Origin of the sequence: Nonomuraea sp. NPDC050153, assembly GCF_044460125.1 — a bacterium.
Lineage (GTDB): Bacteria > Actinomycetota > Actinomycetes > Streptosporangiales > Streptosporangiaceae > Nonomuraea.
In genome coordinates, this window is record NZ_JBITJQ010000017.1 from 54,642 (window position 1) to 111,556 (window position 56,915).

Below are 56,915 nucleotides of genomic sequence, written 5' to 3' on the forward strand. Positions count from 1 at the left end.
GGAGCAGCTTCTTGTTGAACAGGTCGGCCAGCTTGCCCCAGATGGGGGTGGAGGCGGTCGAGGCCAGCAGGGAGGCCGTGACCACCCACGTGTACTGCGACTGGCTGCCGTCGAGCGCGCCGATGATCTGGGGGAGCGCGACCGACACGACGGTGCCGCTGATCATCGCCACGAAGAGGACGAGTAACAGGCCGCTGAGGGCCTCGAGAACCTGGCGGTGGGCCATCGGCTCCGCCGCCGACGACGGCGCTGCCGTCTGTGCGCTCATGCGCGGACCTCCAACTGAGTACGTTAGACCGGGACACCATACATGCTCAATGGGAAACTTTGCGCAATGGGCATCTATTCCCGCCGGGTAAGCTTGCCTGCGTCATGGACAGCACAATGGGGTTGCGCGAGCGCAAGAAGGCCGAGACCCGCACGGCGGTGCACGAGGCCACGCTGCGGCTGGCGATCGAGCACGGCCTGGACAACGTCACGGTCGAGGCCATCGCCGACGCCGCCAACATCTCGCGCCGGACGTTCTCCAACTACTTCGACGGCAAGGAGGAGGCGCTGCTCTACGGCGACGAGCAGCGCCTGCTCGAACTCGTCCGGCGGGTGCGCGAGCAGCCGGCCGAGCTGTCGGCCTGGCAGGCGCTGCGCGGCGCGCTGGACATCTTCGACAGCGAGAACGGCGGCCTCGACCGGGAGTGGCTCGTGCGCACAAGGCTGGTCATGCGCCACCCCTCGCTGCTGGCCCGGCAGCTGGCCGGCCGGATGCGCCTGGAGAAGGAGCTGAGCCGGGCGGTGGCCGGGCGCGAGCAGGCCGGAGGCGTCGATCCCACGGTGATCGCCGCCGCCTTCCTGGTCGCGATGCGCATCGCCACGCAGAAGTGGCTCGACGACGAGACCCGGACGCTGCGCGAGCACACGGACGCGGTGCTGGACCAGGTGGCCCGGCCGTTCGCCTGACGTAGAGCCGGGGTGCGCCGGTGCCGGCCCGCGTCTAGCCAGCTAACTCACTAGTACGTACATTAGGAGGCGTCCAACCCACCTGTCCCATCCGCCGGAGAGGAAGAACTGATGGCCTCGTTCCTGACAGGGCTGGTCGGCTCGGGCATCGGCCCCTCGCTCAGCCCGCCGCTGCACGAGCGGGAGGCCGTCCACCACGGGCTGCACTACGTCTACCGGCTGCTCGACACCGACGTGCTCGGGCTCGACGTGGGGGAGCTGGTACGCACCGCGCGCCGCTTCGGCTACGACGGGCTCAACATCACCCACCCGTGCAAGCAGAGCGTCATCCCGCACCTGGACGACCTGTCGCCGGACGCCCGCATGCTCGGCGCCGTCAACACCGTCGTGTTCGACGGCGAGCGCGCCATCGGGCACAACACGGACTGGACGGGGTTCGCCGAGTCGTTCGCCCGTGGCCTGCCCGAGGCGCCCACCCGCCGGGTCGTGCAGCTCGGCGCGGGCGGCGCGGGGGCCGCGGTCGGGCACGCGCTGCTCACCCTGGGCGCCGACCGGGTGACCCTCGTCGACGCCGACCCCGGCCGGGCGGCGCGGCTGGCGGCGGAGCTGAGCTCCCGGTTCGGCGCCGCCCGGGCCCGCGCCGCCGGCCGCGACGACCTGCCCGCGCTGCTCGCCGAGGCGGACGGGCTGGCGCACGCCACGCCCACCGGCATGGCGCACCACCCGGGGCTGCCGCTGCCCGCCTCGCTGCTGCGCCCCGGCCTGTGGGTGGCCGACATCGTGTACCGGCCGCTGGAGACGGAGCTGCTCAAGCAGGCCCGCGCGGCGGGCTGCCGGACGCTGGACGGCGGCGGCATGGTCGTCTTCCAGGCCGCGCACGCCTTCCGCCTGTTCACCGGCCGCGAGCCCGACACCGAGCGCATGCTCGCCCACCTGACCGACCTGGTGACCGTCTGAGGAGAAGTTGTGCGCAAGTCCATCGCCACCGTGTCGGTGAGCGGCACCCTGACCGAGAAGCTGGACGCCATCGCAGCCGCCGGGTTCGACGGCGTGGAGATCTTCGAGAACGACCTGCTCGTCTGCCCGCTGCCACCCGAGGAGATCCGGGCCCGCGCCGCGGACCTGGGGCTCTCCATCGACCTCTACCAGCCGTTCCGCGACTTCGAGGCCGTGCCCGCCGACCTGCTGGCCCGCAACCTGCGCCGCGCCGAGCACAAGTTCCGGACCATGGAGCGCCTGGGCGCCGACCTGCTGCTGGTCTGCTCCAACGTCTCGCCGGCCGCGATCGGCGACGACGAGCTGGCCGCGGCCCAGCTGCGGCTGCTCGCCGAACGGGCCGCCGAGCACGGGATCCGCATCGCGTACGAGGCGCTGGCCTGGGGCCGGCACGTCAACGAGTATCTGCACGCCTGGCGCCTGGTGCGCCTGGCCGACCACCCGAACCTGGGCACCTGCCTGGACAGCTTCCACATCCTCTCGCGCGGCTCCGACCCGATCGGCATCGAGGCGATCCCCGGCGAGAAGATCTTCTTCCTCCAGCTTGCCGACGCGCCGCTGCTGGCCATGGACGTGCTGCAATGGAGCCGCCACTACCGCTGCTTCCCCGGCCAGGGCAACTTCGACGTGGCCGGGCTGGTCCGGCACGTCCTCGACGCCGGATACACCGGGCCGCTCTCGCTGGAGGTGTTCAACGACCACTTCCGCCAGGCCGGCACCGCCCGCACGGCCCGCGACGGCATGCGCTCGCTCATCGCCCTGGAGGACACCCTGTACGGGGCCGCGCATCCGGCCGTGCCCACCGGGTTCGCCTTCGCGGAGCTGGCCGACCCGGAGGCCCTCGGCGGGGTGCTGGCCGCGCTCGGCTTCCAGCGTACCGGGAGGCATCCCACCAAACCCGTCGAGCTGTGGGAACAGGGCGGGGCGCGGCTGCTCCTCAACGGTACCGGCGGGGACCCCGCGCTGGTCGCCATCGGGCTCGACAGCCCCGACCCCGGCGGGGCGGTCAAGCACGCGGAGTCGCTGCTGTCGCCGGTGCTGCCGCGCGAGCGCGCGCCCAGGGAGGCGCGCCTGGACGCCGTCGCCGCCCCCGACGGCACCCAGATCTTCTTCTGCGACACGGCCTGGCTCGACGACTTCGGCCCCTCGGGGCCGCTCTCTGGGCCGGTCTCTGGGCCGCTCTCTGGGCCGGTCGCCGGGGAGATCACCCGCATCGACCACGTGGCCCTCACCCAGCCGTTCCACTATTTCGACGAGGCCGAGCTGTTCTACCGCACCGTGCTCGGCCTCCAGCCGCAGGAGAGCCTGGAGCTGCCCGACCCGTACGGACTGCTCCGCAGCAAGGCGATGTCGGCCGCCGAGGGAGCGGTGCGGATGGTCATCAACCTCGCCCAGGTCGGCGCCAGGGACCAGCCGTGGCAGCACGTCGCGCTCGCCTGCGACGACGTCGTGGCCGTCGCCCGCCGCCTGCGGGCCGAGTGCCCGGAGCTGCTGCTGCCCATCCCCGCCAACTACTACGACGACCTGGAGGCCCGCCACGACAACGTCGACCCCGAGCTCAGGGAGCTGGGCGTGCTGTACGACCGGGACGGGCACGGCGAGTTCCTGCACCTGTACACCGTCACCGTCGGCCGCGTCTTCTTCGAGATCGTCCAGCGCACGGGCGGCTACCAGGGGTACGGCGCCGGGAACGCCCCCATCCGTCTCTCCGTGCAGCACGCCGGACCTCACTAAGATGACCGAATGACCACGCAACCCGTCGCCTCCGAACGCCAGCGGGACGCCGAGCGCACCAAGGCGGAGATCCTCGAGGTCGCCCAGCAGGAGTTCGCCCGGCACGGGTACGCGGGCGCGCGCGTGGACGAGATCGCCGAGCGCATGCGCACGACCAAGCGCATGATCTACTACTACTTCGGCAGCAAGGAGCGCCTCTACATCGCGGTTCTGGAGAAGGCCTACACCGAGGTCCGCGCGATGGAGCGGACGATCGACGTCGAGCACCTGGCCCCGGTGGAGGCGATCCGCACCCTGGCGGAGCTGACCTTCGACCACCACGACCTGCACCGCGACTTCATCAAGCTCGTCGCCATCGAGAACGTCCACCAGGCCGAGCACATCCGCAAGTCCGAGGTGCTGGCCAACCTCGGCACGCCGGTGCTCGACGTCATCTCGGGCATCCTGGACGCGGGGCAGGCCTCGGGGGAGTTCGTGACCGAGGCCGACGCGATCGACGTGCACATGATGATCAGCTCGTTCTGCTTCTTCCGGGTGGCCAACCAGCACACGTTCGGCGCCCTGTTCGGGCGTGACATGGCGGCGCCGGAGCACCGCGACCGGCTGCGCCGGATGGTGGGCGAGATGGTCGTCTCCTACCTCCGGGGCCAGGCTTAACCACCGCGCTCCCAGGTAACCGATTGGCAACACCCTTGTAATGTACGAACCAGTGAGTTAGTTTCCTGCCACTGCGCTATCCCATTCCCCCCGTGAGGAGCATAATCGTGACGGTGCAGGGCAAACCTCGCAAAGCGGCTATAGCTGCATGGATCGGTAGTGCCTTGGAGTACTACGACTTCTTCATCTACGGCACCGCGGCCGCGCTGGTCTTCAGCAAGATCTTCTTTCCGTCCACCTCTCCCGCCACGGGTACGCTCCTGGCGCTGGCCACCTTCGGCGTCGGCTACCTGGCCAGGCCGGTCGGCGCGTTCGTCCTCGGGCACGTGGGCGACAAGTTCGGCCGCAAGAAGGTCCTGGTCACCACGCTGGTCATGATGGGCGCCTCGACGTTCCTGGTGGGCTGCCTGCCCACCTACGACCAGGTCGGCGTGCTCGCCCCGGTCCTGCTCGTGCTCCTGCGCCTGCTGCAGGGCTTCTCCGTCTCCGGCGAGCAGGCCGGCGCCAACTCGATGACGCTGGAGCACGCGCCCGACACCCGGCGGGCCTACTACACCAGCTTCACGCTCAACGGCACCCAGGCCGGGCAGATCATCGCCACCGCGATCTTCCTGCCGATCGCCGCGCTGCCCGAGGACCAGCTGCTGAGCTGGGGCTGGCGGGTGCCGTTCTGGCTGAGCATCGGAGTGGCCGCCGTCGGGCTGGTCATCCGCCGCACGCTGGAGGAGACGCCCGCCTTCGAGCAGGAGGTCGCCACCAACAACGTGGCCAGGATGCCGCTGGCCGTGCTCTTCCGCGAGCAGCGGGGGGACGTGCTGCGCGTGGTCGTGGCCGCGGTCATCGCCTCGGTGAGCACGATCTTCACCGTCCACGCGCTGTCGTACGCCGTCAACACCATGCACCTGGAACGCGGCCTCATGCTGTGGGTCGGCGTGCTGGCCAACGTCGCCGCGGTGATCACGATCCCGTTGTGGGGGCGGCTGTCGGACCGGATCGGCCGCAAGCCGGTCTTCATCGGCGGCTCGCTGGGCTGCGCGGTGCTGATGTTCGCCTACCTGTGGTCGATCTCCATCGGCAGCTACGCCCTGATCTTCGTCGTGGGCATCCTGATGTTCGGCGTCGTGCACAGCGCCACCAGCGGCGTCTGGCCGTCGTTCTACGGCGAGATGTTCACCACCCGGGTCCGCCTGTCGGGCATGGCGATCGGCACCCAGATCGGCTTCGCGATCGCCGGCTTCGCGCCGACCGTGGCCACGGCGGTGGCGGGCACCGGCCCGGACAGCTGGCTGGGCGTGTCGGTCATCACCGCCCTCGTGTGCCTGGTCAACGTGGCCGCCGTGGCCACCGCCAGGGAGACCTACCGCGTCCCGACCGAGCAACTCGGGCTCAGGGAAGCGGCGCGGGTGTGACTGGCTTCCGCGTGTACGCCCTGCGCTACGCCGAGCGCGACGCCCGGCGCGGCGAGCACTTCCACGGCTACGACACCAGGGGAGCGGAGCCGCACCCCACGGCCTACTACGTCTGGCTGGCCGTCAACGACGAGCACACGGTCGTCGTCGACACCGGCATCGGGCGGGCGCGCGCCGAGCGGGCCGCGGGGCTGCGCTACCTGGCCTCGCCGGTGGAGGCGCTGGCCAGGCTGGGCGTGGCGGCGGACGCCGTCGATCACGTGGTGCTGACCCACCTGCACTACGACCACACGGGCACCACCGGCGAGTTCACCTCGGCCCGCTACGTCCTGCAGCGGGCCGAGCTGGACTACTGGACGGGGCCCTGGGCCGAGCGGGTCGCGGGGGAGCGCTGGCTGCTGAACGACGACGACCTCGCCCACCTCCAGGCCGCCCGCCGTGACGGCCGCGTGTCCCTGCTCGACGGCGACGCGACCGTGGTGCCCGGCCTGAGCGTGCACCTGGTCGGCGGGCACACGGCGGGCATGCAGGTGGTCCGCGTCCGCACCGCCCGCGGCCACGTCGTGCTGGCCTCGGACGCCAGCCACTTCTACGAGAACATCGAGGGCGACCGCCCGTTCCCGATCCTGCACAGCATGACCGGCATGTACGGCGCCTTCGACCGGATCAAGGAACTGGCCGACGGCCCCCACCTGGTGGTCGCCGGCCACGACCCGGCGGTCCTCGAACGCTTCCCCCTGGTGGAGCCGGACATCGCGGAGATCGCCGGCTGACCCGCTGAGCCCCCGCTCCGGAAGGACGGGGGCGCACGGGCGGGTCACAGGCCGAGGTAGATGCGGCGGACCTGAGGGTCGTCGCGGAGTGCGGCCGAGCTGCCGGTGGTGGCGATCTCGCCGTTCTCCATCACCAGGCAGGTCGTGGTGACGTCGAAGGTGAGCTTGGCGTTCTGCTCCACCAGCAGGATGGCCAGGCCGTCGGCGTTGAGCCGCTTGAGCACGGCGGCGATCTCGGCGACGAGGATCGGCGACAGCCCCATCGAGGGCTCGTCCAGCAGCATCACCTTGGGGCGGCACATCAGCGCCCGTCCGACGGCCAGCATCTGCTGCTGGCCTCCGGACAGGGCCCCCGCCAGGCGGTGGCGCATCTCGCGCAGCACCGGGAAGACCGAGTACACCTCGTCGAGGGGTGTGCGCTTCCAGCTCTGGGTGTAGGCCCCGAGCAGGAGGTTCTTCTCGACGCTCAGGCCGGGGAAGACGTGCCGGCCCTCGGGCACGTAGCCGATGCCGTGCCGCACCAGGGTGTGCGCGGGCGCGCGCAGGAGGTCGTGCCCGCCGAAGCGGATCGCCTCGGCCTGCCGGGGCGCGAGGCCCATGACGGCCTTGAGCGTGGAGGTCTTGCCCGCGCCGTTGGCGCCGATGATGCCCAGCGACTGGCCCGGTTCGACGGTGAAGGAGACGTCGTGCGCGGCCCGTACGCCGCCGTAGTGGACGGAGAGGTTCTCGACGGTGAGCGTGCTCAACGGGTGGCCTCCTCGGCGGTGGGGGCGGTCATCGAGTCGCCGAGATAGGCGGCCACGACGTCGGGATGCACGGCGACCTCGGCCGGCGGGCCGTCGGCGATGACGCGGCCGCCCGACAGGACCGTGACCTGCTCGCACAGCGACATGACCAGGCCCATGTTGTGCTCGATGATCACGACGGTCACGCCGGAGTCCCTGATGGAGCGGACGATCTCGCCCAGCCGGCGCACCTCCTCACCGTTCATGCCGGCGGCGGGCTCGTCCAGCAGGAGCAGGCTCGGCCGCATGGCCATGGCGCGGGCCAGCTCGATGCGCCGCTGGATCCCGTACGGCAGCGAGCGCGGCTCCGCGTCGGCGACCTCGGCCAGCCCGAACCGCTCGATGAGCTCCCCGGCCCGCTCGCGCAGCTCCCGCTCGTAGCCCAGCACCTTCCAGGGCAGGCTCGGGTAGCGCCAGATCCAGGTGGTCGGCGTGCGGTCCAGGCCGATGAGCAGGTTCTCGCGCACGCTGAGGTCCTCGAACAGGCGCAGGTTCTGGAAGGTCCTGGCCACGCCGCGGTGCGACAGCCGGTACGGCGCCGCCCCGGTCACGTCGCGCCCGAGCAGCCGCACCGATCCCTGGGTGGGCGTGTAGAAGCCGCTGACGACGTTGAACAGCGTCGTCTTGCCCGAGCCGTTGGGCCCCACGACGCCGCGGATCTGCCCGGCGGGCACGGTCAGCGACACCCCGTCGAGCGCGACCAGGCCCTTGAACCGCTTGGTCACGTCCTGAACCTCCAGGACGTCGCCGTCCGAAGCGGTGGGTGCGGCCTCGTACGGCCGGAAGGGGCCGAGCTGGGCCCGCGAGCCGTCGCGGCGCCGCCGCAGGAGCTGGCGGGGGAGCCCGGCCAGGCCCTTGGGCGCGAACACCACCACGAGCACGACCACGAGGCCGTAGCCGAGCTGGGCGTAGGCGGAGGCGTCCAGCAGCGCCTCCCTGACCAGGGAGAGCGCGACGGCGCCGACGACGCAGCCCAGGATGCTGCTCCGGCCGCCGATGATCACCATGGCGAGCAGGAGGAACATGTTGGCGATGTTGAAGGACTCGGGCGCGACGAAGCGGATGAGCCCGGCGTACAGGACGCCCGCGACGCCGCCGTACAGGCCGGACAGCACGAAGGCGGTCATGCGCAGCAGCGGGATCTCCGCGCCCAGCGCGCCCGCCGCGAGGTCGTCGTCGCGCATGGCGCGCAGCCTGCGGCCCAGCGGCGAGTGGGTGACCAGCAGGGCGAAGGCCAGGACGAGCGCGAAGACGATCAGCTCGACGTAGTAGAAGAGGTAGCCGCTGGACAGGTCGACGCCGAACATGGGCGGCACCGGGAGGTCGCTGATGCCCTCGGCCCGGCCCGCGACGGTGGCGTTGGTGACCCAGTTGGTGAAGGCCAGCGCCAGGCCGAGCGTCACGATGCCCAGGTAGTGCGACTGCATGCGCAGCGCGGGCACGCCCACGAGCGCGCCGAAGACCACGGCGGCCACCACCGCCAGGACCGCGGCCGTCCAGTAGCCGAAGCCGGCCTGCGTGGTGAGGATGGCCACGGTGTAGGCGCCGACGCCGAAGAAGGCGACCTGGGCCAGGTTGATCTGCCCGGCCACGCCCATGGTCAGGCCGAGGCCGACGGCCAGGATGGCGAAGATGATCGCCACGTCGGCGACGTGCATCGAGTAGCCGCCCAGGCCGTAGGGGAGCAGCCACGCGGCCACGGCGACGGGGACGAGCCAGGCCAGAGGTCTCATGCGCGGTTCACCGTGGCCTCTCCGAAGATGCCGGTCGGGCGGATCATGACCACGACGGCGAACACCAGGAACGTCACCAGCTCGGAGTACTCCTGGAAGTTGCCCGCGGCGAACGAGTCGAGCAGCCCGAAGGCCAGCCCGCCGACGATCGCGCCCGGCATGCTCCCGAAGCCGCCCAGCATGGCGGCGGCGAAGCCCTTGATGCCCAGGGTGCCGCCCATGGTCGGGTTGACGTACAGCATCGGCCCGACCAGGCTGCCCGCCAGCGCCGCCAGGCCCGCGCCGATGGCGAAGGCCATGGCGTTGCTGCGGCCGACGTGGATGCCGACCGCGGTGGCGGCCTGGTGGTCCATGGCGACCGCCTGCATGGCCGCGCCGCGCTTGGTGCGCTGCAGGAACAGCGCCAGCAGGCCGGTCGCGGCCGCCGCGACCGCGATCACGAGCACGTTGTACGTGGGGATGCGGACGCCGGCCAGATCGATCGGCTCGGTGGCGACGGGGGAGGGCACGGCGTGGCCGGTGGCCCCCCAGACGAGGACCGCCCCCGCCTCCAGGACCGCGCCGAAGCCGATCGTGCCGATCAGCATCAGCGTGAAGTCCTTGTTCTCCAGGGGGCGCAGGAAGCGCTCGATCACCAGGCCGATGAGTCCGGTGACCGCGATGGCCACGACGATCGCGACGGCGAAGGGGAGCCGGCTGGCCAGGTAGAACGTGGAGGCGGCGTACGCGCCGATCATCACGACGCTGCCGTGCGCGAAGTTGACCAGCCCCATGGTGCGGTAGACGATCGAGAACCCCATCGCCACCAGCGCGTACACCGCTCCGAACGTGACCCCGCCGATCAGGGTCTGGAGGAATACCTGCACGTCAGCTCGCGGCCTCGGGCACGACCTTGCCCTCCTTGACCAGGCCGATCTTGGTGGTGTGGATGCCGACGCCGTTGGCGTCGTAGTCGTAGTCGCCCAGCAGCCCGGCGCGCTTGACGCCGCGGATGGCGTCGGCCAGCTTCTGCCCGCCCTCGCCGTTGGTCCGCTTGAGCGCCTCGATGAGGATCGACGCGCCGTCGTACGCCTTGGCGACGTGCATGCGGGCCTCCTCGTTGTAGGCGGCCTTGTACTTGGCGGCGAACGCCTTGATGGCGTCGCTGGCGTCGTTGCTCAGGTAGGGCGAGCTGACGATCGAGCCCTCGGCGTTCTTCAGCCCGGCCGTGGTGGCGTACACGTCGGTGCCCATCGGGGCGCCGCCGGCGAAGACGGCCTTGAGCCCCAGCTCGCGGGCCTGCTTGGCGATCAGCCCCGACTGGACCTCCTCGGCGCCGATGAACAGCACCTCCGGGTCTTTCTCGCGGATCTTGGCGAGGTTGGCGTTGAAGTCCTTCTGGTCGGGGGTGACGACCTCGTCGGCCAGCGGGGTGACGTTCCTGGTCCTGAGCGCGGCGAGGAAGGCGTCGTGCTCGCCGCCGCCGTACGCGCCGTTGTTGCTGATCAGCGCGATCTTCTTCTGCCCCTTGTCGTCGACCAGGTACTTGGCGAGCGTCTCGTCGAAGGTGACGCTGGTCGGCGCGTTGAGGAACAGGAACGGGCTCTTCAGCTCGGCCAGCTTGGGCGACTGGCCCGAGGTGATGTTCGGGATCTTGGCGTCCTTGAGGATGGGCGCCATGGCCAGGGTGACCGCGCTCTCGGCGGTGCCCAGCATGGCGATGTAGCCCTCGCCGGCGATCTTCCTGGCCACGTTGGTGCCGACGGTCGGGTCGCCCTGGCTGTCGAACAGGTCGAGCTGGATCTGCCGCCCGTTGACGCCGCCGGCCTTGTTGGCCTCGTCGATGGCCAGCTTCACGCCCTTGTGCTCCCACTGGCCGAGCGAGCTGAGCTGGCCGCTCTGGGCGTTGACGTTCGCGATCTTGATGGGGCCGGTGGCGCCGGCTCCTGACTGGTTCGACTGTCCGGGCGGGGCGCAGGCGGCGAGCAGGAGCAACGCGGCCGCGGCGATCGGAAATCTCACGATTCACCTCTGGGGGTAGGTGAGAGAGCTAATTCACGGACTAGTACGTTCGTTATAGCGCCGCACGGATGCGGAGGAAATATCGAACGCGCAACGGTTTCAGTCGGAGAACATCCCCTGATAGATGTCCTTGATGTTCCAGTGGCCGGGTGTCGGCACCGGTTCGTTCACCATCGGGACGTCGATGACCGCGGGACGCCGGTTCGCGACGGCCGCGCGCAGGGCCGCGCCGAGCTCGGCGGGCGTGGTGACGGTGTGGCCGTCGGCGCCGCACGCGACGGCGAGCGCGGCGAAGTCCGGGCTGTAGGGCCGCCCGGCCGGGTCGGTGAAGTCGCAGCCGTGGCTGCGGCCGAAGTGGGCCGCCTGCAGGTCCGAGATGGTCCCGTGCGACCTGTTGTTCATCACGACGAAGATCACGGGGGCGCCCTGCTCGACCGCGAGGGGCACGGCCGGCAACTGCGCGCTCATGCCGCCGTCGCCGATGAGCGCGACCACCGTCCGCTCCGGCCGGGCCAGCTGCACGCCCACGGCCGCGGCCGGGCCGAACCCCATCGTGGAGGCCCCGCCGGGGGTGATGAAGCGCCCCTGCGGCGGCAGTTCGTAGCACTGGGCGACGCCGTTCTTGTTCCAGCCCACGTCGGTGACCAGCACCGCGTCGGCCGGGATCGCGTCGCGCAGGTCCGCCAGGATGCGCTCGGGCCGCAGCGGGAAGTCCTCGCTCCGGCCGCGCTCCCTGCTCGCGGCGAACAGCCCGGCTCTGGCCTCGCGGATCCTCGCTCGCAGCTCCGGCCGCTCGGCCGGGGGATGGGCCTTGGCGGCCTCGGCCAGTGCCCTGACCGCCAGCCCCACGTCGGCGACCGCGCCGATGGCGACCGGATAGTTGCGGCCGAGCTCGGCCGGGTCGATGTCGATCTGGATGAGGGTGGTGCCGCCGGAGAAGTCCCACGTGAAGCGGGGATCCCAGGAGCTGGCGTCGGTCTCGGCGAAGCGGGTGGCCAGGGCGAGCACGACGTCGGACTCGCGGGCGTACGCGTTCGTCAGCTCCAGCCCCCAGAAACCGGTCATGCCCAGCACGAGGGGATGGGCGTCGGGCACGGTGCCCTTGGCCATGAGCGAGTGCGCGATGGGAATGTCCAGATGCTCAGCGAGCGCGATCAACGCCTCGGCATCTTCGCGGAGGCCGCCGCCGACGTAGAGGAGCGGGCGGTCGGCCGCCGCCAGCGTCGCGGCGATCAGTTCGGCGGTGGCCTCGGGCAGGCCGGGCGGCGCCGCGCGGCTGATCGGCGGGTACGGCGCCGCGGGCCGGGAGAAGACGTCCATCGGCACGTTGACGAGCGTGGCTCCCGGGCGTCCGGACAGCGCCGTCCAGAAGGCCCGTTCCACGGCCCTGCCCAGGTCCTGGGCGCGGTGCACGTTCCAGGCCCGCTTGACGAAGGGGCGGAAGACCGACGCCTGGTCGCCGTCGGCGTGCAGGTTGATCTCCTGGTGCGGGTGGCGGCCCCGGTAGTAGGAGGGGATGTCGCCGGAGATCACGACCAGGGGCACCGAGTCGAGCGCGGCGGTCATGACGCCGGTGGCGGCGTTGGTCAGGCCGGGCCCGACGTGAACGAGCAGCACGCCTGGCCTGCCGCTGGCGCGGGCGTAGCCGTCGGCGGCGTGCGCGGCGGCCTGCTCGTGGCGGGCGATGACGAAGCGGATGCGGCTGTCGGCCAGCGCGTCGAGCACCGCGATGTTGGTGTGCCCGCAGGTGCCGAAGACGTACTCGACGCCGAGCTCCTCCAACTGCGCCACCAGGGCATGAGCGGCCGTGGTCATTGATCTCCCCAGATGGTCAGCCCCTTGAGCATGAGGGTCTTGGTCACGGTGAAGTCCTCGATCATCCAGCGGGGCGACTCGCGGCCGATGCCGGAGTCCTTCACGCCGCCGAACGGGACGTGGTCGAGGCGGAAGTTGGAGGAGCCGTTGACGATCAGGCCGCCGACCTCCAGCTCCCGCCAGGCGGTGACGACGCGGCGCACGTCGTGCGTGAAGATCCCGGCCTGCAGGCCGTACGTGCTGCGGTTGCACTCCTCGATCACCTCGTCGAAGCCGTCGTAGGGGAGCACGGCCACCAGCGCGCCGAACACCTCCTCCCTGACGACCCGCGCGTCGCGGGGCGGCGCGACCACGACGGTGGGCGCCATCACCGCGCCTTCGCGGCTGCCGCCCGTGGTGATCGTGGCGCCCGCCCCGGCGGCCTCGGCGCTCCAGCGGACCACGCGCTCGGCCGCGGCGTCGTCCACCATCGAGCCCACGTCGGTCGCCGGGTCGAGGGGGTCGCCCACGGCCAGGGCCTTCACCTCGCCGGTCAGGGCGTCGGCGAACTCGTCGAAACGGGCGCGCTGGACGTAGACGCGCTGGACCGAGATGCAGCTCTGGCCGGAGTTGCTGTAGCCGGTGCGGGCGCAGACCCGGGCCGCCTCGGCGAGGTCGGCGTCCTCGCACACGATGGTCGCGGCGTTGCCGCCGAGTTCGAGCAGCACCCGCTTCGGCCCGGCGGCGTGGGCGACGGCGTGCCCGGCCGCGCCGCCGCCGGTGAAGCTCACCACGGCGATCTCCGGCGCCGCGCACAGCCGCGCGCCCACCTCGCCGCCGCCGTGCAGGACCTGTACGGCCTCGACCGGCATCCCGGCGTCGAGCAGCAGCTCGACCAGCGCCGTGGAGACGGCCGGGGCCTGCGGCGGCGGCTTGACGACGGTGGTGTTGCCCGCGGCGAAGGAGGCGGCGAGCTTGTGGGCCAGCAGGTTCGCGGGCGCGTTGAACGGCGTGATCGCCAGCACGGGGCCCGCGGGGGCGCGCTGGGTGATCGCGGTGTTGCCGACGCCGCGGCCCCAGCCCGCCACCGGCAGCACCTCGCCGCCGATCCGCCTGGCCTCGGCCGCCGCCACGGACAGGGTGTCGGCCACCCGCAGCACCTCGCCGCGCCCGTCCTTGAGAGGTTTGCCCAGTTCGAGCGCCAGCAGGCCGGCGAACTCCTCGCCCCGCTCGCCGATCGCGGCGGCGGCGCGGTCCAGGATGTCCGCGCGGGTGGCCGGGGCCAGCCGCGCGATCGTCCTGGCCGAGCGCCGGGCGTGGTCGAGAGCTGCGGTGACGTCCTCGGCCTGTGCCGTTCTGGCCCGGCTGACGACCTGGCGGACGTAGGGGCCGACGCGCTCGGCCCGCGGTCCTTCGGTGAGCCACCGGCCGGCGACTAAGCAGCCGGCCTCGTGGATTGCGTTCATGACGGCTCCATGGATCCGCTAAGCGGTTCTCTTGAACCGCACTGTGGATGACCTCACGGTATGAGGACCGTGAAGGTTCTGGCAAGACCCTGATCCATACAGCGGATCATGTGGACCATTAAGCGGACCGGATGTTAGCCTGCGGAGCGCATGAGAAGGTGGGCAGCAGGTTCACCTTCTACCCACAAGTGAGGACCCGTGCCTTCGAACCTTCCCGCAGAGTCCGGTGAGAGCGGCGGCGTGCGCAGCGTCCAGCGGGCGTTCGACATCCTGGCGCTGCTCGGCGAGGACCGGCGGACGCTGACCATCCGCGAGGTCGTCGAGGAGACGGGGCTGGCCAAGACGACGGCGCTGCGGCTGCTGCAGACCCTGGAGCACATGGGGCTGCTGTGGAGCACGCCGAAGGGCTACGCTGCCGGTCCCGCCCTGTGGCGCTGGGCCCACCTGGCCCGTTCGGCGTGGGAGCTGCCGCCGGAGACCGTCCAGCTCATGCGCGAGCTGGGCGCGCGGCAGCGGGAGACGGTCAACCTCTACGTGCTGCGCGACGTGCACCGCGTCTGCATCGCCCAGCAGGAGAGCCCGCAGCCGCTGCGCCACGTCGTACGGGTCGGCGACGAGCTGCCGCTGTGGGCGGGGGCCTCCTCGAAGATCCTGCTCAAGGACGCCCCAGAGCGGCTGCTGTCCCGGGTGGCCCGCTCCTCCCCGTACGGCGAGCCCCACGCGGCCACCCTGCGCGAGTGGATCGACCAGGCGGCGCGCGACGGCTACGCGGTCAGCCACGGCGAACGCGAGCCCGGCCTGTCCGCGGTCGCCGTGCCCGTGACGAGCGGCTCGGGTGCGACCGTGGCGGCGCTGACGCTCAGCGGCCCGACGGTGCGCTTCGGCGACGACCGCGTCGAGGCGTTCGCCGCGGACCTGCGGGAGGTGGCCAAGCGCATGTCGGAGCGCGGCTTCGACCACCCCCTCGCCTGAGCGCCGTCAGTAGACGACGATCTTGCCGGTGTTCTGCGGGAAGATCGCGTCGTTGAAGAAGTACTCGCCCGCGGTGCCGAACGTGTGGGTGAACGACTGGCCGGGCATCAGCACGCCGCTGTCGAACTCGTACTCGAAGAACGACACGGCGGCGTGCGCGAACGCGTTGCCGGCCGGGTTGACGAAGGTGACCGTCGTACCCTTCGGCACCCGCAGGTGCTGGGGCGACATGGCGTTCTGGGCGACGGTGTTCTCGCTCGCGCCGGGCCGCTGGTTCGCGGCGTCCCAGATCCGGCCGAGCGTGACGGTGGTGCCGGCGACGGCCCCGGCAACGGCCGGCGCCCTGATGTCGTTGCGCTTCCTGGGCGGGGTGGGCGTGGCGGCCGGGGCCACCTTGCCGCCCAGCTTGAACGCCCACAGGTGGTCGCCGCGCGGGATGTCCGGATACGGCAGCCCGTTGCCGCCGGCCAGGACCGCGATGTACTGCTCGCCGTCGATCTCGTAGCTGATCGGGCTGGTGTGCACGCCGGCGCCGCACTGGAAGCTCCACAGGATCCGGCCGTCGGTGTCGTCCATGGCGTGCAGCAGCCCGTCGGGCCCGCCCTGGAACATCACCCGGCCGCCGGTGGTCAGGATGCCGTTGCCGTGCGCCAGCGACCACTCGCGGTCGAGGGTCCACACCGGCTTGTTCGTGCGCGGGTCCACGGCCGCGATGCCGCCCGCGAAGTACTCGCCCAGCGGGCGCGAGGTGTTGACCCGCCCGTCGTGGGTGTTGGAGAAGCCGGAGTTGATCAGTCCGTAGCCGACGTAGATCCAGCCCGTGTGCGGGTTGTACGACAGGTGCGCCCAGTCCGCGCCGCCGCCCGCGCCGGGGAAGATGATCGTGGCCCGGTCCCAGTGCGGCGTGTAGAGGCCGCCCCAGGCGTAGAACGGCACCGGCCTGGTCGCCTTGCCGAACTCGGGCGCCTGCGTGATGAACGGCTCCCCGCCGGGGAAGGGCTGCGTCGGCGCGGTCTTCTGCCGGGCGTCCTGCGGCACGGGGCGTTCCTCCACGCCGTGCAGCGGCTCGCCGCTCTCCCGGTCGAGGACGTAGAACATGCCGGCCTTGCTTCCGTAGACGACGGCCCTGCGCAGCCGGCCCTTGACCTTGATGTCCACCAGCACCGGCGCCATGACGTTGTCCAGGTCCCAGATGTCGTGGTGGACCGACTGGAAGTGCCACCTGCGTTCGCCGGTCTTGGCGTCGATGGCCACGATCGAGTTGGCGAACAGGTTGTCGCCGCCCCGGCCGGAGCCGTCCAGGCGCGGGTAGGAGCCGCCGAACGTCCAGTAGATCAGGCCCAGGTCCGGGTCGACGGCCGGATGGATCCACGGCACCGCGCCGCCGGTCTTCCAGGACTCGCCCTCCCAGGTGTCGTTGCCGAACCGGCCCTCGCCGGGGCACGCCCAAAAGGTCCAGGCGACCTCGCCGGTGGCGGCCTTGAGCGCGTACGCCCGGCCGCGCGCGCCGCCGGTGCTGCCCTGCATGCCGACGTAGATCAGCCCGTCGTGGTAGACGACGGCGCCGGCCAGCGTGCCGGTCAGGCCGCCGCACTGCCCGTTCTGCGGGTCGCAGCCGCCGGTGTCGCCGCCGCCCTCGTCGTCGGTGATGAGCTGCCGCTGCCAGACGACCCGGCCGGTGTCCTCGGCCAGCGCGTACACGATGTTGGCGCCCGAGGTGGAGTAGACCAGGCCCTCGCCGAGGGCGACGCCGCGCATGTTGGTCTGCCTGGTGCCGAGGTTGGTCTTCCACCTGATCGCGCCGGTCCTGCCGTCCACGGCGAAGACGTTCTGCTGCGTGGTCTGCACGTACAGGACGCCGTTCTCCACGACGCAGGTGCTCTGCTGGTGCGCCGCGGTGCTGCCGCCCTCCAGGTTGACGTGCCAGGCGCCGCCCAGGCGGCTGAGGTTCCTGGCGGTGATCTGCCTGAGCGGGGAGTGGTTGTGGTTGCCCAGGTTGCCGCAGACCTTGGGGAAGTCCTTACCGGTGACGCCGAGGGCGGCCGGCTGCCGTTCCGTGCTCGCCAGTGCTGGTCCGGCGGCGGGTTCGGCAGTGGTCGCGGCGGTGGTCAGCGCCGCGGCCGTGCCGATGAGGAAGTTACGTCGTTCCACTGGCACCACACACCTTCAGCGGTCCGCTACATGGACCTATTGATCCATATGACGGACGCACCATAAGCCTCGGCCGATCGTGAAGGCAAGAGCTTGTCCTCGCGTCCGGCCCTGGTTACGCTCGAACCTCTTAGTGGACCATCTGATCCGTCTAGTGGATCGAGGCATGAGGTGCCCATGCGTACCAGACTGTCGATCGCCGCCCTCACGGGTGCGGCGGCACTCCTGCTCACCGCCACCGCGCCCGGCTCGGCCGCATTGTCCACCGGTGAGGGGGCGCGGAGTCTCGGCGATCCCGACTACGGCGTGTGCCGCGGCACCGACCCGCGCTGCTACCACGACTGGGGCAACTTCGACCCCGCCAAGGGCTACCGGCTGCTCGTCTACAGCCGCACCGCCGGGCCGCGTCACGCCCACCTCGGCACCCCGCTCGGCCCCGGGCTCAACCCGCCGCTCAACGACGACAACGTCGCGGTCAAGGCCGTGATCGAGCTGGGCCAGGACAACGGCTTCGCCGTCGACTACACCGAGGACGTCACCCAGCTGTCCTCGGCGGGGCGGCTGCTGGCGTACAACGCGGTGATGTTCCTCAGCACCACCCGGGACACCCTCGACGACGCCGCGCAGACCGCGCTGCGGCAGTACGTCCGGGCCGGCGGCGGGTTCGTCGGCGTGCACAACGCGTTCGGCACCGAGTACAACTGGCCCTGGTACGAAGGGCTGCTCGGCAACGCCAACTTCTACGACCACGCCGCCAACCAGCCGGGCACCGTCGTCACCGCGGACCGGCGCGACGTCTCCACCCAGGGGCTGCCGCAGCGCTGGGCCTTCACCGACGAGTGGTACAACCTCGTCCCGTTCCCCACCCGCGTCCGCGTCCTGGCCAGGGTGGACGAGAGCACGCTGGCCCGCGGCGTGCGCGGCGGCCTCGGCCACCCCGGCCACGGCGGCGACCATCCGGTCAGCTGGTGCCAGTACTACGACGGCGGCAGGGCCTGGCTGACCACGCTCGGCCACGACGTCAAGGCGTGGACCGACGAGCCGGTGGACGGTGACGAGTACTTCGTCCGGCACCTGCTCGGCGGCGTGAAGTCCGCCATGGGCATGGCGCCCTTCTGCCGCTGAGCAGGCGCCGGCGGGTCACCAGGCGACGGGGAGCTCGTAGACGCCGTAGACCTGGCCGTCGTGCTTGAACGGGATCTGGTCCAGGTCCGCCGCCAGGCGCAGGGACGGGACGCGCCGGTAGAGGGTGCTGTAGGCGACCTGCAGCTCCATCCGCGCCAGCGGCTGGCCCAGGCACTGGTGGACGCCGAAGCCGAAGGCCACGTGACGGCGGGCGTCGCGGCGGATGTCCAGCTCGTCAGGGTCGGGGAAGACCGCGGGGTCGCGGTTGCCGATGTCGTTGGCCAGGATCATCCCCTCGCCCGCGCGGATGACCTGGCCGGCGATCTCGATGTCTTCGAGCGCCACCCGGCGTCGTCCGCTGTGGGTGATGTTGAGGTAGCGCAGCAGCTCCTCCACCGCGCTGGCGACCAGCCGCGGGTCGTCGTTGTGGCGCAGGAGGGCGAGCTGGCCCGGGTGCCGCAGGAGGGCGAGCGTGCCGAGGGCGATCATGTTGGCGGTGGTCTCGTGCCCGGCGATCAGCAGCAGCACGCCCATCTGGGCGGCCTCCTGCCGGGTCATCTCACCGGCCTTGACCCGCTCGGCCAGCTTCGACAGCAGGTCGTCCGCCGGGGCGGCGAGCTTCTCGCCCATCAGGGAGTCCAGGTACTCGAACAGCCTCGAACTCGCGGCGGCCCGCTCCTCGGGCGTCGCGCTGCGCCTGATGACGGTCTTGCTGTTCTCCTGGAAGAAGTCGTGGTCGGAGTAGGGCACGCCGAGCAACTCGCAGATCACCAGCGAGGGCACCGGCAGGGCGAACGCCTCCACCAGGTCCACCGGGTTCGGGCCGGCCAGCAGGTCGTCGATCAGCTCGTCCACGATCTTCTGCACGGCCGGGCGCATGGACTCCACCCGCCTGACGGTGAACTGGGCCTGCACCATCCGCCGCAGCCGGGCGTGCTCGGGGTCGTCCATCATGATGAAGCTGATCGCCCCGCCGCCGACCCGGGGCGCCTGGATCGGGTAGCCGGGGCGGGTGGCATCGGCGCTGACCCTGGGGTCGGCCAGCAGCGCCCGCTGCTCGGCGTACGTGGACACCAGCCACGGGGTGCTGCCGTCCCACAACCTGACCTTGGCCAGCGGCCCCTGCTCCTGAAGGGTCCGCAGGGGCGGCGGCGGGTCGAACGGGCAGCCCTCGGCTCTGGGCATCGGGAACTCGTGGATCTCAGTCATCGCCGGCTTCCTTCGCGTGAGGTCGTTCGGGGGTCGAGAGCGTGATGGGTGCGGTCCACAGCCCGACGGTCGCGTCGATCAGCCCGGTCGCCGCGTCGTGCCAGCCGGCACGGGGCGTGGGGGCCTCCTCGGCCAGCGCGCGCTCGCGCTCGGCGCACATGTGCACCATGAGGTGGCTCGTCATGGCCCTGCGTTCGGCCCGTACGTCGGGCGGCAGTTCGGGCAGGCACCGCTTCAGCTCGCCGATGATCTCGACGAGCGCGGGCGAGCTCAGCGCGTCGTCGACCATGATGCCGCGCAGCACGGGGTCGGTCATCACCTGCGCGCCGAACCGGGCGAACCAGGTGGGGTTGCCCAGCTCGGCCAGATGCTCGGTGACCGGGCGCACCAGGCATGCCACCCAGTCGCGCACCTCGTCGGACCCGGCCGTCTCCGCCAGCCTGCGCCGCCGGATGCGCTCGATCCGCTCGGTGTGCTTGCGCACGATCGCGCGCACCAGGTCGGTCTTCGTGCCGAAGTGGTAGCCGACGGCGGCGTTGTTGCCCTGCCCGGCCGCCTCGCTGACCTGCCGGTTGGACACGGCGAACACCCCGTGCTCGGCGAACAGCCGCTCGGCCGCCGTCAGGATCTGCTCGCGGGTCTCGCCGGCCCGCTCGGCCCGCACCGTCATGATCAGGGGATGGCTCTCACCGCGTCCTTGACTCACCATGACCTCCCGAGTCGACCCCCTCCATGCCAGCCAACCAGGTGCGGAGTCGTAAGTCAAGCGACTGAATTAACTCGTGACCGGGCGCGCGGGCGAAAGTGTCGGCCACGCTGGTTAATGTCCCCGCTGTGGATCACTGGGCAGAGATCGAGAAGCTGATCGTGGACCGCCGGGCCGACCGGCTCGCCGAGCGGGTCAAGGCGCTGGACGAGCAGGCGTGCAAGGAGGTCGCGGCCCGATTACCGGAGCTGCTGAAGGAGCTGCGCGCCCGGTTCGACCGGTGGGACGACGGTCTGGCCGACTACGGGAGCGTGTTCCGGGTGGCGGGCGCGGCCACCTTCGGCGGGGCGGCGGCCGTGGCGTCCTGGCTCTACCGGCGCGACTTCGCGCCGCAGTGGGCCGGCCCCGACGCCGACGTCGGCCTCGTCCTGGCGGTGCTCGCCGACCGGCCCGCCGCCTGGCGCGCCGACCTGGCCGAGCGGCTGGTGCTGCGCCTGCGCGGGTCCGACGACCGCGGCATGGAGCTCGCCCTGGCCCTGGTCCGCGAGGCCGGCATCGAGCCGCCGCCGCACGACCCGCTGGTGGCCGGCTGGGTGGCTCGCGAGCCGTCGCCGTCCCTGCCCGGCGACCCGCTGCTCGGCCACCTGCTGCCGCGCCTGTTCGAGGCCCAGGGGGTCGGCCGGGTGCTCCAGTGGGAGCGGTCGCCGCAGGAGGGCTGGCTGCGGGCGCTGCTGGAGGTGGCCGCGTCGGGCCAGGTGCGGCGCGAGGCGCTGATCGACGGCTGCGTGCGCCGCTTCCTGCTCGGTGGCACGCCCATCGACCTGCGCTTCTTCGTGCGCCTGCACGAGGCGCTGGACCCCTCGCCCGCCGAGGGGGCCGCCCGCGCCCGCGACTACCTGCGCCTGCTGCCCGCCTCCCCGGGCCCTGTCGCCGAGCTGGCGGTGAAGCGCCTGCGCGCCTGCGGCGATCTCGGCGCCGACGACCTGGCCGAGGCGTGGGGGTCGCTGCTGTTCCGCGCCGAGCGCAAGCTGGTGCGCGCCGGGATATCGTGGCTCGACCGTTCCGTACGGCGTTCGCCCGAACTCGCCGGCCTGGTCGCCGCGCCGCTGGCCAGTGCCTTCGCCGCCGACTCGGCCGAGCTCCAGGAGAAGGCCGTCGAGCTGGCCGTGGCCCACGCCGGCCGCATGACCGAGGAGGGGCGCGCCACCGTACGCGAGGCGATCGAGCTGCTCCCGCCCCACCTCGGCCTGCGGGCCGCCGCCGCCTTCGCGGGCGGCAGCGTGGCCGAGGCCGAGCCCGTGTTCGTGCCGCCGCCTCTGCCCCCGGCGCCCGAACGCGCCGTCGCCTTCCCGCCTGCGATCGAGTCCATCGAGGAACTCATGACGGAGGGGGCCCGCTCCTGGCAGGCCTGGGAACGGCGGCTGGCCGGGTTCGTCGCGCTCGTCGGCCGTGACCGGGCGGGCGTGGTGGCGGAGCTGCGCCCCCGGCTGATCGGCGGGCCCGGCTGGACCTACCGCCAGGAGACCTGGGAGCGGGTCGACCAATGGTTCGACGGCGCCGCGCATTCCCTGACCGGGACCGCGTCCGCCCAGCGCGCCTGGTTGCGCTACATGCCGACGAGCGGGCCGGCCGCCCCGCTCCGGCTCCTGCTGCATCGCGCGGCCGAGATCCTGCGGGCCGTCGAGGAGGACACCCTCCCGCCGCTGCTGCTGGCCACGCCCACGCACAGCACCGGGCACGTGGCCGCGGCCGAGCTCGTCCGGCGGCTGGAGGAGATCGAGGCGGCCGGGGCCAAACCGCTGGCTGCCGACCTCCAGCAGGCGCTGCTGCGCCTGCCGCGCACCCCGGATCTCGAGGCCATGCGGCGGGCGGCGCGGCTGACGTCCGGCGCGGGCCGGATCGTGGCCGGGTGGACCTGCCCGGAGGTCGCGATCGAGCTCGAGTGGCGGTGCAACGGCGAAGGCGAAGGCCATGACTGGCACGATCGGAGCCACGAGCACAACGTACGCCTGGTGCCGTCGGCCACCGTCGAGCCCACCGGGCTGCCTCTGGTCGACCTGATGCTCAGCGTCCCCGAGCACTGGGGCGACTCCGAGCACCGGGAGTGGTGGCCCTCGACGCTGCCCTCCCACCGCGAGGTCGCCGCCGCGTACCTCATGCCGCACGTGCTCAGGCGCTACTGGGAGCACGACACCGTCGGGCCGGAGCAGGCCCGCGAGCTCGCCCGCGCGGAGGGACCGGTCGGGGCGGCGTTCGCGGTCGTCCTCGCCCGGGTCCTGGGGGACCCGCGGATGCCCGAGTCGGTCGACGTCCTGCTGGAGACCGCCGCGCGGGACGAGCTGCCCGCAGAGGAGGTCGGCCGCCAGACCGGGCTCCTCCTGGCCGGCGGCGAGGTGCGGATGATCGACATGATCGCCGCGCTGGAGGCCGCGGCCCGGCGTGGCGCCCACGCGTACGTGTGGCGGATCGCCTCCACCGCCCTGCCCACCCTGTTGCCCGCGCCGGGCGAGCGCCCCCGCAACGGCCTGGCCGGCTTCGTCGCCCTCGCCGCCGCGACGGCGGACTGGTCCGGGGCGCGCGGCGAGATCCCCGAGGTACGCGCCATGGCCGCCCGCAGGGGCGGCAGCGGCCTGCTGCGCGAGATCCGCCGGCTGCACGACCTGCTCACCGCCGACGACGGCCAGGAAGGATGACCATGGCGGCCAGACGATCCCGAAAGAACAGACACTGGCGGACCCGGCACGACGAGGGCCACGCCCTGCGGTTGGAGATCGGAGACCTCGCCCGCGCCGCCGCCGAGCCGGGCTGGACGCGGCTGGAGGTCCGCCGCGCCCAGGTCGGCCCGTACGCGCGGACCACGCTCACCCGCGACGGCCGCGAGATCGCCGCCGAGGGGTTGGACGAGCCGTTCCAGCGCCTGCGCGAGCTCTCCTACAGGGCCGATTCCGGCACCTGGTTCACCTGCGAGCTGGCGTTCTCGGCCGGCAGCCGGGGCTACACCGGGCGCGTCGACTCCTCCGCGCCGCCGTTCGAGGACGTGCCCGCGCCGGCGGCGCTGGCGGAGCTGACCACGTTCCCTCGCGCGGAGACGCCCGGCTGGCTGCTGGCCGCGCTTCCGACCGCCGTGCCGATCGGCATGCCCACGACGTACGGCGAACACTACGACCGCCGCCACAACCCATGGGGCGACGACCGCTCCGATCGCCGCCCACCACCTCCGCCCCCGATCCACGGGGACGTCGCCTACGTCCCGGCCGCGGCCATGACCTGCCGCGACTTCGGCCAGGGCGACGAGCACCGCCGGCGCGTGGTCTTCCTGGCGGAGTCGGCCGACGACGAGTCCGAGCACCTCTACGTGCTGGGCTACGAGGAGGTCTACTGGGTGGCCCGGCACGGCATCCGCGGCACCGGCGAGGGCGTGCGCTCCATCACCCTGGACGGGACGGCGCTCCGGTTGGAGCTGACTCCCGAGGCGGCCGACGCCCTGGGGACCGAGACCACCTTCGAGGCCCGCCTCGAAGTACCGCCCGAGACGATCGCCGAACTGTGCGCCGCCCTGGGCGCCGTGCTCGGCCCCATCGCCCAGGCGCCGGAGCTCATCGGCTTCTGAACCCGGCCGGTCCGGCGCCGTCAGCCGGTGGGAGCCTGAGCCGCGCGGGCCTCGGGCGTGGTGAGGGCGTCGAGCAGTCCGGGGAACGCCTCGTCCATGTCGGTCCGGCGCAGGGCGTTCATCCGGGAGGTCCCGACGTAGTACTGCCGGATCAGGCCCGCCTCGCGCAGCACGTTGAAGTGGTGGGTGGCGGTGGACTTGCTGACCGGTATGTCGAAGTCGCCGCACTTGATGTCCTCGCCGGTGGCGTCGAGCTGCGTGACGATGCTCCGGCGCACCGGATCGACGAGGGCCTCCAGCACCTGCTGGAGGCCGAACTGCGACACCTCGGGGTGCGGCGGTGTACGTCCCATGAGCCAATGGTACGGCACTCATCGAAGTTTGACGCCCATCGTACTTCTCCCTACAGTGGGCCGCGTTCGCGGCGAGAGAAGGACGGTGTCATGGCGAGGACTGTGCGGTTCCACGAGGTCGGCGGGCCCGAGGTGATGCGGCTGGAGGAGGTGGAACCGGGCGAGCCGGGGCCGGGCGAGGTGCGGATCCGGGTGGACGCGATCGGGGTCAACCGGGCGGAGGCGCTGTTCCGGAGCGGCCGGTACATCGAGCCGATCAAGCGGTTTCCGGCCGGGCTCGGCTCCGAGGCCGCCGGTGTGATCGAGGCGCTCGGCCCGGAGGTGACCGGGTTCGAGGAGGGCCAGGCGGTCAGCGTCGTGCCGAACTTCTCCTACAACGACTACGGCATGTACGCCGAACGGGCTATCGCGCCGGTGAGCGCGCTCGTGCCGCGCCCCGACGGGGTGGACGCGGTCTCCGGCGCCGCGGTGTGGATGCCCTACCTGACGGCCTACGGCGCGATGGTGGAGGTCGGCGGGATGCGGGCGGGTGACGTGGCGGTGGTGAACGCGGCCTCCAGCGGCGTCGGCCTGGCCGCGATCCACACGGCCGGCCGCGTGGGCGCCATGCCGATCGCCGTCACCCGCACCCGCGCCAAGAGGTCGCGGCTGATCGAGGAGGGCGCCGCCGAGGTGATCGTCTCGGACGAGGAGGACGTGGCGGGCCGCATCCTGGCGCTGACCGGCGGCCGGGGCGCGGAGTACGTCTTCGACGCCGTCGCCGGACCGGGCGTGGCGGAGCTGGCCAGAGCGGTGGCGGCCGGAGGGACGCTGTTCCTGTGGGGCGCGCAGAGCGGGCGGCCGACGCCTTACCCGGGGTTCGAGCTGGGCATGCCGGCGCTGAACCTGCGCACGTACACGGTGCACGAGATCACCAGGGATCCCCGGCGGATGCGCCGCGCCGCGGCGTTCGTCGCCTCGGGGCTGCGCGGCGGGGCCTTCCGCGCGGTGGTGGATCGCCTGTTCCCGCTGGAGGAGATCGTGGAGGCGCACCGGCACATGGAGTCGAACACCCGGTTCGGCAAGATCGTCGTCACGACCTAGTTGCCTCTGTACCTACTAGTATGTACGCTCATGGGCGTGGACATGAGAGAGCAGCTGATCGAGAGCACCCGCGAGCTGCTGTGGGAGCGCGGATACGTGGGCACCTCGCCGAAGGCGATCCAGCAGCGGTCCGGGGCGGGCCAGGGCAGCATGTACCACCACTTCCGCGGCAAGCCCGACCTGGCGCTGGCCGCGATCACCCGCAGCGCCGAGGAGATGCGCGCCCGCGCGGAGGCGGAGCTGTCCGGGCCGGGCGGCCCGGTCCGGCGGATCACCGTCTACCTGCGCCGGGAGCGCGACGCGCTGCGAGGCTGCCCGGTCGGCCGCCTGACGCAGGACCCGGACGTGATGAGCGATCCCGACCTGCGCCGTCCGGTCGAGGAGACCTTCTCCTGGCTGCGGACCAGGCTCGCCGCCCTCCTCGCGGAAGCGCGGGCGAGCGGCGAGTTCGCGGCCGGGCCCGACCCGGCCGCCACCGCCACCGCGCTCGTCGCGGTGCTGCAGGGCGGATACGTGCTGGCCCGCGCCGCCGATGACGCCGAAGTGTACGCGCAGGCCGTGGACGGCGCGCTCGGCCTGCTCGCCGGGCACGTCCGCTGAACGGCACGAAGGGAGCACCCGCATGAGCGCCATCAGCCGCGAGCACCTGCTGACCGGAGATCTGACCGGCCGGCCCGGGCGGATCGACCGGGTGGAGACGCACCGGGTCACCCTGCCGCCGGGGGCGGCGAGCGGCCCGCACACCCACCCCGGCGGCGTCGCCGGTTACGTCACCGGCGGCCGGATCGTCTACGAGCTCGACGGGCACCCCGCGCAGGAGCTTCAGGCCGGGAGCGCCTTCTTCGAGCCCGCGGGCGCGACCGTCCGCCGCTTCGACAACCTCTCCGCCGCCGAGCCGGCCACGTTCGTGGCCAGTTACCTGCTCACCGGTGACCAGCCCCTGATCGAATCGCTGTGAAAGAAGGAATCAATGCCCTTCGTTCGTATTGACGCGCTCCGTGCGGACCGGCAGCGGCTGGAGGCCCTGGGCCGGGCCGTGCACGACGCCCTGGTCGAGGCCATCGGCATCCCGCAGGACGACCTGTTCCAGGTGCTCACCAGCCACGACGGCACGCGGGGCACGTTCCGTTACGACGACGGCTACCTCGGCATCCGCCGGGACGACGACCTCGTGTTCGTGGCCGTCACCATGCGCGCGGGACGCACCGCCGACCAGAAGCAGGCCCTCTACCGCAGGATCGCCGAGCTCGCCGAGGAGTACGCGGGCACCGAGCCGCGGAACGTGTTCGTCACGATCACCGAGAACACGCTGCTCGACTGGTCGTTCGGCGAGGGTGTGGCCCAGTACGCCGCCGCCGGCGCCTGACCAGAGCTCGCCGCGTCGCCGCCGGCGCACGTGCACGGGCGCGGCGTCGTGGTCCTCCAGGGCACCGCGGCCGGTCACGTGCGGGTCGTGAGGGCGAGGACCTTGACGTTGGGCATCGCGGGGCTGGTGAACGAGACCGTCGCGCGGGTCGCGTCCACCGGCACGGACACCCGCCAGATGCTCACCTTGCGGCCGTCGGCGGTGCCGTTGACGTTGTAGCGGGTGTCGGCCGTGATCGCCGCCTCCTCGCCGAAGTGAGGTGACGCGCTGGCCCAGTCGGTCACCTTCAGCGGGGCCGTGGAGATCGTGCCGTCCGCGTAGGCGATCGTGAGCTCGGTCTGCTGGTCGCCGTTCACGGCCGTGACCAGCAGGTCGAGCGCCTGGTAGCGGCCCGGCGTGAGATAGGTGCGCTGGCCGCGCAGACTGTGGAAGTTGCCCGCCGCGCCCTTGGTCTCCGGGACCAGGTAGGAGCCGCCCGACACGGTGCGCAGGCCCGGCCCGGGCAGCTGCTCGGCGGGGAAGCTCCAGCCCTTGCCGTCCAGGTTGCCCTGGGCCTTGGCGTCCGTGGTGGCCACGCCGTCCACGTCGTACTGGAGTCGCTGGGCGCACGAGGAGCCGGACGGCTCGCACGCGGCGGGCAGGTTCGGGATCGGGGTTTCGGCGGCGGGGACGCGGTCGACGGGGAGGTCGCCGGAGCCGGTCGCCCACGAGGTGTCGGGGGTGGCGCCGACGTCGACCACGACCTCGCCGCCCCGGTTGAGCAGGGACTCCGGGAGCCAGGAGCGGGTGTACGCCTTGCCGTTGACCCGCACGTCCTGGACATAGACGGCCTCGGGCGCGGCCCCCGGGGCGCTCACGGTGATCGTGCGGCCGTTGCCGCGCTTGATCCACGCCTTCGGGAACATGGGGCTGGACAGCAGCATCTCGCCCCGGCTCGGCGTCTGGGGGTACAGGCCGAGCGCGGCGAAGACGTACCAGGCGGACATGGTGCCGAGGTCGTCGTTGCCGGGCAGGCCGCCGGGCCCGGTCCGGTACACGAGGGAGGCCATCGCGCGCACGGTCTCCTGGGTCTTCCACGGCTGGCCGAGCGCGTTGTAGAGCCACGGGACGTGGATGCCGGGCTCGTTCGTCGGGTCGTAGCGGAAGCCGTCGCCGCCGGTCGCCCACGAGCCGTCGGCGCGGTGGAAGAACGTGTCCAGCCGCCTGGCCGCCTGCTCCTTGCCGCCCATCGCGGCGGCCAGCCCGGAGACGTCGTGCTGGACCATCCAGGTGTAGGTGGCGCTGGTGCCCTGCGCGAAACCGGCGTCGGAGGTCGCCGAGAACGGCCACAGCCAGCTGCCGTCGGCCTTGCGCGCCTGCTGGTAGCCGCCTTCCGGGCCGGCGGACGGGTTGAACGTGTTACGCCACCAGCTCGCCCGCGGCATCAGCAGGTCGCGCTCGGCGTCCCGGCCGAGCCGGCCCGCCCAGTCCGCGAGCGCGAAGTCGGCGGTCGCGTCCTCCAGCGTCTCCGCCGCGCCGCCCCAGCAGTGGCAGGTGTCCTGGGGCGCGTAGCCGAGCCGCAGGTACTCGGCCAGGTTCGGGCGCTGGCCCTCGCACTGGCCCGGGCACCCCCTGTCGGACAGGCCGGACGGGTGCGGCACGGTCGCCTGCTTCACCAGGGAGTCGAAGGCCCCGCGTACGTCGAAGTTCCGCACGCCGAGCGCGTGGAAGCCGGCGAGCGCGGGGGCCGACGGGTCGCCGGTCATCACGTGGGTGGGGCCGTTGACGTGCACCCAGCGGTCCCAGACGCCGCCGTTCTGCCGCGCCAGGTTGTACAGGGACTGGGCGTAGTCGCCGGCGACCCGCGGTTCGAGCAGCGCCAGCAGCTGGGTGTGCGCGCGGTACTGGTCCCAGCCGGAGAAGTTGCCGTACTGGACGCCCTGCCCGCGGGCCAGCCGGTGCACCTTCCGATCGCTGCCGAGGTAGGTGCCCGCGACGTCGCTGGTCACGTTGGGCTGCAGGTAGGAGTGGTACATCGCGGTGTAGAACGTGGTCAGCAGGCCCGCCGGGCCGCCGGCCACCTCGACCGAGCGCAGCCGCTCGTTCCAGGCGCGGGTCGCCCGGTCCGCCACGGACGCGACGCCGTCCCGCCCGGAGATCTCCTCGGCCAGGTTCTGCTCGGCCGCCGCCAGGCTGGTGTAGGAGATGCCGACCTTCATGCGGACGTCGGTGCCGTCGAAGGTGACGTACCCGCCGGAGCCGCGGCCCGCGCGGTCGGCGCCCGTGGCGTAGCCCTCGCCGCCGCTCGCCGTCGTCGTGCCGGGGCGCAGGTCTCCGTTCACCCAGGTGCCGGTGCCGGAGAAGGCGCGGTCGAACGAGGCGGCGAAGTGCAGCCGGTAGTAGCTCTTGCGGTTGTTGACGCCGCCGTTCGCCCGGCGGCCACAGAAGGCGCCGGTCAGCACCGAGCCGGTGACCCTACGGCCGGCGGGGTCGATCGTGATCTCGGCGTCCTCGCTGCCGTTGAGCGAGTTGGACACCCGGAACAGCAGGCTGGCCGGCACGCCCTCCGGGAAGGTGAACTCGCCCACGCCCGCGCGGGTCGTGACCGCGAGGTCGGCCTTGACGCCGGAGTCCAGCGTGACCGTGTACCGGCCGGGCCGTGCGCTCTCGTTGTCGTGGCTGAACGTGCTCGCGTAGACGGCGTCCGTCGTGTCCGCGGTCGGCGACGACGTGACCGCACCGGCGAACGGCAGGATCGGGACGTCGCCCGCGGCCCCCGGATGGCAGCCCGCGCCGTTGACGTGGGTGAGCGCGAAGCCCCGCACGCGGGGCGTGTTGTAGGAGTAGCCGTTGGCGCCGGCGGCGTTGGTCTGGTCGCCCGCCGTGTTGGTCGGGCTCCACGAGATCATCCCGAACGGCAGGACGGCGCCGGGGTAGGTGTTGCCGCCGTTGGCCGACCCGATCAGCGGGTCGACATGGCGTACGGGATCGGTGACCTTGGCGGGGGCGTGGGCCGCGGCCGCCGGGACGGCGACGATCATGCTGAGCACCATGCTGAGCACCATGCTGAGCACTGTGCTGACTACTGGGCCGATGACTGCGGCGGCCGGCCACGAACGGGGAGAGAACACGTCGTGATCACATCGGCTCACACTAACTGAGCCATGAACACTCCCGTAAGACCAAAAGTCCGGACAAATAATCCCGAGAGTCAGTGCCCCCGCACCTGTGGCCAGGACGTCGGCTTCGGCGCCGGTCACGCCGCACCGCCTTTCTCGAAGAAGCCGACCTCGCCGCGTTCCATGAGGACGATGAGGCTCAGCAGCGCGCCCCAGGTCTGGAACGGCTCGCTGTTCGGCTTGTCGCACGCGCCGCCGTGGCTGCTGGAGTAGTTCTCGTGCACGTGGCGGTGCTGGTTCCATTCCTTGAGCACGAGCCGGGAGCTGCCTTCGGCCAGCCACGCGGCCGCCGGCCGTTCCCCGGCGCGCAGCAGCCCCAGGTAGACGAGGAAGTTCACGGGCGGCCACGCCCGTCCCTCCCAGTAGCTGTGCTCGCCGACGTCGATCGGCTCCCCGCGGGGCGAGGTGGGCAGCAGCCATTCGCCGCCGAAGCCGTCGTCGGTCATCAGGTGCCCGGACACCATGCGCCGGGTCCGTTCCCCCGCGCCGAGGCCGGCCAGCAGGGGATAGAAGCTCATCGTGGACAGCCGCTCGGTCGGGAGCCCGGTGTCGGTGCGCCTGCTGCGGTAGATGCCGCTCGGCTCGTCCCACAGGGACTCCATCGCCGCCACGACGGCCGCGTGCCGCTCGCGCAGCTCCGCCGCGGCCTCCCGCTCGCCGAGGACGTCGGCGAGGTCGGCGAGCGCCTCGCAGTCGGCCGCGTACAGGCTGTTCATCCCCACGTCGTGGGCGGCGAGTAGGCTCTTGACCTGGTCGAAGGGCACGTCGTCGAAGACGGGGTGCCCGTCCCAGCCGGTCTCGCAGGTCGCGCCGAAATGCTGGTGGATGCGCGGGATGTCCTGCGGCGAGGGGAATTCGGGGTCGAAGTACGTCGAGCCGGCGCACAGCAGGTCGCCGTCCCGGCGCACCCGCCACCACCAGCGGTTCCAGGACAGCAGCGGCGCGAAGCACTCCTCCAGGAACCACCGGTCGCCGAACCTGCGATAGAGCTCCCGGGTCACCAGCGAGCCCACCGGCGGCTGGGACCCGTCGTAGGTCCTGCGGCCGGTGCCCTGCTCGACGTTGGGGACGAAGCCCTCCGGCGTCAGGGCCCGCAGCATCTCGACGGTGTTGACGTAGGCGAGCTCCTTGCTCGACACGGCCGCCAGCAGCGCGTTGAAGAACGCGTCCCAGCAGAACAGGGCGTAGCCGCCGCGCTTGCCGACGTTCCAGAGCCGGCTGACGGTCGTGATCACCCGGGACTTCGCGGGTTCGTAGATCGTGTTCCAGGAGATGGCGTCCCGGACGATCTCGCGGTGCTGCGCCAGGGGATCGGTGCCGGCCGTGCCCATCCCGGCCGAGGCGCGGGCGACGATCTCCGCGATCTCCGGCAGGTCGCGGGCGCGGCCGGTGCTGATCCCGACCGCGCCGGTCAGCTCCATCGCCAGGTACGGCCCGTCGACGTCGGTGTAGGGGTCGTCGACGTGCGGGGCGGTGCAGAAGACCCGGACGGTTCCGCCGGGCCCTTCGGCTGTGATCCGGTCGCCGTCGCGGGTGACGGAGCCGGGCCGGTTCCACAGGTAGGCGACGCCGGCGGTCAGCAGCGCGCTCCTGTGCTGGTCGGCCGTGGGCGTCACCAGCACGACCAGGTCGTCGCCCGCGTGCGCGGTCTGCACCCGGATCGTGATGCCCGCCCACGTCACGGTCGTCTCGGTGTAGCCGCCGTCGTAGGCGTGCCGGCCCAGGGTGACCGTCTCCGCGCCCTCGGTGCGGCGGCCGATCTGGGCGGCGCGCAGCGACGTGCCCCGGTAGTACTCCTTCAGGCCGAGGGACAGGCCCAGGGCGTCGGGGAGCCGGACATGGGTGAGCACGCTGCGCGTGTCCCAGGTGTTCCAGCCCCGGGCGAGCGAGGCCTGGATGTCGGCGTAGTTCGTCATGTCTCCTTCAGGCAGTCAGCCGGGGGATCCACACCCGCATGGCGTGCGGGCCGCGGTTGGCCCAGGCGTAGTAGGGGATCAGCGTGATGTCCAGGGGCCTCGCCGGCGGGACCGGCTGCCCGTGGGGCCGGTAGGGGGACTCGGCGGGCCCCCGCGCGAGCGCGCCGCCAACTCGTAGCGTGACCACGCCGCCGAGCAGGTCCGGCCGGTGTTCGGGCCGCGGCGCGGTGGCGGGGTCGATGCGGACGTCCTCCAGGATGACGCCGGACGGCTGGTCGGGCTGTTCCATCGCGTAGACCAGCGGCCCACGGGTGACGGCGACGCACCCCCGCGTGGCGTCGATCCGGTCGTCGGCCACCATGAGCCGGGCGGGCATGGGCATCCGCAGCAGCACCCGGTCGCCGGGCCGGAACACCCGGCGGACGCGGGCGTAGCCGCCGGCCGGCACCGGTTTGTCGTCCACGGTGGCTCCCTCCGCCCAGTCCGGTACGCGCAGCGCCAGCTCGACCTCCCGCGCGGGCGCCTCGCGCACGGTCACCGTGACCAGGCCGTCCCACGGGTACTCGGTGTCCACGTCCACCGTGAGGTCGCCTGAGGTCAGCGTGCTCTGCGCGTACAGGTGCACCTGGAGCCCGTCTTCCGTGCCGGTCGCCAGGTACGCCGGGAGGCCGGCCAGCGTACGCATCACGTTGGGCGGGCAGCAGGCGCAGTTGAACCACGGGCGGCGGCCGTGCGCAGGTGACCGCTGCACATCACCCCGCGCGCCGGTCCGCCGGTGGAGCGTGTTGACGTAGAAGTAGTCGGCCTCGGTCAGCGACACCGCGGGCAGCAGCGCGTTGTAGAGCAGCAGCTCGATCTGGTCGGCGTACGCGGACTCGCCGGTGGCCAGCAGCAGCCGCCAGGCCCACTGCATCGCCCCGATCGAGGCGCACGTCTCCGCGTAGGCCCGGTCGGGCGGCAGCTCGTACGCCTCGCCGAACGCTTCGCCGTCCCAGCGCGAGCCGACGGCGCCGGTGATGTGCTGCTTCCGGCGGCGCATCGTGTCGTACAGCCGGCGAACCGTGTCCAGCAGCTCGGCGTCGCCCGTCTCGACGGCGACGTCGGTGGCGCCCGCGGCGAAGTAGACGGCGCGCACGGCGTGTCCCTCCACCGTCTCCGCCTCGCGCACGGGCACCCGGTCGGAGTAGTGGGCGGGGTCGCCGTAGTGCGACGGATCGAAGCCCGGCTTGCCGGCCCGGCCGTGCCCGCGGGCCTCGACGAAGTGGCGGGCCAGGTCCAGGTACCGCCGCTGGCCCGTCTCCCGATACAGCTCGACGAGCGCCATCTCCACCACGGGGTGGCCGTCTGTCTCCTCCCGCAGGCCGGGCCCGAACGTGCCGGCGAGATGGTCGGCCAGCCGGGTGGCGACCCCCAGCAGCTCCGTCTCGCCGGTGGCCCGGGCCGCGGCCACGGCCGCCTGCATCAGGTGGCCGGCGCAGTAGTGCTCGTGGCTCATCCACAGCCGCGCGTACCGCTCCTCGCCGCGGACCTGGATGGCGGAGTTGAGGTAGCCGTCGGCGCATTGGGCCGCCGCGATCGTACGGCTGAGCGTGCGCAGGTGGTCCAGCAGCGCGTCGTCGGGGCTGCGCGCGCACTCCCAGGCGACGGCCTCCAGCCATTTGTAGACGTCGGAGTCGCGGAAGCTCGCACCCTGGGCCGCGCCGGTGGCCTGGCCCGCGGCGATCCGGAGATTGCCGATGTTGCCCGCTTCGACCAGCCGTTCACGGCCGAGCGGGATCGCGGCCCGGTTGGCCTCCAGCCGCCCGGCCCAGAACCCGCCGGCCACGCGGCAGGCCGAGACCGGCAGCGGGCGCAGGGCCACCGCGGCGGCGGGGCTCGGTACGGCCGTCATGCGGGCGCCTGCCGGCGGAACCGGACGGCGTCGGCGATGACCACGCCGTTGGCCGCGTCGCTGAGCTCGACATATCCCTCGAGGCCGGCCCGGAAGGAGAAGGTGCCCAACGACGTCCACTCGCCCATGCGCGGGTCGGGCACGCCGCGCACCTGCTGGTCGACGGCCACCGCGGTCGTGCCTCCGGCGTGGTGGACGACGTACGGGGCGTTGGTCGCCCGGTTGGGGTCGGCCGCGTAGGCGACGAGCACCTCGTACCGGTCGTCGCCAGGAAGCGCCGGTCGCCACCGCGCGGTGTTGGCGCCGGTGCCCTTGGCGTGCGTCAGGTAGTTGAACCCGTAGTAGCCGCTGACGCCCCTGCTGCTCGGCCAGGTGCCGGTGGTCTCGAAACCGAGCCCGCCGTTGTCGACGGTGACCTCCTCGCGGACGTCCGGCGCGGCGGACACCCGGATGAAGCTCAGCTGATCGAGCGAGATGGCCGTGCCACCGCCCCGGCCGGCGCCGGCCAGCGTGAAGCGGATGGTGTGCGGGCCGGGCAGCAACGCCATCCGGCCCAGGAGAGCGACGTCGTAGCCGTCGGCGCGGAACGCCGTCAGATCCAGCGTGGAGTTGCGTGGCGCCTTCCCGTCCACGGTCACCGTCACGAGGCCCCCGTCGCCGGACCGGAAGTAGCGCAGCCACAGCTCGTTCCGTCCGCCGGGGGCGAGGATGAAGGGGTACTCGATGTAGTCCCCGGCCGCGCCGGGGGTGAAGACGGCGCGGGCGCCGCCGCGCGCGGTGGCCTCGTCCACCACGGTCACCGTTCCGCCCGAGCGGCGGGCCCGCTCGGCCGGGCGGCCCAGGTCGTACGTCCGCTCGGTCAGCTTCGGACCGGTGGCCAGGCTGTCGCGGCCCTGCGTCAGCCACTCCAGGTTGAACCGGGCGGCGGCCACCCGCCGCGGACTGCCGTCGAGGTCGCCGTCGCAGCCGTAGAGGAGCACGATCGTGCCGTCGGACAGGCGCGCCAGGTCCGAGTAGTATCCCCGGCCCGGGTTGACCGATCGGCTGTACCTGAAGGAGTGGCCGTCGTCGTAGCTCACCGCGACGGTCATGTTCCAGCGCATCGGCGAGTCGGGCCGGCTGAACAGCACGCGGTTGACGTCCCGGCTGCCCGGTCCGCCGGTGTAGCGGATGAGGCCCGTGTCGACGCCGTTGAAGAGCGCGGGGCTGAAGTCCATCCTGGGCGGCGACCAGGTCACGCCGCCGTCCTGGCTGACCGCGATGTCCCGTGGCCAGTCGTTGCCCGAGCCGGGCCGGCTGTTCATCAACACCGTGCCGTCCGTACGCTGCACCAGCCTGGCCTCGCCGACGACGGGGTAGCCGTCTCCCATCGGCACCTCGCCGCCGGCCTGCCACGTGACGCCGTGGTCGTCGCTGTAGACGGTGGAGGCGCCGTAGTGGCGGTCGGTGGTGGGGACGCCGGTGATGATGGTGCGGTGGGAGACGGTGAGGAGCAGCCGGCCCGAGTCGAGCTGGATGCCGTGACCGGGCCCCGGGCCGTGCATCGCCCAGTTGTACGGGAAGTGGTCGAAGAGTCCGGCCAGGCTGCGCCGCTCGCTCCAGGTGACGCCGCCGTCCTTGCTGGAGATGACGTACACCGTGCTGGAGTCGGCGGAGCAGCTGGTGTTCTCCGGTAACTGCTCGCAGAGCCCGTGGAAGAGGAACACCTCACCGGTCTCGCGGTCCACCACGAAGGTGGGGTTGGACCACGACTGGCCGTCGACGGACGGCTCCACCGCCTCGGATGGGGTCCACGTCTGTCCCTTGTCGGTGCTGCGGCGCACGAGCAGGTCGTGCGGTCCGGCGTCGCACACCTTGTGCCGGCCTTCGGTGCAGGCCAGGATCGTGTCGTCGGGCAGGACGGCGAGGCCGTACACGTGATAGCTGGCCAGCGGGTCCACGGCGGAGTCCCACAGGGTGGCCTCGGCGAAGAACGGTTCGGCCGCGTTCGATGAGGCGGCCGCGGGGGAGGGCAGGGCGGCCGCGGCCGCGCTCGCGGCGAGCCCGAGGGTGAAGGCCCGCCGGCTGATGGGCATGGTCATGCGACTCTCCTCGGGAGGAGCTTCCTGCGGACAGGACTGGGGGGTGGCTCAGATCGGTTGCGGGTCGTGGGGGCGTACGAGGTCGTGGATCCGGGCCAGCGCGGCGCGCAGCCCGGCGAGCTCGGCCTCGGTGAGGGGCAGGAACGGCGCCGCGGCGTGCGGCGGGCAGAGGCCCAGCAGGTGCAGCGCGGTCTTGATCACGACCACGCCGCTGGCTCCGGGCCGGACTCCGAAGAGCGCGGCCAGCCGGTCGACGTCGTGCTGGAGCGCCGCCGCGGTGGCGTGGTCTCCGTGGCGGCCGGCCTTGAGCAGGTCGACGCAGACGGCCGGCGCGAGCATGCCCACGCCCGGCACCAGCCCGGCGGCCCCGGCGCGCAGCCCGTCGGCGAGCTGCCGTTCCACGCCCTGGGCCACCTGGAAGCCGGGCCGCTCCCCGGTCAGGGCGCAGAACTCGGCGAACAGGGCGGCGTCCCCCGAGCTGTCCTTCAGGCCGACGATCCCCGGCTCGTCGAGCAGGCGGCGCATCACGGACACGGGGATGGGGTTACCGGTGTAGCCGGGGCTGTTGTAGACGACCACGGGGCGGCCGTGGCGGGCGGCGGCGCGGAAGTGCGCGTGCAGCTCGCTCTCGGTGTGCCGGAAGTAGGTCGGCGCGAGCACGACCACGGCGTCCAGGTCGAGGCCGTCGAGGCGCTCCATGCGCTCCAGGGTTTCCCCGGTGCCCGTGCCGGTGGCGGCCACCATGATCCGGGCGGACGCCCCGACCAGCTCGCGCCACATGACGGACACCTCCGCCGCGTATGTCCGGACGGCGCCCGCGGTCAGCAGCGGGCCCTCGCCGTTGGTGCCGGCCAGCATCAGCGTGGTGACGCCGGCGTCGGCGAGGTGCGCCAGCAGCGGCCGGACGGCCGGCGGGTCGGGCCGCCCGCGCGGGTCGAGCGCGGTGACGAGCGGGATGATCATTCCGGCGACCGGATGGTCGGAACGGTCGATGTCGGTGGCCATGGCACCTCCCTCGGCGAACGCTCCGGACGGTATCGGCGATCCGCGCGGGACGCCAGATGCTTATAGGTATTAGCATTTCGCCACTGTTTCCTGCGTTCTTTGTTGCCCAGGTCCATTGACACCTCACAAAAACGAGAGCCAGACTTTGCGTCCATCGCGTTAGGCGTATTAGCAGGAGGCCCGGATGAGTCGCGGACCGGTGCGGAGGCCGACTCAGGCCGACATCGCGCGCCTCGCGGGAGTCAGCCAGGCCACCGTCTCACTCGTGCTGAACGAGCGGGATTCGGACGTGCGGATCAGCCCGGCGACCCGCGAGCGGGTGCTGGCGGCGATGCGCGAGTGGGGCTACGTCGCCAATGCCTCGGCGAGATCCCTCGCCGGCGGCCAGAACAAGATCATCGGTGTGTTCACCTTCGAACCGGTCTTCCCGACGACCAGCGTCGACTTCTACTTCCCGTTCCTGCTCGGCATGGAGCAGGCGGCGGCGGAGCTCGGTTACGACCTGCTGCTGTTCACCAGCCTCGGCGGCGAGCGGCAGGTCTTCCGCGACGGGTCGACCCGGTTGTCGCTCGCGGACGGCGCGCTGCTGCTCGGGCGTGACCCGAACGTCGAGGAGATCCAGCGGCTGCGCGACACCGGCTTCCCCTTCGTCTACGTCGGGCACCGGGAGGTGTCGGGCGCGCCGGTCTCCTACGTGGCGGCCGACTACGCCACGGCGACCCGGCAGCTCACCGAACGGCTCTTCGAGCTCGGGCACCGGCGCGTCGCGTACGCCCGCATCGGCGACGGCGACGCGCAGCCCAGCCGGGACCGCGAGAAGGGATTCCGGCGGGCCATGCCCGCCGGTGAGGCCAGGCGGCTCACCGGCCCGGTGTGGACGCTGGAATCCGCCGACGACGTGGCGGGTCTCCTGGCGGAGATCCGGCACGGCGGCATCACCGCCGTGGTGGCCGAGCAGGTCCTCCTGGCGGAGGAGCTGCTGGAGTGCGCGCGACGGCATGAGATGTCGGTCCCGGACGACCTGAGCATCGTCGTGCTCGGCGACTCCACCGGCGCGCACCGCACCGACACGCCCTGGACCGGCCTGGTGGTCCCACGGGAGCAGATGGGCCGGCAGGCCACCCACCTGCTGGTGCGGCTGCTGGAGTCACCCGAGCCGGAGGCCCGCAGAGAGAACGTCGAATGCCCCCTCGTGCCGGGCGCCACCGTGGCCCCACCAAGGAGAGAGCAGTGACCGAACCAGGGAAGCCCACATGATCAGGGTCATCGCCAAACGGCTGCTCGTGGGCGTGCTGGTGATGTGGGGCGCCGCCTCACTCATCTTCCTCATCGTCCGCGTCGCGCCGGGCGATCCGGCGACGATCCTGCTGGGCCCGGACGCGAGCCGGGAGCAGGTGTCCGAGCTCACCGGGAAGCTCGGGCTCGACCGGCCGGTGTTCAGCCAGTACCTCGCCTACCTCGGCGACGTGGCCCGGTTGCGGTTCGGCGACTCCTACCGGTTCGACCGGCCGGCGATGTCGGAGGTGTTCGAGCGACTGCCCGCGACCGCCGACCTGATGCTCGCCGCCACCCTCATCGCCGTGTCCCTCGGCCTCGTGCTCGGACTGGTGGCCGGCGCCCGTCCCGGCGGCGCCGTCGATCGGCTGGTCACCGCCTGCACCATCGCCCTGCAGTCGTTCCCCACCTTCTGGGTGGGCATCATGCTGATCCTGGTCTTCGCGCTGGCGTTGCGCATGCTGCCCAGCGCGGGAGCGGGCACGGCCGCGCACCTGGTCCTGCCCGCGGTCACGCTGGCGCTGCCGTTCACCGCCATCGTGGCCCGCCTGACCAGGACCAGCGTCGCGGAGACGATGGGCGAGCCGTACATCCAGACGGCCCGCTCCAAAGGGCTCACCGAGCAGCAGGTGCTGCTCGGGCACGCGCTGCGCAACTCCCTCATCCCCGTGGTGACCATCGTCGGGCTGCACATGGGCGGCCTGATGGGCGGCGCGGTCGTCGTCGAGAACGTCTTCGCCTGGCCGGGGCTCGGCACGCTGGTGGTGGACGCGGTCTCCAACCGTGACTACGCGGTCGTGCAGGCGGCCACCTTCCTGATCGCGGGCATCGTGATGCTGTTCAACCTCGTCGCGGACCTGCTGTACTCCCAGCTCGATCCGCGCATCAAACTGGACGGTGCGACATGACCGAGCTTGTCGAGGTCATCAACAAGCACAGCACCTTGGTCATGAGACCGACGGAGGAGGGCTCATGACCGACGTCGCCGTCGGCCGCCGGCCCGTGGCGCGCGGCCGGTGGCTGAGCAGGATCCCGTACGCCGTGCTCGCCCTCTACCTCGTGGTCGCGGGGCTGGGCCCGTTGATCATCGACTACAACCCCGTGCGCGTCTCCCTCGACGACCGGCTGCTCGGCCCGGGATCGCGGCTCGCGTCCGGCGGCGTCGCCTGGCTGGGCACCGACGCCCTCGGCCGGGACGTCCTCGCCCAGGTCGTCTACGGCGCCCGCACGTCGATGATCATCGGTGTCGCGACGGTCGCCGTCTGCTGCGTGATCGGCGTGACCGTCGGCATCGTCGCCGGCTACGTCCGCGGCCGGCTGGACACGGTGCTCGCCCGCGGGATTGACATCCTGCTCGCCTTCCCGGCCATCCTGCTGACCATCGTGATCGCGGGCGCCTTCGAGCGCAGCGTCCTGGTGGTGGTGATCGCGCTCTCCGCGACGGCCTGGATCTCCTTCGCGCGGGTCACCCGCGGCGTCGCCCTGTCGGTGCGGGAGCGGGCCTGGATCGACGCGGCCCGCGTGCTCGGCGTACGGCCGGCGTCCATCCTGGTGCGGCACATCCTGCCGCTCACGGCCGGCCCGGTGGTCGCGCTGGCCACGCTGGAGTTCGCTCTCGTCGTGCTGGCCGAAGCCGGGCTCAGCTTCCTCGGCATCGGCCTGCCCAACTCGGCGGTGTCCTGGGGCCAGACCATCGCCAACGGAAAGCAGTATCTCGAAACCGCCTGGTGGATCTCGGCTCTGCCCGGCGTCGCACTGTCGCTGCTGATCATCAACATCGGGATCCTCGGCGACCAGCTCACCGCCCGATACGGACGCGGACACCTCAGGTGAGGCATCGCCCGTCGTCCGGCCGGCGGAAATCCCCTTCCATCACGAGCACCCCCCGAAGAACCATCCCCGGAAGGCGGGAAGTCCATGACCAGACCCCTTGCCTCACGTAGGCCGCGGCTCGCGGCACTGGCCCTCATCGCGGCCGCGGCCCTCGTGCTCAGCGGCTGCAGCGCCGCAAGCGGTGGCGGCGGCACGGGCGACGGCGGTGGCGGCGAGATCACCGTCGCCGGCACCTACGCGATCGAGAGCCTCGACCCGGCCAGTCCCACAGGCGGCAGCGCCACCGGCACCCAGCTGGCGTCCAAGGCGATCTTCAGCCGGCTGTTGCGGCCACGCGCGGACGGCACCCTGGAGGGCGACCTCGCCACCTCGTGGAAGCCGGACAGCTCCGCCTCGCAGTGGACGTTCACGCTGCGCCAGGGCGTGAAGTTCAGCGACGGCAAGCCTGTCACGGCGGACGACGTCGTGGCCTCGTTCAAGCGGATGATGGATCTCAAGAGCACGAACGCGGCCAACTTCGTCGGTTACACGATGACCGCCTCGTCGCCCACCGAGGTGGTGCTGAAGGCGCCGAAACCGGACGCGGCGGTCCCGTACAAGCTCGCCATCTTCTACGTGCTGCCCGGCAGCCTGACGGGCGAGAATCCGGCATTCTTCCAGAACCCGGTCGGATCGGGGCCGTTCAAGGTGGAGAAGTTCGACCCGTCGGGGACGCTCGTGCTGGTGCCCAACCCCGACCACTACGGCGGCGCGCCCCAGGTCAAGCGGGTGACCATCCGCAAGATGCCCGAGCTCGCGGCCCGGCTGACCGCGCTGCGGACCGGCGAGGTGGACCTCGCCTGGGGCATCCCCGACGACCAGCTCACGGAGCTGCAGCGCGACTCCAGCCTCAAGGTCGAGACGGTGCCGAGCACCGCGGTGTTCACCATGTGGTTCAACTCCTCCACGCCCGCGCTGAAGGACGCCAAGGTGCGACGGGCCCTGTGGCAGGCGGTCGACTTCGCGACCATCATCAAGCGGCTGTATCCGCAGACGGGCACCCTGGCCGACGCCCCGGTCTCGCCCGTCACCCTCGGCTACGTCCCCCAGGAGCCCGTGCGCTACGACCCGGACGCGGCCAAGGCCGCGCTGAAAGACGCCGGTTTCGACTTCTCCGGCAAGCTGCGCCTGCAGTTCGCCAACGCCGAGTTCCGGCCGTTCAACCAGGCGATCGTCTCCGACCTGCAGAAGATCGGCGTCCAGGTGGACCTGCTGGAGAAGGAGCAGGCGGTGTTCACCAAGGACCTGCTCGCCCTGAATTGGGACGTCAACTTCCAGCAGCTGTCGAACCCCACGTTCGACGCGGCGAACACCCTCGGCCGGCTGTATCCGTGCGCGGCCAAGCGCAACGGCTACTGCAACCCCGAGCTCGACAAGCTGCTCGCCGCCGCCGGGGCGAGCTCGAACGCCGACGAGCGGGTCAAGCTGTACGGCGAAGCCGGCAAGATCATCTGGCAGGACGCGGTCGGCATGTTCCCGATGGCGGTCAAGTACGCCTACGCCTGGAACCACCGCGTCACCGGCGTCGCACCGGACCCGAACGGGCTGCCCGACTTCGCCGGCGTGCGGGTCAGCAGCTCATGAGCCACGCGCGGACCCCTGTCGAGGCATTGATCGAGGTGGACGAGCTGCTCAAGGTGGACGGGCTGGTCGTCGACCTGCCCGCCGCCGGCGGCTCGGTCCGCGTCGTCGACCGGGTGACCTTCGACATCCCGCCGGCGACGACGGTCGGGCTCATCGGCGAATCGGGCAGCGGCAAGACGATGACCGCGAACGCCGTCATCGGCCTGCTCCCGGACGGCGCGGCGACCGGCGGGGAGCTGCGCTGGCGGGGTGAGGACCTGCTCCGGGCGAGCCCCGCCCGCCGGCGCCGGCTGCGGGGCCACGAGATCGCGATGATCTTCCAGGACCCGCTGGCCGCACTCAACCCCACCCAGACGATCGCCCGCCAGGTGGGCGAGATACTCCGCCGCGCCGGCCGCCCCCGCGAGGAGGTGCGCCGGCGGGTGCTCGAACTGCTGGAGCGGGCGGGGATCCCCGAGCCGGCCAGAAGGATGCGCGGCTACCCCCACGAGTTCTCCGGCGGGATGCGGCAACGGGCCATGATCGCCCTCGCCCTGGCGGGCAGCCCGGCGCTGCTGCTCGCCGACGAGCCCACCACCGCGCTCGACGTGACCGTGCAGGCGCGCATCCTGCGCCTGCTGCGCTCCATCCAGCAGGACGAGGGGCTGGCGATGCTCCTCGTCAGCCACGACCTGCGGGTCGTGGCGCACGTCGCGCACCAGGTCGTCGTCATGTACGCCGGCCGGGTCGCCGAGCGCGGCCCCACCGCGGAGGTGCTGGCCGGCCCGGCTCACCCGTACACCCGCGCGCTGGTCGACAGCGTGCCCGCGGTGCGGACCCGGACCGCGCTGGCGCACCCGATGCCGGGCACGCCGGCCACCCCGGCGAGCCGCCCGCCGGGGTGCGCGTTCCACCCGCGCTGCCCGCTGGCCCGCGAGCGGTGCCGCACCGAGGAGCCGGAGACCAGAGCCGTCGCGCCCGGCCGGTGGGCCGCGTGCCACTTCGCCGAGGAGCTGCTGCAGCGATGAGCGTCGATCTGCTCGAGGTGCGTGACCTGCGGGTCAGCTTCGGCCGGCGGGGCCCGTGGTTCCGGTCGCGCGCCGCCCGCCGCTCCGGGGAGTTCGTCGCGGTCGACGGCGTGAGCCTCACGGTGGCCCCCGACGAGATCGTGGGGGTGGTGGGGGAGTCGGGGTCGGGCAAGACCACGGTGGCCCGCGCGATAGTCGGCCTCGTCCGGCCCGACTCCGGCGCCGTCCTGCTCGACGGCGTGCCCCTGGGGCTGGTCGGGCGGCGCACGACGGCGCAGCAACGTGCCGCGCAGATGGTGTTCCAGGACCCGCGGTCCTCGCTCAGTCCGCGCATGACCGTCGCCGCGATCATCGACGAGGCCTGGCGCACCCATCCGAGCTCGGCCCCGCCCGGCGACCGCACCGCGGCGCTGCACCGCCTGCTGGACGACGTCGGCCTCGACGCGAGCGTCGCCCGGCACCGGGCGGCCGAGCTGTCCGGCGGGCAGTGCCAACGGGTCAGCATCGCCCGCGCGCTCGCCGTCCGGCCCCGGCTGCTGGTGTGCGACGAAGCGGTGTCCGCCCTGGACGTGTCGGTCCAGGCGCAGATCCTCCGGCTGCTGGTCGACCTGCGCGAGCGGCACCATCTGGCGATGCTCTTCATCTCCCACGACCTCGGCGTGGTGCACCAGATCGCCGACCGGATCGCCGTCATGCGCCAGGGCGTGGTGGTGGAGGAAGGGCAGGCCACGGACGTGCTGGGGGCGCCGCGGCATGAGTACACCCGCAGCCTGCTCGACGCCGCACTTGAGCTGTCCGGCGCGGATTCCCCCGAGTAGACGGTCTCGGTCGCGGACGGCGTGGCACGAGCGGCGCGCGCCGGGCTGCGGGACGGCTGGACGGGCGGCCGGCAGCCCTGCGCGCACCGCCCCGGTCATCGGGGACGGCCCGGCCGCCTGAGGGAATCGGCCAGTTCGAGGACCCGTCGCAGGGCGGCGTCCGCGCGGGCGGGGTCGGAGGCGGTCATCCAAGCCCCTTGTCATGGGGCGCCTCCATCCAGATAGTTAGGCAAGGCATACCTAACTTCGCTACGCTGGTGATCCCTCGCGAAAGGAGCCGCCATGGCCAGACAGAACATGTCGAAGACGGCGATCAAGCCGGCCGGGGCGGAGTTGCTCACCCTCCGCGTCGTGCGCCAGGAGCGGATCTCCCGGCACTTCGCCCGGGTCACTGTCGGCGGCGAGGAGCTGCGCCGCTTCACCCCCATGGGCTTCGACCAGTGGTTCCGGCTGTTCCTCCCGGTCGGTGACGACTCGCTGAGCCGGGTGCCGGCCCGCCTCACCGCCATGTCGTACATGAAGCTCCTGACCGTCTCCAAGACGCACCGGCCCGTGCTGCGCAACTACTCCGTACGCGCCTTCCGGCCCGAGCAGCTCGAACTCGACGTCGACTTCGTCCTGCACGGCTCACCCGAGGACGGCACCGCGGGACCCGCCGCCACCTGGGCGCAGACCTGCGCGCCCGGCGACCCCGTCGCGCTGCTCGACGAGGGCGTCGGGTTCAACCCCGGCCCGGCTCTCGGCGAGGTCCGGCTGGTCACCGACGAGAGCGGCCTGCCGGCCGTCGCCGGCATCCTGCGCTCCCTGCCGGCGGACGCGCGCGGCCACGCCCTCATCGAGCTGCCCGACAAGGACGACCGCCAGGACCTGCCCGCTCCGGACGGCGTCACGGTCGACTGGCTCGTCCGCGACTCCGGCGCCGCCCCCGGCGCCCTGGCCCTGCGTACGGCCACCGACCTCGCCCTCCCGTCCGGCCCCTTCTACGGCTGGGTCGTCGGCGAGTCCGCCCTGCCCACCGGGCTGCGCCGGCACTGGGTCGCCTATGGGGTGCCCAAGGAGCACATCATGTTCTGCGGCTACTGGAGGATGGGCAGGCATTAAGGCGGCCCGGGCTCAGTGGTCGTCCTCCGCCTCCAGCCAGAACCCGGACCGCTCCAGCCACAGCTCAAGCAGCGCAGAATCCCCGGAAACCACGATGTTCGGCGCGGGACGCCGGTAGACGAACAGGAGGAGCTCGCTCACCGGCCCGCGGACCGTCACGGAGGCGTCCCCCTGCCCACGCCTCCACACGGGCGCGTCCCCGCCGAGATCGACCAGCCACTCGTCGTTGAAGCTCAGGCCCCGCCCCGGGCCGAGGAGCCCGTGCCCCTCGTACGCCTCCGGCACGCAGCTGAACCCCAGCCACTCCTCCAGCCCTTCGGCGGCCACCTCGTCGTCGACCTGGAAGCCGGCCCCCAGGGCGAGCGCGGCGTCGGCCCGGTGCAGCACGGTCTCGTACAGCGCCCGCCGGGCCCAGAACGCCGGCGTGTCCAGCCCCTGCGGCGTCCACAGCGGCCCCTCGGTCCCGCGCAACGCCTCCACCAGCCGCTCCGCGCCCTCCCCCAGCCAGGGGTCGAGCTCGCCCGCCACCTCGTCCGTGTAGCCGTCGAGGTCGTTGACCAGCTCGTCGGACACCGGCTCCACGGCCCGGGTGGCCGCGACCGTCTCGATCCAGCGATGAACCCCGCCGACATGCCGCGCCAGCTGCCCCAGACACCATCCGGGACAGGTGGGGACGGGGGTCTTCATGTCCGCGTTCTTGATCAGCGATCTCAGCAGCTCGGTCTGCCCGATGATCTCGGCCGGCATCCGGTCGTAGCTCGACAAGGACATGCCCGCCACCCTACGCCTACGGCCCCGGTGGCTCAGGGGTGCGGTTCACCAGGACGCGGGCGAGGACGACCGTGACGGCGCCGGCCAGGACGACGGAGAGCAGGCCGACGCGCAGGCTGCTGAGGTCGGCGACGAACCCGACGAGGGGCGGGGACAGCAGGAACCCTCCGCGCAGCAGCCAGCTGACGATGGTCAGTCCGGCCCCGTCGGGCAGTCCGGGCAGTTCGTCGGCGGTGTGCATGGCGGCCGGGACGAGGGTGGCCACGCCGAGCCCGGCGAGGGCGAAGCCGGCCAGCGCGGCCGGGACCGACGGTACGGCGAGGGCCGCGCCCATGCCTACCGCGGCCAGCGCCCCTCCGGCGCGTGCGACGGTGCGCTGACCGAAGCGGTCCACGACGCGGTCGCCGGTGAGGCGGCCGACGGTCATGGCGACCTGGAGGGCCACGACGGCGAGACCGGCGCTGGCGGCGTCGGCCCGCAGGTCGCCGCTGAGATAGAGGGCGCCCCAGGACGCGCCGGCGTCCTCGACGAGGGCGCCGCACGCGGCCAGCACGCCGAGCGCGGCCAGCATCCGCACGGCGGAGCCCGTGAACGAGCGCCGCTCACCCCGCTGGGCCGGTGCGCCGTCGGCGGGGCGTTCGGCGTCTTCCGGGCCGGGGAGCAGGAACCGGTAGGCGACGAGGGCGACGACGCTGAACAGCGCCGCGGAGATGCTCAGGTGGAGTGCGAGGGGGAGGTCGAGGCCGGCGGCGGCCGAGCCCATCAAGCCGCCCAGGACCGCGCCGACGCTCCACACGCCGTGCAGCGAATTGACGATGGACCGCCCGTAGAGGCGTTGCACCCGCAGGCCGTGCGCGTTCTGCGCGACGTCGACGATCGCGTCGAGGGCGCCCACGACGAACAGGGCGCCGCCGAAGGCGATCCAGTTCGGTGCGAAGGGGACGAACAGCGTCACGACAGTGGTCACGACGATCCCGAACGACGCCACGCGCGCGGAGCGGAACCTGCGGATGGCGGCGCCGGCGAGCAGTCCTGCCAGCAGCGCGCCGATCGGGGCCGCGGCCAGCGCGGTTCCGAAGACGGCGTTGCTCAGATCGAGGTCGGCCTTGATCTGCGGGTATCGCGGGACGATGTTGAAGAACACGGCGCCGTTGGTGAGAAACAGCGCGGCGACGGCGGCGCGGGCCCGGCGGGCCTGGCGCGTGGGCGCGGTGAGGGGGACAGCGGGCATCGGCTCTCCGATCGCGTAGGCGCAGAGGAGGGGATCAGCGCAGGAAGCGGTGGATGGCGTGGCGGATCTGCTCAGGCGTCATCGGGTCGGTCGACAGGGCGCTGTGCAGCACGAGGCCTTCGATGAGCGCGTCGAGCTCCCGGGCGGTGGTGGCGTCGAAGTGGCGTTCCAGCGCCCGGCGGCTGCGCGCCATCCAGGCCTGGGTGACGGCCCGCAGGGCCGGGTTGCGCGCCGCGGCCACGTACAGCTCCACGGAGAGGACGAGGTCGTGCCGCGAGCCGAGCAGGTCGTCCGACACCAGCGTGATGACGGCCTCGACCGCCGCGCCGGGATCCGGGGCGGCGCTCAGCCGCTCGTCGAAGACGCGGGCCACCGAGTCGGCGTGCCGGGTGAACGCCTCGGCGAGCACCTCCTCCAGGGACGTGAAGTGGTAGGTCATCGAGCCCAGCGGCACGTCCGCGACGCGGGCGATCTCCCGGTGCGTCGTCCCGGCGACGCCGCGCTCGGCGATGACGGTGAGCGCGGCGTCGATCAGCCGGTCCCGCCGCCCGGGGTCGTGCCGGCGAGGCCGCCGCGGGGGGTTGCTCATGTCGTGCCGGGCTCGATCGTGCGGATCACGCGGGCGGGATTGCCCACCGCGACGACGTTCGGCGGGAGATCCCGGGTGACCACCGCGCCGGCGCCGACCACCGTGTTCTCCCCGATCGTGACACCGCCCAGGACGATCGCCCCGCTGCCCAGCCACACGTTGTCGCCGATGACGATCGGCCTGGCCGCCTCCCACTTCGCCCGGCGGGGCTCGGGGTCGACCGGGTGCGTCGGCGTCATGAGCTGCACGTAGGACCCGATCTGCACGTCGTCGCCGATGGTGATCGGCGCGACGTCCAGGGCGACGAGACCGAAGTTGGCGAACGTACGGGCGCCGATGCGGAGGTGGCTGCCGTAGTCGACCCGCAGCGGCGGCCGGATCTCCGTGCCCTCGCCGATCGCACCTAGCAGCTCTGTCAGGAGTCGCCGCCGCTCCCGCGGGTCACGGGCCGAGGTCGCGTTGTAGGCGTCCATCAGGTCCATGGCCCGCAGGTTGTGCTCGGCCAGCTCCGGGTCGTCGGCGATGTAGAGGTCACCGGCGAGCATCCGTTCGCGCATCGAACGGCCGTCAAAGTCGGACATCATACGTACAAGCGTACACATCAAATGTACGTACGTACATATCCGGCGGTCCGCCCCGCCGCCCGCGTGGTGGTCAAGACCGCAACCCGCCCGCGAGGGCCAACGTGACCGCCACGGACAGCGCCGCCATCATCGCCATGGCCGTCGTCACCGATGTGACCTGCGCGACCACCCCCGCGAGCGCGGCGCCCACGCCCTGCATGGTGAGCATGCCCGAGGAGTGCAGCCCGAGGGCGTGCCCGCTCATCTCCTCCGGCGTCAGCGCCATCAGACGCTCCTGCAGCAGCAGGCTCGCCGCGTACCCGACCGAAGCCAGCGCCACGGCCGCCGCCGCCACGGGCATCCCCGGCTTCAGCGCGAAGACCAGATACGGTACGGCCAGCAGCAGGCGCAACGGGGCACCCAGGCGTCCCCGCCACCCGGCCGGGACGAACCGGCCCACCAGCACGTCCCCCGCCAGCATGCCCGCCGCCGCGACGGCGAACAGCAACCCCGCGCGCTCCGGCGCGTAGGAGACGAAGAGCGACTCGCTGCCGACGATCAGCCCGTTGGGCACCCACAGCGCGAGGTACACGTAGCGGCGGGGGATCGAGGACCACAGCCGGGCGTTCGTCCGCCAGGTCTCGGCGACCGACGGCCGCCCGGTGACCCGCGCGGGGCGGTCGCCGAGCCCGTACCGGGTGACGGCCGCCTCGGTCAGGTAGAGCGCGGCGCTGACGAGCAGGGCTCCGCGCGCGGAGAGCGCGGCCACCAGCACGCCTCCGGCCGCGAACCCGCAGATCTGCAGGATCCCCACGCTCATGTTCATCACCGACCGGCCCAGCAGGTAGCCGCTGCGCGGCAGGAGCTCGTTGAGCAGCCCCCACCGCACCCCGCCGCCCAGCGAGGAGACCAGCCCGAGCCCCAGCACGACCGCGAAGACCCCCCACACCGGCAGCCCCGGCGCGGCCAGCACCGCCGTGCCCAGGCCGAAGACCACGGCGATGCCCGTCAGCGCGGCCCGGGGTGGCAGCCGGTCGGCGGCCGACAGCAACGCCGTCGCCCCGATCACCTGCGCCAGGGAGGGGCCGAACATGCTCAGCGCGGCCAGCAGCGGCGAACGCGTCGCCCCGTACACGAGCACGCCCAACGCCAGGCCGCTCACCGTCGAGGCCGCCACGTGCGCCGACGACGCCGCGAAGAGGGGCGTGAACTCGGGCGTCCGGAGAAGCTGTCCGTAGGTTCGCATGCCGAGAGCTTCAAGGCCACGCCTGCCTGAGCGTTAAAGTTTCGCCGGGAGGCGAAACCATGGGGTGGTGGCAGCTCAACACCGACACGCTGGCCGGCAGCAGGTTCGTGGTCTCGCCGCTGGCCGAGGCCATCGCGAGCCTGTTGACCCTGGCGGCAGGAACGGCGGCGCATCCAGCCGGGAAAGAGTGGCTAGCCGCCCACGTGCCCGCCTACCGCGAGCGGCTCGACCCCATCACGGCGTCGCTCGTGCGGGCCGCGCTGGGACAGGAGTGGCTCGCCGACTTCTGCACGCCCCCGCCCAGCGGGGATCGGCGCACCTTCGCCGAGGAACTGGACCGCCTCCGGCGGACGCCGCCGGAGGTCGCCCGCGCGGATGTGGCCGTCTCCACGCGCGGCTCGCTGCCCGCCGAGCTCGACCGCTCCGATCTCCCCGAACGCATGGCCGACCTGCTCGAATGGGTATGGACCCGGACGGTGCTGCCCCACTGGCCGCGCCGCCGCCGCATCATCGAGGCCGACATCGTCTCCCGTACGTCCCAGCTCGGCCACAGCGGCTGGGCCGCGGCCCTTGAGGACCTGCGCCCCGGGCTTCGCTGGCTGGGCGACGGCCGCCTGCAGATCAACGCCCGCAACTACCCGCCGCGGGAGATCTCCGGGGCGCGGCTGCTGTTCGTCCCCGTCACCCCCGGCCACGCCTGGGTCGCCTGGGACGAGCCCCACACGTACGCCGTGATCTACCCGTGCTCGGGCGTGCTGGCCGAACCGGACCGGCCGCCGGTGCCCGAGTCGCTGGGCAGGCTGCTCGGCACCGCGCGGGCCGGGGTCCTCGTCCTCCTCGGCACGCCGAAGAGCACCACCCAGCTCGTGGCGCTGACCGGGCAGGGCCTGGGGTCGGTGGGCCGCCACCTGAGCGTGCTCCTCGACGCCCACCTGGTGCGCCGCCGCCGAGCCGGGCGATCCGTGCTGTACTACCGGACGGAGGCCGGGGACGTCCTGGTACGGGCCCAGGGCGAAGGGTGAGAACGGGCTACGGTCATCGCCGTCCGGGGCTGCCTGCTCGCGCCACCGGTCGTCACCCGGCGACCGTACGGCCGAACCACACGTTTCGAGCGCGGAAATAGGTGTCGCCGTCAGGACCGGGCCGCTGGTCGGCCCAGCCGGCATCGCCCTCCTCGATATTGGAGGCATAGGCGCCCATCTGAAGATTGATGATGAGCGTCTGCGGGACATCGACCCAGCCGGGCACCGTGTGGGTGTCCACATAATCCCCGTCGAAATAGTAGTCGAGCTTCACGTCGTTTCCGCTCTTGTACATCCAGACCCGATATCGATAAAACCTGGCGTTGGGGTCGTCGACGGGGACTTCGGAACGGTGGTAGGTCGCGTCTCCGCTATTCGGCTGGTACCAGGTATTGAAGAAGTTGACGGAATCGCCCTGGTCGTTGACGCCGACGTATTCCAGGATGTCGCTCTCCGGCGGCCAGTTCGGCTCCATTCCGGTGGTCCAGAAAGCCGGCCAGACACCGGGTCCGGTCTGCGTCTGGAACTCGCCTTCGATGTCGTATTCGGGGTAGTCGTCGTTGACGATGATCTGCCTCTTGGCGTGGATGGCTCCGGAGCGGTACCACAGGGGGGCGAACGGACTGTGCAGGCTGAGCCCGGGCGACGCGGACAGCCGGGTCGCCTTGAGGGTCAGCACGCCCTGATCGAGGGAGATCTGGCCGGCGTCCATCTGGGCGGCGCCATTGTGGGTGTCGCCGTCCTCCCAGGGGTAGAGATGATTCCACGCCTCGCCGAAAGCCTCCTGACTGTCGAAGGAGGATTTCTCGACGAGGTTCTCCCAGGTGGCCGCGCCACGGCGGGTGCGGCCGGCGGTCGAGGATTCTGCCCGGGCCGAGGACGGGACGAGCGAAAGCCCCAGACTCACCCCGCCGGCTGTCGCCGCCGAGGCCAAGAATTTACGCCGATTGATTCCCCGATCGGACATGTATTTCCTTTCCTGCGCTTCCGGCGCGGGTCCGACAATGCCCAAGACGGCCCTTTACGCAGCTAATGATCATGGTCGGGCGGAATCAGTATGCCTTACGGGCCGCCACATTCGCGATAGATGGGAATAACTAACATCGCGTGGTGGCCGAGGAGGGCCGCCGATCCGGCGCCGACGGGGGCTCGGGCGCACGGTCGCCGCCACGGCATCGGGCCCGGCGACCCGTGGTGGGTCGCCGGGCCCGGCAACCGGTGGTCAGTTCGGGATCGGGCTGCCCTCGCAACCTTTGCCGATCCGGCCCGTCTCGAAGTACCGCACCACGTCGGCGGCGCACTTGGGCACCCGGGTGGTCGAAACGTGCACGTCGTCGGCGACCGTGTAGACGGTGCCGCCGACGGCGCGCCGCGTCTGCAGCGTCCAGTCGTAGACGGACATGAACTCGTACAGGTGCCCCGCCAGCACCAGTGACCCGCTGCCCCGCTTCAACGTGATCTGCTGTGCCGGAAGCGGCCAGCCCTGACACCATCCGCCCAGTCCCCAGGACCGGCCGGTCGCCCGATGGCGCTTCACGAGCTGCTGGTAGGCGCGCCAGGCGGCGTCGAAGTCGGCCCGGCTGCTGTCCTCGTTGCACGTGACGGCCAAGTTCATGGTCATGTTCAGGGTTTCGGGCGCGCCGGGAACGGGCGTCCCCATCATCGGGGCGCCGAGCAGTTCCTTGACGGTGGGCGGGGCGGTGGTGCCCGTCGCCGTCCGCAGTTCGGCCAGCGCCTTGCCCGCGCTCACCCACTCGGTCGAGTTGCGCTTGGCCAGGTCGGCGACGGCCGCGCCGTCGATGGGCCGCTGCACGTCGGTGTAGATCTTGGGGCTCTGGTCGTACGCGCGGACCAGCTTGGTCACCTCCTGGCGCACCTGCCGGGCGGTGGCGCCGAGACCGTAGGTCGCATCGCGGCGGGCCAGCCAGGCGGCCATGCGCCCGAAGTCGCGCTCGGCGGCCTCCGCGCTGTCCTTGAGATGATCGTCAAGGCGGGTCCACGGTGGCGCCACGCTGTCCAGGAAGGCCCGTCCGGTGTGCTCGGGGAACTGGCTGCGGTACACCATGCCCAGATAGGTGCCCCAGGAGAAGCCGAGCAGGTTGAGCGTGCGCTCACCCATGGCGGTCCGCACCAGGTCCAGGTCCTTGGCCACGTTGGCGGTGGTGAGCTGTCCGAGGAAGGCGGGGTCGGAGCGGCCGCACTTCTGGTTGGAGGCGACCTGGCCGTCGTATATCCGCCTGGCCGCCTCCTCGGTCAGCGTGCCCGGCTCCTGCGGGCCACCGAGCGAGAGAGGGCAGGCGACCTTGGTGCTGTATCCCACCCCGCGCGGGTCGAAGCCGATGATGTCGTATCGCTCGTTGAGCTTGGCCATCTCCTCGTTCCTGAGCACGATCCGCAGGACCGGGTCCAGGTATCCGCTGTTGCCCGGCCCTCCTGGCAGGACGGCGGTGGCGCCGAGCCGGTGGGCCTTGTCCGTGGCGGCCAGCCGGGTCACGGCGATGTCGATCTTCCGCCCGCCGGGGTCGCGATGGTTCAGCGGGACGCTGACCGTCCCGCACTGCAGGCGCTTCATCAGGTCGCGGAAGGCCGGAATCTGCCCCTCCGTCACGCGCAGGCTCCGGATCACCTCATCGGAGTAGGCCGGGCAGGATTTCCACTGGACGGACGACGAGCTCGGGCCGGCCTCAACGGTGGCGCCCGCCGTGGAAGGATGCGCCGCCAGCGCCGCCAGCGCCAGTGCCAGCGCCGTCAGTGAAGTTCGGTACGTCATGCGGGTCAGTAGTAGAGCAGCGGTTGTTTCTTCACCGTTTCCCTGAGGACGGTCGCCGATCAACGCTCACGAGCGGGTCGGTGACGGCCCGGTCCGGGACCATGGCGCCGGCGAGGCGCTGCGGGACCCGCACGATCAATCCTCTTCGGCGGGGACGGGCCGCCCGCCAGGTGGAGGCGGGGGTGGGAGGGCGAGGACGGCGCGGCCCCACCGCGCCCGCGTCACCGCGTGCCGGGTCAGAGGCCCAGGCCGAGGAGCACCGTGTGGGCGTTCTCCGGGCCGTGGACGTGCTTTCGCAGCTTCGCCATGGAGGACACCTTCTCCGCCTTGAGAACCTCGACGAGGTGCCGCGCCAGCCGATCGCCGTCCACGTCGCCGGGGCCGCCCGCGTCGAGCGTCCACGAGCGTACGGTCCGCTCGACCTGCTGCGACCAGCCCTGATCCGTGTCCGGCGAGAAGTGCTTGAACCAGCCCTTGACGGTGAGCCGCTCGCCGGAGCGGATGGCGAGGACGGAGCGGTTCCCGCCGAACAGGGTGACGCCCACGTTCCTGCCGGTCGCGCTCGTCTCGGCGGGCAGCGTCCGGAGGAGCGCCCCCAGCAGAGGCGGCAGCGCCGCCCACCGGGCCACCCGCCATCCACCCGGCGTGCTGAGCCCCTCATTGGCGGCGCTCAGATATTCGATGACGAAACCACCCGGCATCTGCGACGGCTCTCCCCACTCGAACGTGGCGTGCCGCCACTCCTCATAGGGCTCCGTCGGCTGCAGGGAGAGCTCCGCGCCGGTCACGGTGGCACGTAATTCGAGCGATCGGGCGCCCGGCCGCCGCCAGCGCAGGAAAGGGGCTCCCCAGTCCGGCGACGCCTCGTACCAGGGGCCGATCGGGCCGTGGCTCCCGACGCTGTCGGCCGGGCCGAGCGCGGCCTCCACCGCCTCGGCGTGCCGCCGGAAAGCGGCGGCCGGCTCGCCTTCCAGGGAAAGGGGGACGGTGAGGCCGCGATATTCCCGGTCGCCCGCGTACCGCCGCTCGTGCTCCGCCACCGGGACCAACCGGCCACGCCCCTCGGCTGCCGGCCCCAGCGCCGCACCGGACCAGTCGCCGGGATCCACCTCGTGCCACAGCCACCCGGCGATGCCGGCGGTGTCGTCCTTCGTCATGGGCGCGATCTTAGGCGGCCTCCGGCAGGAGCGCGCCCGGCCGTCCGAGCCCGGGTGCCGGGCTCAGGTCTTCTCGGGGTGGCGCTGCCGTACGGGCGTGGCCAGCGCGATCAGCGCCAGCAGCAGGCACGACGCCCCGGCGACGACGAACACCGTCGTCGCGCCGTAACGCGCGGCCCCCCAGCCGAGGGCGGCCGCGCCCACCGGCCCGAGCGAGAAGTGGATGGTCCAGAACGCCGACGTCACCCGGCCCAGCAGGTGGGCGGGCGTCACCTGCTGCCGCAGCGACATGGAGTTGATGCCGGCCAGGCTCACGCATGCCAGGTAGAGGGCCATGATGGCGGCCACGCCCCACACGGAGCCGGCGAGCCCGAGGCTGAGGATGGAGAGCCCCGACACGACCTGCGCCCCGATCCACAACGGCCCGAACCCGAGCATCCGCCGCATCCGCGCCACCAGCGCCGAACCGGCCATCGTGCCGACCGCCGCGACCCCCAGCACGACGCCCACCACGGAGTCCGGCTGGCCGAGGTCGTGCTTGAGCCGGTAGATGACGATGTCCGTCAGCCCGAGCGTCAGGAAGATGAAGAACGACAGCAGGATGGTCAGGGTGCGCAGCACCGGGTGCCGGAACAGGAACTCCGCCCCGGCCAGCAGCTCCCGCCACGGCCGCCGGCCGGGCATGGGCTCCGCCGGCTCGACGGCCTCGACGGTGTACCGCGAGGCGCGGGTCAGCAGGACGCCGAGCGCGGACAGCCCGAAGCTGGCGGCGTTGATGGCGATCGCGGCGGTCGGGCCCAGGTGGCCGCTCACCACGCCGGCCAGGGTGGGGCCGAGGATGCCCGCCGCGGCGGCCGTGGCGTACAGCATGCCGTTGGCCTCGGTGACGCGCTGCTCGCCGGCCAGGCCGCGGACCGCCGCCACGTACGTGACCTGGAAGACCATGCCCACGGCCGCCGCCAGCGGCAGCACCGCGTACAGGAGCCAGACGTACTGGCCGAACATCCAGGCCACCGGGATCGCCACATACAGGAAGAGCCGGATGACGTCACAGGCGATGAGCAGCCTGCGCCGGTCGAACCGGTCGGCGAGCACCCCCGCGAACACCCCGGCCGCCACCGACGCCACCCCCGACACGCCGGTGAGCAGGCCCATCTGGGCGACGGAGCCGGTGACGTTCAGGACGAGGAGGGGCACCGCGATGAGCGCGAACGAGTCGCCCGCCACGGACAGCGTCTGGGAGGACCAGAAGATCAGGAAGTCGCGGTCTCGCCACAGCGAGCGCGTCACCGGCCGCGTGTCAGCGCGCATCGGTCACGGCGGGAAAGGGGCCTGCCTGGGGTGATCGGTACGTGCCGAGCCGGGGGAAAATCACGCGGGCCACACTATCCCGCCCGGTTCAGGCCATGCCGCTCAATTTCCGGCAGCCCCGCGAGGACCGGAGGCGCGTTCTTCCACGAGGCGAGTGACCTTCGCGAAGCGGGCCAGCTCCTCCTCCGGAACGTGGCCCGCCGAGATGGCGCTCGTGGCCAGCCGGAAGATGAGCGCGCGCACCAGCAGGTGAAGCCCCTCGCGGCCGGGCAGGACGGCCTCGATGAGCGCCGGTTCCGCCCGGTGGTAGAGCAGCCCGTCCGCGACCACGACGCCCTCGGCGTACCCGACCGGCCGCCAGTACGGCGAGAAGTCGATCACGACGGGTGGCCGACCAGGATGGAAGAGCACGTTCCCGGTCAGATCGCCGTGGACGAGCCGGCTGGGAGCCCGCACGGGACCGGCGAGCTCGGCCAGCCTGCCCAGGAGTTCGCCGGCGTCGGCCGACCGCGGCACGGGCGCCTCGCCCCAGGCGACGCGGTCGGCGCACGCCCAGGGATCGTCGCGCCGGTCGAGCAGGGCCGGGCGCGGGACATGCCGCAGCTCCTGATGGAACGCCCTCCCGGCGGCGATCAGCGGCCCCCACCTTCCGGCAGGACCCTCCTGGCCTTCCAGGAACTCGGACGCCGTCCACCCCTCGACCACATAGGCCCCGTCACGGGAACGAAGCGGTCGGGGGACGCGGAAGCCGGCCGTGGGGGACAGGCCGGCGAACACCCGCGCGGTCCAATCGGCCTCTTCCTCGCTGTCCACGGGTTTCACGACCGCGTTCCCGACGCGGAAGCTCCGGCCCCGGCCACCGGCGAGCGGGCGAACGGGCCCGGCCAGCCCGAAGGCCGCCGACACGCCGGCCGGCGGCTCCGTCATGGTGCTCAAGGTCATGACGGACATCGTGCCGGATCGCCGCCCCGTCGAACCGGCGCGGCTCCTGGACGAGATGGTGCGCGGCTGCTGTCCGCGCTTCGGTGAAGCGAGAGGCGCTGTGGTGAGGGGCGCCGCGAGAGGCGCGGCGCCCCCGCGATCAGTTGCCGCGCAGCACCGTCGTGGCCTTGTTGCCGGCGTAGTCCTCCAGGACCGCGACGACCTTGCTCCCGCTCCCGGACATGGTCACCGTTTCGGCGGCCCGGGTGGTCCGGCCGCGGACGATGTACGGCTTGGCGCCCGACCCGTACGTCGTCGCGAACGACTTCGCCTGCCCATCCTCCAGGATGGTCAGGGTGTGCCAGTCCGGCAGGGCCGGCCGGGAGAAGGTGAAGGTGTTCCCGCTGATCTTCACCGCCGACGCCGGGTAGGGCGTGATCTCGGTGTCGGCGAACTTCCCGCGTACGGCGGTCGCCGTGCCCGGTCCGGCCCGCAGGGTGAGCAGGTAGCCGTCGCCGTTGACGGGCACGCCGGTCAGCGTCGTGCCGGTGCTCGTCGCGGGCACCTCGACCTCCTTGCTGTAGGGGCGGGAGGTGTCGAGGCTCTGGACCTTCAGCGTGACGGGCCGGCCGCTCGACGGGGCGGTCCAGGACGCGGCCAGCGTGCCGTCCGGCTTCGCCGCCGCCGTCACCTTGCCCGGTGCCGTGGCCAGGTCGAACGAGGTGGTCGCCGCCGGGCTCTCGGACCCG

The 56,915-nt window shown here is 72.2% G+C and carries 49 protein-coding genes (2 of these 49 cut by a window edge); 22 read left to right on the top strand and 27 right to left on the bottom strand.

Annotation, left to right across the window (positions count from 1 at the left end; all coding sequences use genetic code 11):
- A protein-coding gene (locus tag ACIBQ1_RS34645; RefSeq protein WP_397283665.1) for an MDR family MFS transporter crosses the window boundary here: on the bottom strand, positions 1–226 show its beginning. The gene continues 1,307 nt to the left of window position 1, outside the view; the window shows 226 of its 1,533 coding nt (coding positions 1–226); the start codon lies at positions 224–226; its stop codon lies beyond the left edge, outside the window.
- A 146-nt stretch (positions 227–372) separates the two neighbouring features.
- Between ACIBQ1_RS34645 and ACIBQ1_RS34650 the strand changes: the two genes are divergently transcribed.
- From ACIBQ1_RS34650 to ACIBQ1_RS34675, 6 genes are all read left to right on the top strand, one after another.
- Positions 373–954, top strand: coding sequence for a TetR/AcrR family transcriptional regulator (locus ACIBQ1_RS34650; RefSeq protein ID WP_397283521.1), 582 nt, complete (start codon positions 373–375; stop codon positions 952–954).
- A gap of 111 nt (positions 955–1,065) precedes the next feature.
- Entirely contained in the window at positions 1,066–1,911 is an 846-nt protein-coding gene (locus ACIBQ1_RS34655) for a shikimate dehydrogenase (protein ID WP_397283522.1), read from the top strand.
- A gap of 9 nt (positions 1,912–1,920) precedes the next feature.
- Positions 1,921–3,684 carry a bifunctional sugar phosphate isomerase/epimerase/4-hydroxyphenylpyruvate dioxygenase family protein gene (locus ACIBQ1_RS34660; RefSeq protein ID WP_397283523.1) on the top strand — a complete coding sequence of 588 codons (1,764 nt, stop codon included), beginning with the start codon at positions 1,921–1,923 and terminating at the stop codon, positions 3,682–3,684.
- Positions 3,685–3,693: 9 nt separating this feature from the next.
- Positions 3,694–4,341: a TetR family transcriptional regulator gene (locus tag ACIBQ1_RS34665; protein WP_397283524.1), complete on the top strand. Its 648-nt coding sequence runs from the start codon at positions 3,694–3,696 to the stop codon at positions 4,339–4,341.
- A 113-nt stretch (positions 4,342–4,454) separates the two neighbouring features.
- Positions 4,455–5,750, top strand: a complete 1,296-nt coding sequence (locus tag ACIBQ1_RS34670) for an MFS transporter (RefSeq protein ID WP_397283666.1) — start codon at positions 4,455–4,457, stop codon at positions 5,748–5,750.
- Complete coding sequence (locus tag ACIBQ1_RS34675; RefSeq protein WP_397283525.1) at positions 5,747–6,523, top strand: N-acyl homoserine lactonase family protein; 777 nt, start codon at positions 5,747–5,749, stop codon at positions 6,521–6,523. Before ACIBQ1_RS34670 ends, ACIBQ1_RS34675 begins: the two co-directional genes overlap by 4 nt.
- Positions 6,524–6,567: 44 nt before the next feature.
- Here the strand turns inward: ACIBQ1_RS34675 and ACIBQ1_RS34680 are convergent, their stop codons facing one another.
- From ACIBQ1_RS34680 to ACIBQ1_RS34705, 6 genes are all read right to left on the bottom strand, one after another.
- Complete coding sequence (locus tag ACIBQ1_RS34680; RefSeq protein ID WP_397283526.1) at positions 6,568–7,269, bottom strand: ABC transporter ATP-binding protein; 702 nt, start codon at positions 7,267–7,269, stop codon at positions 6,568–6,570.
- Complete coding sequence (locus tag ACIBQ1_RS34685) at positions 7,266–9,041, bottom strand: ATP-binding cassette domain-containing protein (protein WP_397283527.1); 1,776 nt, start codon at positions 9,039–9,041, stop codon at positions 7,266–7,268. The genes ACIBQ1_RS34680 and ACIBQ1_RS34685 overlap by 4 nt, the downstream gene beginning before the upstream one ends.
- Complete coding sequence (locus ACIBQ1_RS34690) at positions 9,038–9,907, bottom strand: branched-chain amino acid ABC transporter permease (protein ID WP_355372104.1); 870 nt, start codon at positions 9,905–9,907, stop codon at positions 9,038–9,040. The genes ACIBQ1_RS34685 and ACIBQ1_RS34690 overlap by 4 nt, the downstream gene beginning before the upstream one ends.
- Position 9,908: 1 nt before the next feature.
- A complete protein-coding gene (locus ACIBQ1_RS34695) occupies positions 9,909–11,042 on the bottom strand; it encodes an ABC transporter substrate-binding protein (protein ID WP_397283528.1) in 1,134 nt (377 codons plus the stop codon).
- A gap of 99 nt (positions 11,043–11,141) precedes the next feature.
- The gene (locus ACIBQ1_RS34700) at positions 11,142–12,857 is read right to left on the bottom strand and encodes a thiamine pyrophosphate-binding protein (protein ID WP_397283529.1); all 1,716 of its coding nucleotides are present in this window, start codon (positions 12,855–12,857) and stop codon (positions 11,142–11,144) included.
- Positions 12,854–14,302, bottom strand: a complete 1,449-nt coding sequence (locus ACIBQ1_RS34705) for an aldehyde dehydrogenase family protein (RefSeq protein ID WP_397283530.1) — start codon at positions 14,300–14,302, stop codon at positions 12,854–12,856. The genes ACIBQ1_RS34700 and ACIBQ1_RS34705 overlap by 4 nt, the downstream gene beginning before the upstream one ends.
- Before the next feature lie 198 nt (positions 14,303–14,500).
- On the opposite strand from ACIBQ1_RS34705, the gene ACIBQ1_RS34710 reads away from it, so the two are divergent.
- Positions 14,501–15,274, top strand: coding sequence for an IclR family transcriptional regulator (locus ACIBQ1_RS34710; RefSeq protein ID WP_397283531.1), 774 nt, complete (start codon positions 14,501–14,503; stop codon positions 15,272–15,274).
- A gap of 6 nt (positions 15,275–15,280) precedes the next feature.
- Here ACIBQ1_RS34710 and ACIBQ1_RS34715 read toward each other — a convergent pair whose 3' ends face one another.
- Entirely contained in the window at positions 15,281–17,425 is a 2,145-nt protein-coding gene (locus ACIBQ1_RS34715; protein ID WP_397283532.1) for a PQQ-binding-like beta-propeller repeat protein, read from the bottom strand.
- A 177-nt stretch (positions 17,426–17,602) separates the two neighbouring features.
- Between ACIBQ1_RS34715 and ACIBQ1_RS34720 the strand changes: the two genes are divergently transcribed.
- A complete protein-coding gene (locus tag ACIBQ1_RS34720; protein WP_397283533.1) occupies positions 17,603–18,550 on the top strand; it encodes a ThuA domain-containing protein in 948 nt (315 codons plus the stop codon).
- Positions 18,551–18,565: 15 nt separating this feature from the next.
- On the opposite strand, the gene ACIBQ1_RS34725 is transcribed toward ACIBQ1_RS34720, so the two are convergent.
- Together ACIBQ1_RS34725 and ACIBQ1_RS34730 are read right to left on the bottom strand one after the other, a co-directional pair.
- Positions 18,566–19,759 (bottom strand): cytochrome P450, encoded by a 1,194-nt coding sequence (locus ACIBQ1_RS34725; protein ID WP_397283534.1) that lies wholly within the window; start codon positions 19,757–19,759, stop codon positions 18,566–18,568.
- Complete coding sequence (locus ACIBQ1_RS34730) at positions 19,752–20,429, bottom strand: TetR/AcrR family transcriptional regulator (protein WP_397283535.1); 678 nt, start codon at positions 20,427–20,429, stop codon at positions 19,752–19,754. Before ACIBQ1_RS34730 ends, ACIBQ1_RS34725 begins: the two co-directional genes overlap by 8 nt.
- A 164-nt stretch (positions 20,430–20,593) precedes the next feature.
- Between ACIBQ1_RS34730 and ACIBQ1_RS34735 the strand changes: the two genes are divergently transcribed.
- On the top strand, positions 20,594–23,158 hold the full coding sequence (locus tag ACIBQ1_RS34735; protein ID WP_397283536.1) for a DUF6493 family protein: 2,565 nt from the start codon (positions 20,594–20,596) through the stop codon (positions 23,156–23,158).
- Positions 23,159–23,160: 2 nt separating this feature from the next.
- Positions 23,161–24,075, top strand: a complete 915-nt coding sequence (locus tag ACIBQ1_RS34740) for a hypothetical protein (protein WP_397283537.1) — start codon at positions 23,161–23,163, stop codon at positions 24,073–24,075.
- Positions 24,076–24,095: 20 nt separating this feature from the next.
- Here ACIBQ1_RS34740 and ACIBQ1_RS34745 read toward each other — a convergent pair whose 3' ends face one another.
- Positions 24,096–24,428: an ArsR/SmtB family transcription factor gene (locus ACIBQ1_RS34745; protein WP_397283538.1), complete on the bottom strand. Its 333-nt coding sequence runs from the start codon at positions 24,426–24,428 to the stop codon at positions 24,096–24,098.
- Positions 24,429–24,518: 90 nt separating this feature from the next.
- Here ACIBQ1_RS34745 and ACIBQ1_RS34750 point away from each other — a divergent pair, with 90 nt between their 5' ends.
- The 4 genes from ACIBQ1_RS34750 to ACIBQ1_RS34765 are packed head-to-tail and all read left to right on the top strand — an operon-like array spanning position 24,519 to position 26,877.
- Entirely contained in the window at positions 24,519–25,511 is a 993-nt protein-coding gene (locus ACIBQ1_RS34750) for a zinc-dependent alcohol dehydrogenase family protein (RefSeq protein WP_397283539.1), read from the top strand.
- Positions 25,512–25,553: 42 nt separating this feature from the next.
- Entirely contained in the window at positions 25,554–26,111 is a 558-nt protein-coding gene (locus tag ACIBQ1_RS34755) for a TetR/AcrR family transcriptional regulator (protein WP_397283667.1), read from the top strand.
- Between the two features lie 22 nt (positions 26,112–26,133).
- On the top strand, positions 26,134–26,469 hold the full coding sequence (locus ACIBQ1_RS34760; RefSeq protein WP_397283540.1) for a cupin domain-containing protein: 336 nt from the start codon (positions 26,134–26,136) through the stop codon (positions 26,467–26,469).
- Positions 26,470–26,481: 12 nt separating this feature from the next.
- Positions 26,482–26,877: a tautomerase family protein gene (locus ACIBQ1_RS34765; protein WP_397283541.1), complete on the top strand. Its 396-nt coding sequence runs from the start codon at positions 26,482–26,484 to the stop codon at positions 26,875–26,877.
- A gap of 74 nt (positions 26,878–26,951) precedes the next feature.
- On the opposite strand, the gene ACIBQ1_RS34770 is transcribed toward ACIBQ1_RS34765, so the two are convergent.
- From ACIBQ1_RS34770 to ACIBQ1_RS34790, 5 genes are all read right to left on the bottom strand, one after another.
- Positions 26,952–29,921 (bottom strand): GH92 family glycosyl hydrolase, encoded by a 2,970-nt coding sequence (locus tag ACIBQ1_RS34770; RefSeq protein WP_397283542.1) that lies wholly within the window; start codon positions 29,919–29,921, stop codon positions 26,952–26,954.
- A 191-nt stretch (positions 29,922–30,112) separates the two neighbouring features.
- Positions 30,113–31,951 carry an MGH1-like glycoside hydrolase domain-containing protein gene (locus ACIBQ1_RS34775; protein ID WP_397283543.1) on the bottom strand — a complete coding sequence of 613 codons (1,839 nt, stop codon included), beginning with the start codon at positions 31,949–31,951 and terminating at the stop codon, positions 30,113–30,115.
- Positions 31,952–31,958: 7 nt separating this feature from the next.
- The gene (locus tag ACIBQ1_RS34780) at positions 31,959–33,842 is read right to left on the bottom strand and encodes a glycoside hydrolase family 127 protein (RefSeq protein WP_397283544.1); all 1,884 of its coding nucleotides are present in this window, start codon (positions 33,840–33,842) and stop codon (positions 31,959–31,961) included.
- On the bottom strand, positions 33,839–35,923 hold the full coding sequence (locus ACIBQ1_RS34785; protein WP_397283545.1) for an exo-alpha-sialidase: 2,085 nt from the start codon (positions 35,921–35,923) through the stop codon (positions 33,839–33,841). Before ACIBQ1_RS34785 ends, ACIBQ1_RS34780 begins: the two co-directional genes overlap by 4 nt.
- Before the next feature lie 48 nt (positions 35,924–35,971).
- Positions 35,972–36,928 (bottom strand): dihydrodipicolinate synthase family protein, encoded by a 957-nt coding sequence (locus ACIBQ1_RS34790; RefSeq protein ID WP_397283546.1) that lies wholly within the window; start codon positions 36,926–36,928, stop codon positions 35,972–35,974.
- Positions 36,929–37,112: 184 nt separating this feature from the next.
- Here ACIBQ1_RS34790 and ACIBQ1_RS34795 point away from each other — a divergent pair, with 184 nt between their 5' ends.
- The 7 genes from ACIBQ1_RS34795 to ACIBQ1_RS34825 all read left to right on the top strand — a co-directional run bounded on the left by ACIBQ1_RS34795 (position 37,113) and on the right by ACIBQ1_RS34825 (position 44,585).
- Positions 37,113–38,162 (top strand): LacI family DNA-binding transcriptional regulator, encoded by a 1,050-nt coding sequence (locus ACIBQ1_RS34795; protein ID WP_397283547.1) that lies wholly within the window; start codon positions 37,113–37,115, stop codon positions 38,160–38,162.
- A 19-nt stretch (positions 38,163–38,181) separates the two neighbouring features.
- Entirely contained in the window at positions 38,182–39,111 is a 930-nt protein-coding gene (locus ACIBQ1_RS34800) for an ABC transporter permease (protein ID WP_397283548.1), read from the top strand.
- Positions 39,112–39,175: 64 nt separating this feature from the next.
- Positions 39,176–40,036, top strand: coding sequence for an ABC transporter permease (locus ACIBQ1_RS34805; RefSeq protein ID WP_397283549.1), 861 nt, complete (start codon positions 39,176–39,178; stop codon positions 40,034–40,036).
- 84 nt (positions 40,037–40,120) lie between these two features.
- Entirely contained in the window at positions 40,121–41,659 is a 1,539-nt protein-coding gene (locus ACIBQ1_RS34810) for an ABC transporter substrate-binding protein (protein WP_397283550.1), read from the top strand.
- Positions 41,656–42,666 (top strand): ABC transporter ATP-binding protein, encoded by a 1,011-nt coding sequence (locus ACIBQ1_RS34815; protein WP_397283551.1) that lies wholly within the window; start codon positions 41,656–41,658, stop codon positions 42,664–42,666. Before ACIBQ1_RS34810 ends, ACIBQ1_RS34815 begins: the two co-directional genes overlap by 4 nt.
- The gene (locus ACIBQ1_RS34820; RefSeq protein ID WP_397283552.1) at positions 42,663–43,484 is read left to right on the top strand and encodes an ATP-binding cassette domain-containing protein; all 822 of its coding nucleotides are present in this window, start codon (positions 42,663–42,665) and stop codon (positions 43,482–43,484) included. Before ACIBQ1_RS34815 ends, ACIBQ1_RS34820 begins: the two co-directional genes overlap by 4 nt.
- 282 nt (positions 43,485–43,766) lie before the next feature.
- Positions 43,767–44,585, top strand: coding sequence for a siderophore-interacting protein (locus ACIBQ1_RS34825; RefSeq protein ID WP_397283553.1), 819 nt, complete (start codon positions 43,767–43,769; stop codon positions 44,583–44,585).
- 12 nt (positions 44,586–44,597) lie between these two features.
- Here ACIBQ1_RS34825 and ACIBQ1_RS34830 read toward each other — a convergent pair whose 3' ends face one another.
- The 5 genes from ACIBQ1_RS34830 to ACIBQ1_RS34850 all read right to left on the bottom strand — a co-directional run bounded on the left by ACIBQ1_RS34830 (position 44,598) and on the right by ACIBQ1_RS34850 (position 48,985).
- Positions 44,598–45,356: a maleylpyruvate isomerase family mycothiol-dependent enzyme gene (locus ACIBQ1_RS34830; RefSeq protein WP_397283554.1), complete on the bottom strand. Its 759-nt coding sequence runs from the start codon at positions 45,354–45,356 to the stop codon at positions 44,598–44,600.
- Between the two features lie 16 nt (positions 45,357–45,372).
- On the bottom strand, positions 45,373–46,587 hold the full coding sequence (locus ACIBQ1_RS34835) for an MFS transporter (RefSeq protein ID WP_397283555.1): 1,215 nt from the start codon (positions 46,585–46,587) through the stop codon (positions 45,373–45,375).
- Positions 46,588–46,621: 34 nt separating this feature from the next.
- The gene (locus tag ACIBQ1_RS34840; RefSeq protein WP_397283556.1) at positions 46,622–47,176 is read right to left on the bottom strand and encodes a TetR/AcrR family transcriptional regulator; all 555 of its coding nucleotides are present in this window, start codon (positions 47,174–47,176) and stop codon (positions 46,622–46,624) included.
- On the bottom strand, positions 47,173–47,760 hold the full coding sequence (locus ACIBQ1_RS34845; RefSeq protein WP_397283557.1) for a sugar O-acetyltransferase: 588 nt from the start codon (positions 47,758–47,760) through the stop codon (positions 47,173–47,175). Before ACIBQ1_RS34845 ends, ACIBQ1_RS34840 begins: the two co-directional genes overlap by 4 nt.
- A 70-nt stretch (positions 47,761–47,830) precedes the next feature.
- Positions 47,831–48,985, bottom strand: a complete 1,155-nt coding sequence (locus ACIBQ1_RS34850; RefSeq protein ID WP_397283558.1) for an MFS transporter — start codon at positions 48,983–48,985, stop codon at positions 47,831–47,833.
- Between the two features lie 59 nt (positions 48,986–49,044).
- Between ACIBQ1_RS34850 and ACIBQ1_RS34855 the strand changes: the two genes are divergently transcribed.
- Positions 49,045–50,007: a transcriptional regulator gene (locus tag ACIBQ1_RS34855; RefSeq protein WP_397283559.1), complete on the top strand. Its 963-nt coding sequence runs from the start codon at positions 49,045–49,047 to the stop codon at positions 50,005–50,007.
- Between the two features lie 52 nt (positions 50,008–50,059).
- Here ACIBQ1_RS34855 and ACIBQ1_RS34860 read toward each other — a convergent pair whose 3' ends face one another.
- From ACIBQ1_RS34860 to ACIBQ1_RS34885, 6 genes are all read right to left on the bottom strand, one after another.
- Positions 50,060–51,019, bottom strand: a complete 960-nt coding sequence (locus ACIBQ1_RS34860) for a family 16 glycosylhydrolase (RefSeq protein WP_397283560.1) — start codon at positions 51,017–51,019, stop codon at positions 50,060–50,062.
- Positions 51,020–51,229: 210 nt separating this feature from the next.
- Positions 51,230–52,777 (bottom strand): alpha/beta fold hydrolase, encoded by a 1,548-nt coding sequence (locus tag ACIBQ1_RS34865; RefSeq protein ID WP_397283561.1) that lies wholly within the window; start codon positions 52,775–52,777, stop codon positions 51,230–51,232.
- Between the two features lie 236 nt (positions 52,778–53,013).
- Positions 53,014–53,934: a hypothetical protein gene (locus ACIBQ1_RS34870; protein WP_397283562.1), complete on the bottom strand. Its 921-nt coding sequence runs from the start codon at positions 53,932–53,934 to the stop codon at positions 53,014–53,016.
- Between the two features lie 63 nt (positions 53,935–53,997).
- Positions 53,998–55,245 (bottom strand): MFS transporter, encoded by a 1,248-nt coding sequence (locus ACIBQ1_RS34875; RefSeq protein ID WP_397283563.1) that lies wholly within the window; start codon positions 55,243–55,245, stop codon positions 53,998–54,000.
- A 102-nt stretch (positions 55,246–55,347) separates the two neighbouring features.
- Positions 55,348–56,187 carry a TIGR02569 family protein gene (locus ACIBQ1_RS34880; protein WP_397283564.1) on the bottom strand — a complete coding sequence of 280 codons (840 nt, stop codon included), beginning with the start codon at positions 56,185–56,187 and terminating at the stop codon, positions 55,348–55,350.
- Between the two features lie 139 nt (positions 56,188–56,326).
- Positions 56,327–56,915, bottom strand: the 3' portion of a protein-coding gene (locus ACIBQ1_RS34885; protein ID WP_397283565.1) for a hypothetical protein. Its footprint extends 2,081 nt past the window's final position; 589 of the gene's 2,670 nt are visible here — the last part of the coding sequence; its start codon lies beyond the right edge, outside the window; its stop codon occupies positions 56,327–56,329.

Coding starts and splice junctions, on each gene's coding strand:
- ACIBQ1_RS34650 (WP_397283521.1), top strand. CDS start 373: ATGGACAGCACAATGGGGTTGCGCGAGCGCAAGAAGGCCGAGACCCGC.
- ACIBQ1_RS34655 (WP_397283522.1), top strand. CDS start 1,066: ATGGCCTCGTTCCTGACAGGGCTGGTCGGCTCGGGCATCGGCCCCTCG.
- ACIBQ1_RS34665 (WP_397283524.1), top strand. CDS start 3,694: ATGACCACGCAACCCGTCGCCTCCGAACGCCAGCGGGACGCCGAGCGC.
- ACIBQ1_RS34685 (WP_397283527.1), bottom strand. CDS start 9,041: ATGAGACCTCTGGCCTGGCTCGTCCCCGTCGCCGTGGCCGCGTGGCTG.
- ACIBQ1_RS34700 (WP_397283529.1), bottom strand. CDS start 12,857: ATGACCACGGCCGCTCATGCCCTGGTGGCGCAGTTGGAGGAGCTCGGC.
- ACIBQ1_RS34705 (WP_397283530.1), bottom strand. CDS start 14,302: ATGAACGCAATCCACGAGGCCGGCTGCTTAGTCGCCGGCCGGTGGCTC.
- ACIBQ1_RS34720 (WP_397283533.1), top strand. CDS start 17,603: ATGCGTACCAGACTGTCGATCGCCGCCCTCACGGGTGCGGCGGCACTC.
- ACIBQ1_RS34725 (WP_397283534.1), bottom strand. CDS start 19,759: ATGACTGAGATCCACGAGTTCCCGATGCCCAGAGCCGAGGGCTGCCCG.
- ACIBQ1_RS34730 (WP_397283535.1), bottom strand. CDS start 20,429: ATGACGGTGCGGGCCGAGCGGGCCGGCGAGACCCGCGAGCAGATCCTG.
- ACIBQ1_RS34740 (WP_397283537.1), top strand. CDS start 23,161: ATGGCGGCCAGACGATCCCGAAAGAACAGACACTGGCGGACCCGGCAC.
- ACIBQ1_RS34745 (WP_397283538.1), bottom strand. CDS start 24,428: ATGGGACGTACACCGCCGCACCCCGAGGTGTCGCAGTTCGGCCTCCAG.
- ACIBQ1_RS34750 (WP_397283539.1), top strand. CDS start 24,519: ATGGCGAGGACTGTGCGGTTCCACGAGGTCGGCGGGCCCGAGGTGATG.
- ACIBQ1_RS34755 (WP_397283667.1), top strand. CDS start 25,554: ATGAGAGAGCAGCTGATCGAGAGCACCCGCGAGCTGCTGTGGGAGCGC.
- ACIBQ1_RS34760 (WP_397283540.1), top strand. CDS start 26,134: ATGAGCGCCATCAGCCGCGAGCACCTGCTGACCGGAGATCTGACCGGC.
- ACIBQ1_RS34765 (WP_397283541.1), top strand. CDS start 26,482: ATGCCCTTCGTTCGTATTGACGCGCTCCGTGCGGACCGGCAGCGGCTG.
- ACIBQ1_RS34770 (WP_397283542.1), bottom strand. CDS start 29,921: ATGGTGCTCAGCATGGTGCTCAGCATGATCGTCGCCGTCCCGGCGGCC.
- ACIBQ1_RS34775 (WP_397283543.1), bottom strand. CDS start 31,951: ATGACGAACTACGCCGACATCCAGGCCTCGCTCGCCCGGGGCTGGAAC.
- ACIBQ1_RS34780 (WP_397283544.1), bottom strand. CDS start 33,842: ATGACGGCCGTACCGAGCCCCGCCGCCGCGGTGGCCCTGCGCCCGCTG.
- ACIBQ1_RS34785 (WP_397283545.1), bottom strand. CDS start 35,923: ATGACCATGCCCATCAGCCGGCGGGCCTTCACCCTCGGGCTCGCCGCG.
- ACIBQ1_RS34790 (WP_397283546.1), bottom strand. CDS start 36,928: ATGGCCACCGACATCGACCGTTCCGACCATCCGGTCGCCGGAATGATC.
- ACIBQ1_RS34795 (WP_397283547.1), top strand. CDS start 37,113: ATGAGTCGCGGACCGGTGCGGAGGCCGACTCAGGCCGACATCGCGCGC.
- ACIBQ1_RS34800 (WP_397283548.1), top strand. CDS start 38,182: ATGATCAGGGTCATCGCCAAACGGCTGCTCGTGGGCGTGCTGGTGATG.
- ACIBQ1_RS34805 (WP_397283549.1), top strand. CDS start 39,176: ATGACCGACGTCGCCGTCGGCCGCCGGCCCGTGGCGCGCGGCCGGTGG.
- ACIBQ1_RS34810 (WP_397283550.1), top strand. CDS start 40,121: ATGACCAGACCCCTTGCCTCACGTAGGCCGCGGCTCGCGGCACTGGCC.
- ACIBQ1_RS34815 (WP_397283551.1), top strand. CDS start 41,656: ATGAGCCACGCGCGGACCCCTGTCGAGGCATTGATCGAGGTGGACGAG.
- ACIBQ1_RS34820 (WP_397283552.1), top strand. CDS start 42,663: ATGAGCGTCGATCTGCTCGAGGTGCGTGACCTGCGGGTCAGCTTCGGC.
- ACIBQ1_RS34825 (WP_397283553.1), top strand. CDS start 43,767: ATGGCCAGACAGAACATGTCGAAGACGGCGATCAAGCCGGCCGGGGCG.
- ACIBQ1_RS34830 (WP_397283554.1), bottom strand. CDS start 45,356: ATGTCCTTGTCGAGCTACGACCGGATGCCGGCCGAGATCATCGGGCAG.
- ACIBQ1_RS34835 (WP_397283555.1), bottom strand. CDS start 46,587: ATGCCCGCTGTCCCCCTCACCGCGCCCACGCGCCAGGCCCGCCGGGCC.
- ACIBQ1_RS34840 (WP_397283556.1), bottom strand. CDS start 47,176: ATGAGCAACCCCCCGCGGCGGCCTCGCCGGCACGACCCCGGGCGGCGG.
- ACIBQ1_RS34845 (WP_397283557.1), bottom strand. CDS start 47,760: ATGATGTCCGACTTTGACGGCCGTTCGATGCGCGAACGGATGCTCGCC.
- ACIBQ1_RS34850 (WP_397283558.1), bottom strand. CDS start 48,985: ATGCGAACCTACGGACAGCTTCTCCGGACGCCCGAGTTCACGCCCCTC.
- ACIBQ1_RS34855 (WP_397283559.1), top strand. CDS start 49,045: ATGGGGTGGTGGCAGCTCAACACCGACACGCTGGCCGGCAGCAGGTTC.
- ACIBQ1_RS34865 (WP_397283561.1), bottom strand. CDS start 52,777: ATGACGTACCGAACTTCACTGACGGCGCTGGCACTGGCGCTGGCGGCG.
- ACIBQ1_RS34870 (WP_397283562.1), bottom strand. CDS start 53,934: ATGACGAAGGACGACACCGCCGGCATCGCCGGGTGGCTGTGGCACGAG.
- ACIBQ1_RS34875 (WP_397283563.1), bottom strand. CDS start 55,245: ATGCGCGCTGACACGCGGCCGGTGACGCGCTCGCTGTGGCGAGACCGC.
- ACIBQ1_RS34880 (WP_397283564.1), bottom strand. CDS start 56,187: ATGACCTTGAGCACCATGACGGAGCCGCCGGCCGGCGTGTCGGCGGCC.